Annotated in this window: 58 protein-coding genes, 1 pseudogene and 1 other annotated feature (2 of these 60 only partly in view); of the genes and pseudogenes, 24 read left to right on the top strand and 35 right to left on the bottom strand. The window is 46.4% G+C overall.

Annotated features, from left to right (window positions below):
* From ACHA8N_RS15040 to ACHA8N_RS15025, 4 genes are all read right to left on the bottom strand, one after another.
* A protein-coding gene (locus ACHA8N_RS15040) for a PRD domain-containing protein (RefSeq protein WP_393966248.1) crosses the window boundary here: on the bottom strand, positions 1-43 show its 5' portion. The gene continues 809 nt to the left of window position 1, outside the view; 43 of the gene's 852 nt are visible here — the first part of the coding sequence; it begins with the start codon at positions 41-43; its stop codon lies beyond the left edge, outside the window.
* Positions 44-151: 108 nt separating this feature from the next.
* Positions 152-1,564 (bottom strand): sucrose-specific PTS transporter subunit IIBC, encoded by a 1,413-nt coding sequence (locus ACHA8N_RS15035; RefSeq protein WP_026831709.1) that lies wholly within the window; start codon positions 1,562-1,564, stop codon positions 152-154.
* Between the two features lie 175 nt (positions 1,565-1,739).
* Complete coding sequence (locus ACHA8N_RS15030) at positions 1,740-2,543, bottom strand: endonuclease/exonuclease/phosphatase family protein (protein WP_147512095.1); 804 nt, start codon at positions 2,541-2,543, stop codon at positions 1,740-1,742.
* Positions 2,544-2,627: 84 nt separating this feature from the next.
* A complete protein-coding gene (locus tag ACHA8N_RS15025; protein ID WP_393966190.1) occupies positions 2,628-4,283 on the bottom strand; it encodes a PTS transporter subunit IIBC in 1,656 nt (551 codons plus the stop codon).
* Between the two features lie 251 nt (positions 4,284-4,534).
* Between ACHA8N_RS15025 and ACHA8N_RS15020 the strand changes: the two genes are divergently transcribed.
* Entirely contained in the window at positions 4,535-4,819 is a 285-nt protein-coding gene (locus ACHA8N_RS15020) for a helix-turn-helix domain-containing protein (RefSeq protein WP_393966189.1), read from the top strand.
* Positions 4,820-4,871: 52 nt separating this feature from the next.
* On the opposite strand, the gene queF is transcribed toward ACHA8N_RS15020, so the two are convergent.
* The 9 genes from queF to ACHA8N_RS14975 form a co-directional block, all read right to left on the bottom strand.
* Positions 4,872-5,360 carry a preQ(1) synthase gene (gene queF / locus ACHA8N_RS15015; RefSeq protein WP_012371770.1) on the bottom strand — a complete coding sequence of 163 codons (489 nt, stop codon included), beginning with the start codon at positions 5,358-5,360 and terminating at the stop codon, positions 4,872-4,874.
* 11 nt (positions 5,361-5,371) lie between these two features.
* Positions 5,372-6,088: a 7-carboxy-7-deazaguanine synthase QueE gene (queE, locus tag ACHA8N_RS15010; protein ID WP_393966188.1), complete on the bottom strand. Its 717-nt coding sequence runs from the start codon at positions 6,086-6,088 to the stop codon at positions 5,372-5,374.
* Positions 6,085-6,540: a 6-carboxytetrahydropterin synthase QueD gene (gene queD, locus ACHA8N_RS15005; RefSeq protein WP_393966187.1), complete on the bottom strand. Its 456-nt coding sequence runs from the start codon at positions 6,538-6,540 to the stop codon at positions 6,085-6,087. Before queD ends, queE begins: the two co-directional genes overlap by 4 nt.
* A complete protein-coding gene (gene queC, locus ACHA8N_RS15000; RefSeq protein WP_026831715.1) occupies positions 6,537-7,193 on the bottom strand; it encodes a 7-cyano-7-deazaguanine synthase QueC in 657 nt (218 codons plus the stop codon). Before queC ends, queD begins: the two co-directional genes overlap by 4 nt.
* Before the next feature lie 169 nt (positions 7,194-7,362).
* Positions 7,363-8,019: a bacillithiol biosynthesis deacetylase BshB2 gene (gene bshB2, locus ACHA8N_RS14995; protein ID WP_393966186.1), complete on the bottom strand. Its 657-nt coding sequence runs from the start codon at positions 8,017-8,019 to the stop codon at positions 7,363-7,365.
* Entirely contained in the window at positions 8,019-8,384 is a 366-nt protein-coding gene (locus ACHA8N_RS14990) for a YojF family protein (protein WP_026831717.1), read from the bottom strand. The genes bshB2 and ACHA8N_RS14990 overlap by 1 nt, the downstream gene beginning before the upstream one ends.
* A gap of 60 nt (positions 8,385-8,444) precedes the next feature.
* Positions 8,445-9,260 carry a bifunctional hydroxymethylpyrimidine kinase/phosphomethylpyrimidine kinase gene (locus tag ACHA8N_RS14985; RefSeq protein WP_026827153.1) on the bottom strand — a complete coding sequence of 272 codons (816 nt, stop codon included), beginning with the start codon at positions 9,258-9,260 and terminating at the stop codon, positions 8,445-8,447.
* Positions 9,261-9,393: 133 nt separating this feature from the next.
* Positions 9,394-10,398, bottom strand: coding sequence for an inorganic phosphate transporter (locus ACHA8N_RS14980; protein ID WP_147512090.1), 1,005 nt, complete (start codon positions 10,396-10,398; stop codon positions 9,394-9,396).
* 16 nt (positions 10,399-10,414) lie between these two features.
* Entirely contained in the window at positions 10,415-11,032 is a 618-nt protein-coding gene (locus ACHA8N_RS14975) for a DUF47 domain-containing protein (RefSeq protein ID WP_147512089.1), read from the bottom strand.
* A gap of 340 nt (positions 11,033-11,372) precedes the next feature.
* Here ACHA8N_RS14975 and cbpA point away from each other — a divergent pair, with 340 nt between their 5' ends.
* The 6 genes from cbpA (at position 11,373) to tnpB (ending at position 18,998) form a co-directional block, all read left to right on the top strand.
* Positions 11,373-12,011: a cyclic di-AMP binding protein CbpA gene (gene cbpA, locus ACHA8N_RS14970; protein WP_393966185.1), complete on the top strand. Its 639-nt coding sequence runs from the start codon at positions 11,373-11,375 to the stop codon at positions 12,009-12,011.
* 61 nt (positions 12,012-12,072) lie between these two features.
* Positions 12,073-12,840 (top strand): pyrroline-5-carboxylate reductase family protein, encoded by a 768-nt coding sequence (locus ACHA8N_RS14965; protein WP_393966184.1) that lies wholly within the window; start codon positions 12,073-12,075, stop codon positions 12,838-12,840.
* A gap of 195 nt (positions 12,841-13,035) precedes the next feature.
* Positions 13,036-13,596 (top strand): TetR/AcrR family transcriptional regulator, encoded by a 561-nt coding sequence (locus ACHA8N_RS14960; protein ID WP_147512086.1) that lies wholly within the window; start codon positions 13,036-13,038, stop codon positions 13,594-13,596.
* 39 nt (positions 13,597-13,635) lie between these two features.
* A complete protein-coding gene (locus ACHA8N_RS14955; RefSeq protein WP_393966183.1) occupies positions 13,636-16,776 on the top strand; it encodes an efflux RND transporter permease subunit in 3,141 nt (1,046 codons plus the stop codon).
* 220 nt (positions 16,777-16,996) lie between these two features.
* Entirely contained in the window at positions 16,997-17,659 is a 663-nt protein-coding gene (locus ACHA8N_RS14950) for a C40 family peptidase (protein WP_167498382.1), read from the top strand.
* Positions 17,660-17,825: 166 nt separating this feature from the next.
* Positions 17,826-18,998 (top strand): IS200/IS605 family element RNA-guided endonuclease TnpB, encoded by a 1,173-nt coding sequence (gene tnpB / locus ACHA8N_RS14945; protein ID WP_147512083.1) that lies wholly within the window; start codon positions 17,826-17,828, stop codon positions 18,996-18,998.
* A 71-nt stretch (positions 18,999-19,069) separates the two neighbouring features.
* Here the strand turns inward: tnpB and ACHA8N_RS14940 are convergent, their stop codons facing one another.
* Together ACHA8N_RS14940 and ACHA8N_RS14935 are read right to left on the bottom strand one after the other, a co-directional pair.
* Positions 19,070-20,035 carry a LacI family DNA-binding transcriptional regulator gene (locus tag ACHA8N_RS14940; protein ID WP_393966182.1) on the bottom strand — a complete coding sequence of 322 codons (966 nt, stop codon included), beginning with the start codon at positions 20,033-20,035 and terminating at the stop codon, positions 19,070-19,072.
* Positions 20,036-20,047: 12 nt separating this feature from the next.
* Positions 20,048-20,305 carry a hypothetical protein gene (locus ACHA8N_RS14935; RefSeq protein ID WP_147512081.1) on the bottom strand — a complete coding sequence of 86 codons (258 nt, stop codon included), beginning with the start codon at positions 20,303-20,305 and terminating at the stop codon, positions 20,048-20,050.
* 174 nt (positions 20,306-20,479) lie between these two features.
* Between ACHA8N_RS14935 and ACHA8N_RS14930 the strand changes: the two genes are divergently transcribed.
* Positions 20,480-20,938 (top strand): MarR family winged helix-turn-helix transcriptional regulator, encoded by a 459-nt coding sequence (locus ACHA8N_RS14930; RefSeq protein ID WP_147512080.1) that lies wholly within the window; start codon positions 20,480-20,482, stop codon positions 20,936-20,938.
* A gap of 116 nt (positions 20,939-21,054) precedes the next feature.
* Complete coding sequence (locus ACHA8N_RS14925) at positions 21,055-21,687, top strand: NAD(P)H-dependent oxidoreductase (RefSeq protein ID WP_147512079.1); 633 nt, start codon at positions 21,055-21,057, stop codon at positions 21,685-21,687.
* A gap of 51 nt (positions 21,688-21,738) precedes the next feature.
* On the opposite strand, the gene ACHA8N_RS14920 is transcribed toward ACHA8N_RS14925, so the two are convergent.
* Positions 21,739-22,461, bottom strand: a complete 723-nt coding sequence (locus tag ACHA8N_RS14920; protein WP_393966181.1) for a WecB/TagA/CpsF family glycosyltransferase — start codon at positions 22,459-22,461, stop codon at positions 21,739-21,741.
* Positions 22,462-22,541: 80 nt separating this feature from the next.
* Here ACHA8N_RS14920 and ACHA8N_RS14915 point away from each other — a divergent pair, with 80 nt between their 5' ends.
* The gene (locus tag ACHA8N_RS14915; RefSeq protein ID WP_393966180.1) at positions 22,542-23,201 is read left to right on the top strand and encodes a uracil-DNA glycosylase; all 660 of its coding nucleotides are present in this window, start codon (positions 22,542-22,544) and stop codon (positions 23,199-23,201) included.
* Between the two features lie 58 nt (positions 23,202-23,259).
* Here ACHA8N_RS14915 and ACHA8N_RS14910 read toward each other — a convergent pair whose 3' ends face one another.
* Positions 23,260-24,066, bottom strand: coding sequence for a Cof-type HAD-IIB family hydrolase (locus ACHA8N_RS14910; RefSeq protein ID WP_393966179.1), 807 nt, complete (start codon positions 24,064-24,066; stop codon positions 23,260-23,262).
* Positions 24,067-24,193: 127 nt separating this feature from the next.
* On the opposite strand from ACHA8N_RS14910, the gene ACHA8N_RS14905 reads away from it, so the two are divergent.
* The 6 genes from ACHA8N_RS14905 to ACHA8N_RS14880 all read left to right on the top strand — a co-directional run bounded on the left by ACHA8N_RS14905 (position 24,194) and on the right by ACHA8N_RS14880 (position 29,990).
* Positions 24,194-25,456, top strand: coding sequence for a hypothetical protein (locus ACHA8N_RS14905; protein ID WP_393966178.1), 1,263 nt, complete (start codon positions 24,194-24,196; stop codon positions 25,454-25,456).
* Positions 25,457-25,479: 23 nt separating this feature from the next.
* Complete coding sequence (locus tag ACHA8N_RS14900) at positions 25,480-26,172, top strand: response regulator transcription factor (RefSeq protein WP_147512074.1); 693 nt, start codon at positions 25,480-25,482, stop codon at positions 26,170-26,172.
* Positions 26,169-27,554, top strand: coding sequence for a sensor histidine kinase (locus ACHA8N_RS14895; protein WP_147512073.1), 1,386 nt, complete (start codon positions 26,169-26,171; stop codon positions 27,552-27,554). Before ACHA8N_RS14900 ends, ACHA8N_RS14895 begins: the two co-directional genes overlap by 4 nt.
* Positions 27,555-27,651: 97 nt before the next feature.
* Positions 27,652-28,029, top strand: coding sequence for a DUF1499 domain-containing protein (locus tag ACHA8N_RS14890; protein ID WP_147512072.1), 378 nt, complete (start codon positions 27,652-27,654; stop codon positions 28,027-28,029).
* Positions 28,026-29,453, top strand: coding sequence for a dihydrolipoyl dehydrogenase family protein (locus tag ACHA8N_RS14885; RefSeq protein ID WP_393966177.1), 1,428 nt, complete (start codon positions 28,026-28,028; stop codon positions 29,451-29,453). The genes ACHA8N_RS14890 and ACHA8N_RS14885 overlap by 4 nt, the downstream gene beginning before the upstream one ends.
* A 3-nt stretch (positions 29,454-29,456) precedes the next feature.
* A complete protein-coding gene (locus ACHA8N_RS14880; protein WP_393966176.1) occupies positions 29,457-29,990 on the top strand; it encodes a DUF420 domain-containing protein in 534 nt (177 codons plus the stop codon).
* A gap of 81 nt (positions 29,991-30,071) precedes the next feature.
* Here ACHA8N_RS14880 and ACHA8N_RS14875 read toward each other — a convergent pair whose 3' ends face one another.
* The 3 genes from ACHA8N_RS14875 to ACHA8N_RS14865 form a co-directional block, all read right to left on the bottom strand.
* Positions 30,072-30,845, bottom strand: coding sequence for a flagellar motor protein MotB (locus ACHA8N_RS14875; RefSeq protein WP_147512069.1), 774 nt, complete (start codon positions 30,843-30,845; stop codon positions 30,072-30,074).
* Positions 30,820-31,605, bottom strand: coding sequence for a flagellar motor stator protein MotA (gene motA, locus ACHA8N_RS14870; RefSeq protein WP_147512068.1), 786 nt, complete (start codon positions 31,603-31,605; stop codon positions 30,820-30,822). The genes ACHA8N_RS14875 and motA overlap by 26 nt, the downstream gene beginning before the upstream one ends.
* A 97-nt stretch (positions 31,606-31,702) precedes the next feature.
* Positions 31,703-31,954, bottom strand: a complete 252-nt coding sequence (locus ACHA8N_RS14865) for a hypothetical protein (protein ID WP_393966175.1) — start codon at positions 31,952-31,954, stop codon at positions 31,703-31,705.
* Positions 31,955-32,102: 148 nt separating this feature from the next.
* Here ACHA8N_RS14865 and ACHA8N_RS14860 point away from each other — a divergent pair, with 148 nt between their 5' ends.
* Positions 32,103-33,494 carry a TrkH family potassium uptake protein gene (locus ACHA8N_RS14860; protein WP_393966174.1) on the top strand — a complete coding sequence of 464 codons (1,392 nt, stop codon included), beginning with the start codon at positions 32,103-32,105 and terminating at the stop codon, positions 33,492-33,494.
* 62 nt (positions 33,495-33,556) lie between these two features.
* Here the strand turns inward: ACHA8N_RS14860 and ACHA8N_RS14855 are convergent, their stop codons facing one another.
* The 3 genes from ACHA8N_RS14855 to ACHA8N_RS14845 are packed head-to-tail and all read right to left on the bottom strand — an operon-like array spanning position 33,557 to position 37,523.
* Positions 33,557-34,300, bottom strand: a complete 744-nt coding sequence (locus ACHA8N_RS14855) for a sugar nucleotide-binding protein (protein WP_393966173.1) — start codon at positions 34,298-34,300, stop codon at positions 33,557-33,559.
* On the bottom strand, positions 34,297-35,382 hold the full coding sequence (locus tag ACHA8N_RS14850; RefSeq protein ID WP_147512065.1) for an SDR family oxidoreductase: 1,086 nt from the start codon (positions 35,380-35,382) through the stop codon (positions 34,297-34,299). The genes ACHA8N_RS14855 and ACHA8N_RS14850 overlap by 4 nt, the downstream gene beginning before the upstream one ends.
* On the bottom strand, positions 35,379-37,523 hold the full coding sequence (locus tag ACHA8N_RS14845) for a PAS domain-containing sensor histidine kinase (RefSeq protein WP_393966172.1): 2,145 nt from the start codon (positions 37,521-37,523) through the stop codon (positions 35,379-35,381). Before ACHA8N_RS14845 ends, ACHA8N_RS14850 begins: the two co-directional genes overlap by 4 nt.
* 187 nt (positions 37,524-37,710) lie before the next feature.
* On the opposite strand from ACHA8N_RS14845, the gene ACHA8N_RS14840 reads away from it, so the two are divergent.
* A complete protein-coding gene (locus tag ACHA8N_RS14840; RefSeq protein ID WP_147512063.1) occupies positions 37,711-38,235 on the top strand; it encodes a restriction endonuclease in 525 nt (174 codons plus the stop codon).
* A gap of 171 nt (positions 38,236-38,406) precedes the next feature.
* Complete coding sequence (locus tag ACHA8N_RS14835) at positions 38,407-38,883, top strand: LURP-one-related family protein (RefSeq protein WP_147512062.1); 477 nt, start codon at positions 38,407-38,409, stop codon at positions 38,881-38,883.
* A 42-nt stretch (positions 38,884-38,925) separates the two neighbouring features.
* Here the strand turns inward: ACHA8N_RS14835 and ACHA8N_RS14830 are convergent, their stop codons facing one another.
* The gene (locus ACHA8N_RS14830) at positions 38,926-39,546 is read right to left on the bottom strand and encodes a DUF1836 domain-containing protein (protein ID WP_393966171.1); all 621 of its coding nucleotides are present in this window, start codon (positions 39,544-39,546) and stop codon (positions 38,926-38,928) included.
* Positions 39,547-39,662: 116 nt separating this feature from the next.
* On the opposite strand from ACHA8N_RS14830, the gene ACHA8N_RS14825 reads away from it, so the two are divergent.
* Positions 39,663-40,310, top strand: a complete 648-nt coding sequence (locus ACHA8N_RS14825) for a diacylglycerol/polyprenol kinase family protein (protein WP_147512060.1) — start codon at positions 39,663-39,665, stop codon at positions 40,308-40,310.
* 1 nt (position 40,311) lies between these two features.
* On the opposite strand, the gene ACHA8N_RS14820 is transcribed toward ACHA8N_RS14825, so the two are convergent.
* The 3 genes from ACHA8N_RS14820 to ACHA8N_RS14810 all read right to left on the bottom strand — a co-directional run bounded on the left by ACHA8N_RS14820 (position 40,312) and on the right by ACHA8N_RS14810 (position 43,747).
* Complete coding sequence (locus tag ACHA8N_RS14820; RefSeq protein WP_393966170.1) at positions 40,312-41,175, bottom strand: tetratricopeptide repeat protein; 864 nt, start codon at positions 41,173-41,175, stop codon at positions 40,312-40,314.
* Between the two features lie 109 nt (positions 41,176-41,284).
* Entirely contained in the window at positions 41,285-42,409 is a 1,125-nt protein-coding gene (gene ald, locus ACHA8N_RS14815) for an alanine dehydrogenase (protein WP_393966169.1), read from the bottom strand.
* A gap of 120 nt (positions 42,410-42,529) precedes the next feature.
* The gene (locus ACHA8N_RS14810; RefSeq protein ID WP_393966168.1) at positions 42,530-43,747 is read right to left on the bottom strand and encodes a PucR family transcriptional regulator; all 1,218 of its coding nucleotides are present in this window, start codon (positions 43,745-43,747) and stop codon (positions 42,530-42,532) included.
* 160 nt (positions 43,748-43,907) lie between these two features.
* On the opposite strand from ACHA8N_RS14810, the gene ACHA8N_RS14805 reads away from it, so the two are divergent.
* Positions 43,908-45,284 (top strand): alanine/glycine:cation symporter family protein, encoded by a 1,377-nt coding sequence (locus ACHA8N_RS14805; protein ID WP_393966167.1) that lies wholly within the window; start codon positions 43,908-43,910, stop codon positions 45,282-45,284.
* A 321-nt stretch (positions 45,285-45,605) separates the two neighbouring features.
* Here the strand turns inward: ACHA8N_RS14805 and ACHA8N_RS14800 are convergent, their stop codons facing one another.
* From ACHA8N_RS14800 to ACHA8N_RS14785, 4 genes and pseudogenes are all read right to left on the bottom strand, one after another.
* Positions 45,606-46,460: a sulfite exporter TauE/SafE family protein gene (locus ACHA8N_RS14800; RefSeq protein WP_393966166.1), complete on the bottom strand. Its 855-nt coding sequence runs from the start codon at positions 46,458-46,460 to the stop codon at positions 45,606-45,608.
* Between the two features lie 107 nt (positions 46,461-46,567).
* A pseudogene (locus ACHA8N_RS14795) lies at positions 46,568-48,083 on the bottom strand (solute symporter family protein).
* Positions 48,080-48,406: a DUF485 domain-containing protein gene (locus ACHA8N_RS14790; protein ID WP_147512054.1), complete on the bottom strand. Its 327-nt coding sequence runs from the start codon at positions 48,404-48,406 to the stop codon at positions 48,080-48,082. Before ACHA8N_RS14790 ends, ACHA8N_RS14795 begins: the two are co-directional and overlap by 4 nt.
* A 299-nt stretch (positions 48,407-48,705) precedes the next feature.
* The gene (locus ACHA8N_RS14785; RefSeq protein WP_393966165.1) at positions 48,706-49,350 is read right to left on the bottom strand and encodes a TVP38/TMEM64 family protein; all 645 of its coding nucleotides are present in this window, start codon (positions 49,348-49,350) and stop codon (positions 48,706-48,708) included.
* Positions 49,351-49,589: 239 nt separating this feature from the next.
* On the opposite strand from ACHA8N_RS14785, the gene trhO reads away from it, so the two are divergent.
* Positions 49,590-50,507, top strand: a complete 918-nt coding sequence (trhO, locus tag ACHA8N_RS14780) for an oxygen-dependent tRNA uridine(34) hydroxylase TrhO (RefSeq protein ID WP_393966164.1) — start codon at positions 49,590-49,592, stop codon at positions 50,505-50,507.
* A 59-nt stretch (positions 50,508-50,566) separates the two neighbouring features.
* Here trhO and ACHA8N_RS14775 read toward each other — a convergent pair whose 3' ends face one another.
* Complete coding sequence (locus ACHA8N_RS14775) at positions 50,567-51,355, bottom strand: alpha/beta hydrolase (protein ID WP_393966163.1); 789 nt, start codon at positions 51,353-51,355, stop codon at positions 50,567-50,569.
* A 6-nt stretch (positions 51,356-51,361) separates the two neighbouring features.
* Complete coding sequence (locus ACHA8N_RS14770) at positions 51,362-53,038, bottom strand: GGDEF domain-containing protein (RefSeq protein ID WP_393966162.1); 1,677 nt, start codon at positions 53,036-53,038, stop codon at positions 51,362-51,364.
* A gap of 125 nt (positions 53,039-53,163) precedes the next feature.
* Positions 53,164-53,386: a binding site (T-box leader), on the top strand.
* Between the two features lie 56 nt (positions 53,387-53,442).
* On the opposite strand from ACHA8N_RS14770, the gene argS reads away from it, so the two are divergent.
* Positions 53,443-55,125, top strand: coding sequence for an arginine--tRNA ligase (gene argS, locus ACHA8N_RS14765; RefSeq protein ID WP_147512051.1), 1,683 nt, complete (start codon positions 53,443-53,445; stop codon positions 55,123-55,125).
* 34 nt (positions 55,126-55,159) lie between these two features.
* Positions 55,160-55,765 carry a hypothetical protein gene (locus ACHA8N_RS14760; RefSeq protein ID WP_147512050.1) on the top strand — a complete coding sequence of 202 codons (606 nt, stop codon included), beginning with the start codon at positions 55,160-55,162 and terminating at the stop codon, positions 55,763-55,765.
* A gap of 68 nt (positions 55,766-55,833) precedes the next feature.
* Here the strand turns inward: ACHA8N_RS14760 and ACHA8N_RS14755 are convergent, their stop codons facing one another.
* Together ACHA8N_RS14755 and ACHA8N_RS14750 are read right to left on the bottom strand one after the other, a co-directional pair.
* On the bottom strand, positions 55,834-56,427 hold the full coding sequence (locus ACHA8N_RS14755; protein ID WP_393966161.1) for a metallophosphoesterase family protein: 594 nt from the start codon (positions 56,425-56,427) through the stop codon (positions 55,834-55,836).
* A 62-nt stretch (positions 56,428-56,489) separates the two neighbouring features.
* Positions 56,490-56,702 carry the 3' portion of a carboxymuconolactone decarboxylase family protein gene (locus ACHA8N_RS14750; protein ID WP_147512048.1) on the bottom strand. It continues 201 nt past the right edge of the window, so only the last 213 of its 414 coding nucleotides appear in the window; its start codon lies off the right edge, out of view — the gene reads right to left on this strand; it ends in the stop codon at positions 56,490-56,492.

The following is a 56,702-nucleotide window of genomic DNA, read 5'->3' as shown; positions in this document are numbered from 1 at the left end:
TTTCTTTTGTAACAATCGCATTGTTGTTGAGTACCTTATAGATGATCAGTCTGACTACCTCCTTTCTATTTATATTATACGGCTAATCCTTCAACTAAGAAAACTGACAAATGCGACCCGAAGAGGATTCTCAAAGGGTCGCATCGTTTAGTTAAGCAGCCAAATCTGTCTGTTTTTGTTTCCGTGCGTCAAGACGCATCAGGATGACAGTGGCGACGAAAGCAGTTGCTACGGCAATCGCAAAACCAACCAGATAGTTGATCAAGTTCGAGGCACCGAGTGGAGCGACGATTGCGATCATCGGAATGCCGGTCAATCCATAGGCGTTTGCTGCGACTTGTGTCAAGACGACATAGCCACCGCCGATGGCACCACCGATGGCGCCGCCGATAAATGGTTTACCGAGTCGCAGGTTCACACCGTAGATGACGGGTTCTGTGATGCCGAGGAAAGCAGAAAACGCAGAAGGGAGCGCCAGTGCTTTCAGTTTGACGTTTTTCGTCATGAAGTAAACGGCAAGTCCGGCTCCACCTTGCGCGACGTTGGCCATCGACCAGATCGGGAGGAGGAAGTTTTTACCGATACTCTTATCTGCCAGCAAACCGGCTTCAATCGCATGGAAGCTGTGGTGCATCCCCGTAATGACGATTGTTGAGTACAGACCACCAAACAATAGTCCGGCAACGACGGAGAACTGTTCGTAGAAGAAGACAAGAATGAATGAAATCCCTTTTCCGAGCAACGTTCCGATTGGACCGATGACGATGAGGGCAAGAAAACCTGTCACAAGAATCGTGACGAATGGTGTGACGAGCAGATCCAGTGTTTCCGGTGTCCGTTTGCGCACTTGTTGTTCAATTTTGGCCATGACCCAAACTGTCAGGAGAACAGGGAAGACCGTTCCTTGATATCCGATCAATTCAATGTTCATCCCAAGGAAGTTCATCACTTCCGGTTCACTGTTTCCGAGTGTCCACGGGTTCAGCAACGACGGGTGCGTCATGATTCCACCGATGACGGCACCGAGGTACGGATTTGCGCCGAACTCGCGTGCTGCTGAGAAACCGATCAAGATCGGTAAGATGATGAAGGCAGAAGACGAGAACATATCCAGCAATTGAACGATTGCCGAATCACCGCTGACCCAACCGAACGCTTTGATCATACCGAGCAGTCCCATCAACAAACCGGCTGCAACGATTGCCGGGATCAGCGGAACGAACACGTTGGACAGGGAACGTGCGAGACGGGCAAATGGATTCAGTTTTTGAGAAGCTGCTTTTTTTACATCAAGCGGTTCTTCTCCGTCGAGCTTCACACCAGCGAGTGGTGCAAATTCAGCAAAAACTTTATTAACCGTTCCCGTTCCGAAGATAATTTGGTACTGACCAGAACTGGAGAATGCCCCGCTGACACCATCCAAATCTTCGAGTGCCGCTTGATCGACTTTGGACTCATCGTGTAAAACGAGACGCAGGCGCGTCGCACAATGGGCGGCTGTGATGATGTTTTCTCGACCACCAACCAGTTCAAGGACACGTGCTGCAGTTTGCTTGTAATCCATGTTGAGTTCCTCCTTTAGGAAAGGCGTGCGATGGCAACAGGCCACAAAAAAAGGCAAGACCGAACAACACCTTCACGAACGAGGTGTTGAATCGGTCTTGCCAGCCGTACTGTCACAATCCGCACTATTTACTTGTTGCCCTCATCATAATGAGAAAAGAAAGCGTTGTCAACAGTTAAATCGGTTCTTTTTGAATGGAAATATCCACCTCGACACCAAAGTGATCGGAGACTACCGGTGCCAAGACACCGTCAAACACGACACCAACACGATCGACATCAATTTTTCGGTTCGATAAGACAAGGTCGAGCCGCAAGCCGTGTTGATTTTCTTCCCAACCATCAATTTTTCCTTCGACCGTCTCGACACCGACGGTTTCCTGTGCCAGCAAAAAGACATCGTGCAGTCCGCGTTGCACCATGTAGTCATAACCCGTCCCGCGTTCTAAGGCATCATTGTTGAAGTCGCCGAGGAACAGTGTCCATTCGAGGGGATCCATCCGTGCAATCAAATGATTAAACTGTTCACTGAACGGTTCCTCCGCATCTTCCCACCATCCGAGATGACAGGAGTTGAACGTGATGTGTGTTCCATTGACATCAATCGTCGCCCGGACGATTTTCCGGGATTTCCAGTCCATCGTATCCTGACTCCGGCTGATGTAATAGGAATCAGATTTGATGATCGGGTGTTTGGTCAAGAGGGCAAGACCTTCTTCGTAGGCATCATACCCGATATGCGAAAAATCCCAAACGAACGAATAGTCGAGACCTTGTTTGCGTAATTCTTGTTGAATCAAGTAGACAAAATTATCTTCACGGACATTGTCATAGAGGATTGGTGTATCCATCAGCTGACTCACTTCCTGTAAAGCGATCACATCATAATCCTGCTGGATGATGTGCGTGACGATTTGATTTAATTTAGCAAGTTGTTGTTCTTCCTGCCATGAGTGGCAATTTAACGTAAGTAGTCGCATCTGCTGTTCCTCCTGATTTTCAATAAAGAAAGGTGAAACTCATCATGAGCTTCACCTTTTCTTATTTACCCTAATCCATTTGGTTTATGCGCCGATTCGATCCTGGATATCCGATTTCAGGACATCCGCTTTTGGACCGTAAATGGCTTGCACGCCATTATTTTTTAGGATAAGACCAAGTGCACCGTTTGACTTCCAATCGGATTCAGGCGCGACAAGGGATGGATCTTTGACGGTGACACGTAAACGCGTCATGCAGGCATCGACTTCCTCAATGTTCGCCGGACCACCAAGTAGACCGATGATTTTTGAAGCTTGTGACTGATCGGTTGTTGCAGCGGCTTCCGAAGTCGCTGCGGCACCGTCAGCTACCACTACGTCATCGAGGTAGTTTCCGTTCCGACCTGGTGTAGCATAGTTGAACTTTTTAATAACGAAACGGAACGTAAAGAAGTTCAAGAAGAAGAAGAAGATGCAGACGCCGATGAAACGAATCAAGTCACCGAGAAGTCCTGCTTTGGCAATCAGTGGAATACGCGTCAATAACTCGATGGCCCCGAACGCATGAATCCGGAGATGCATGACGTCAGCCAAAGCAAAGGCAACACCCGTCAAGACAGCATAGACGACGTAAAGTACCGGTGCGATGAACATGAACATGAATTCGATCGGCTCTGTGACACCTGTCAAGAAGACAGCGAGACCGGCAGACAAGAAGACAGGTTTGTAAGCTTTCTTTTTATCTTCGTCAACCGACATATACATCGCAACGGCGACACCGATTAAAGAAGCCAGTGATGTGACGACTTGTCCCTCTTTGAAACGTGCCGGAACGACGCTGTTGATTAAATCATTGTACCCTTGTGTATTACCGGCTTGTTTTAAGTTGACGAGATCGGTGATCCAAGCCAACCATAACGGATCTTGACCTGCAACGGTTGAACCTTGGGCAGCACCCGTTAAAATCTTATATGTTCCACCGAGTTCCGTATAGTTCATCGGAACAGTCAACATATGGTGAAGACCAAACGGTAAAAGGAGACGCTCGAGTGTTCCGTAAACGAACGGAGCAAGAATTGGTGCCGTATCACGTGAAGTTGCAATCCAACGTCCAAAATCATTGAGCAGTCCTTGAACGAACGGCCAAACGAGTGATAAGACGAACGCAGCGATGACGGATCCGCCGATGACGACGAACGGAACAAACCGTTTTCCGTTAAAGAACGCAAGCGCATCCGGCAGTTTGCTGAAGTTATAAAATTTATTGAAGAGTACGGCGCCAAGGAAACCGGAAATAATCCCGACGAACACACCCATATTTAACGCAGGAGCACCTAAAACAGATGTGAAATAATCTTTTACGATCAGATCAGAACCAAGTAACGAAGTAACCGTTGCTTTTGGATCTGCAAGCATCGTCGAGTTGACACCGAAGATGGCGCCTGTGACCCGGTTGACTAAAATAAAGGCAAGCAAGGCTGCGAATGCACCGCCTGCGCGTTCTTTAGCCCACGATCCACCAATGGCCACCGCGAACAGGACATGAAGGTTGGTAATAATAGCCCATCCTAAGTCCTCGACGATTCTTGCAATCGTTTGCATCAATGTAAGGTCGCCGCCGTACATCCCGATCAGCTTCCCGATTGAGATCATAATACCGGCAGCAGGCATAACTGCAATGACTACCATTAATGCTTTTCCTAGCTTTTGCCAGAAATCGAATGAAATCTTGTTTTTCATGTGTCTTCACTCCTCAATCTATCTTTTTATATGTAATCAGTGCAAATAATGTAAGCGATTAATGCAACCGCTTGCACTTAAAATTGTAAGCGATAACTTTTTAAAAAGCCAGTTCTTTTTTATGATTTTTTTGAAATTATATTTTAGTTAGTAAATAGTATGAAGAGAAGAAGTGTTGAAAAGTGAAATTCGGGAATAAATTAACAGGATTAAAGGTAGAGAGTCATGTGCTTAGAAAAGGAGATTACATCATGAGCGAAACGATAAGTCCTCTCGAAAATTATGGAGAGCGGATTCGTACATTACGTGAACGGCAAGAAATCAATCAAGAGCAATTGGCTGAACTGACAGAGACGACACCCGAAATGATGGAACGGATTGAGCAGAGTATCGCACATCCGTCATTTTCGATGATTGAACGTTTGGCAAAAGCGCTTAACGTCCCATACGAACATTTGGTGCGGCATATTTGGCCTGCTCAAATCATCCGGCTTCACGAAGCAGGGGCAAAAATCATTGATTTACCGTCCAGTTGATCGCGTTAAAAAAATCCTCCACTGCCTAAGGCAATGGAGGATTTTTCGAGTCTTAGCGATTGTCGATCGTTTCAGGATATAAATCATGATTAAAGAGACGGTGTTCGGCCATCTGTTCATATTTCGTACCCGGTTTACCGTAGTTGTAGTAAGGATCAATCGAAATCCCGCCGCGTGGCGTGAATTTTCCCCAGACTTCGAGGTAACGGGGTTCCATCAGTTTGACGAGATCTTTCCCGATGACATTGATACAGTTCTCATGGAAGTCGCCGTGGTTCCGGAAGCTGAACAGATAAAGTTTTAGTGATTTTGATTCGACTAATTTCTCATCTGGAATATAAGAAATATAGATGGTCGCAAAATCCGGTTGATTCGTGATCGGGCAAAGGCTTGTGAATTCCGGTGCGTTGAATTTAACGAAATAATCGTTTTCCGGATGACGGTTTGGGAAGGCTTCAAGCACTTCCGGTTGGTATTCAAAAATATAAGGGACGGATTTTTGACCAAGTAAGGATAAATCGTTTAAATCTTCTGGACGCATAATTACTCTCCTTAGACGCCGCGATCGTTCGCGAAAACGAGGGCATGTAGTTGTGGAAGAACCCGTGCGTGATTAAATCGTGCATCACCTGCGACACGTTCCCATAAAGTTTTTAAATCAGATAACATCCGCGGAGCAATTGTGCCTTCTTCCGCAGGATCAGGATTACCGAGTGATAAATAAAGGGTTTTCAGGGCATAACGATCGGAGATGGTAGCGGCAAAATCGAGATCCGCTTCATCAAAAATAACGATTTTGACAGCCCGTTGCTGCTCCGGTAACCGTTTGAAAAATACATCGAGACGGTCATAGTCAACAGTCATACCGCTCGACGGTGGTTTTGGACTGATCGTGACGTCTTCAATGTCGAGGATCCAGTTTTGCCAGTAGGAACCTTGTGTTTCGACCGACATCGTAATACCACGACTCTTCAAGATATCAACAAGTGTCCCGATGGACGCGTGCAGTAACGGATTACCACCGGAAATCGTCACATGACCGTAGGAACCAAGGGCATCAAGCTGCATGACGATGTCTTCTGCTGTCATCAAATCCGGTTTCTCTGATCCATCCCAAGTAAAGGCTGAGTCACACCAAGCACAAGAGTAATCACAGCCACCGGTCCGGACAAACATCGTTTTTTGACCAATTGATCGTCCTTCTCCTTGAAAAGTTGGACCAAAGATTTCGAGTACGGGAATCTTTGGTGTTTTTTTTAGTTGGCTCATGACTCAAGCATCCATTCCCGGCGGATTTCCGCAAAAGCAGTTGGTGTTTCGTACAGTTTGACGAACTCGACACGCAAACCACGTTCGTCCGGCAAATGTTTTCCGAGCGTCTCAAAAATCCAGGCCGACATATTTTCAGCCGTCGTATTCATGTAAGGAAGCGATTCGTTCAAATACCGGTGATCGAGCAACGGTTCAAGGTGTTCTTTAAAAATCTTTTTCAAATCGCCAAAGTCGAGTGTCATCCCGCGGTGATCGAGAAATCCGCTGATTCCAAGATCGACATGGTACGTATGACCGTGCAAAGCCCGGCATTTGCCGTCGTAGTCATACAGATGGTGCGCTGCGTCAAACGTCAATTTTTTAACGATCATGACACGTGATTTTGTATAAATAAGCGAGTCGCCCGTCGGACGCTCGACTGTTTCGGGTGCTTCATAATTGAATTTCATGTATGTTGGACCTCCTCGATGTAGGCATCTAAGCCTTTTTTCCGTAATTCACATGCCGGGCAATCGCCGCAGCCGTCTCCGATGATTCCGTTGTAACACGTCAATGTCCGCTCGCGGACAAAATCAAATGCGCCAAGTGAATCAGCTAATGCCCATGTCTCTTTTTTGTCGAGCCACATGAGCGGAGTATGAATCACGAATGGATAATCCATCGCGAGGTTAAGGGTCACGTTCAGTGACTTGATGAAGGAATCACGACAGTCGGGATAACCGGAAAAGTCCGTTTCGCAAACACCGGTGATGATATGGCGAATTCCGCGTCCTTTTGCGAGGACAGCTGCGAAAGACAGGAACAAATGATTCCGGCCGTCTACAAACGTAGAAGGCAATCCGTCTTCATTCGTCGTGATCGATTGTGAGTGGTCAGTCAACGAATTACTTGTTAATTGACTGAGGAGCGAGAGGTCGAGCTCATGGTGTTTCACACCGAGTTCGGATGCAATCGTGCGGGCAACGTCAAGTTCTGCGGCATGACGCTGTCCATAGTTGAAGGTAACGACTTCAACCTGCGAATAATCGGCGAGTGCCTGAAACAGGCAGGTCGTCGAATCTTGACCGCCACTGAAGACGACAAGAGCACGTTCATTTTTCATAATGTACACTTCCATTCCTAGTTTTTATGACGGAGGAGGTTACGAACTCCGGAGACACAGTCTCAACTATTCACACTAGCAGAAGGAGACTCAAAAGTCGACTGACAATCGAGGATTTCATGAGACAAAAAAGCACCCTTGGACCAAAATATGTCCAAGGGTGAAGAAATCATAACGGGTAATGGTAATACCGCTCTTTAACGAGTAAATCACGGATGTTTGAGTCTTCTGAGATGACTTTCATCAGACCGCCGGTTTGTGAAGCATGTGCCTGCAAGGCTTCGATTTTTTGATCGGTGTAGGCACTGACATCATGGATGAACGTTCCTTCACCGAGTTCATCACGCGTATTGTTGGCAAAGGCGACCGCTAAAAATTCAGGACGCTCACTTTCTTCGATTGCGCGAAGAGCCCGGACGACGGCACGTGCCGTTGCTTCGTGATCCGGATGGACGGCGTAACCCGGATAAAACGAAATCACCCGTGTTGGTCGGGTCTGTTCCATCAATTTGCCGATCCGTTCCGCAAGCATTGCTTCATCTTCAAATTCGACCGTCTTGTCGCGGAGTCCCCACATTTGTAAATCAGAAATCTTCATTTTTTCCGATGCCGCAATCAGTTCGCGTTTTCGGATCGTCGCGAGCTGTTCACGGTTCGTAAAGACAGGACGTCCCATGTTGCGTCCCATTTCTCCGAGTGTTAGACAGGCATACGTAACAGGTCCCCGATTTTCAGCGTGCTCAATGATCGTTCCGGCTGAGCTGAACGCTTCATCATCCGGGTGAGGGAAGATGACGAGTAGATGATCTTGTTCGTTATAAGCCATCATTCTACCTCCTCTGCGCCCTGCGCGAATGGGGTCGGACTGAGTTCGAAGGCAATCGCAAGACGCCCTTCGATGTCATGACCGGCAATCAAAAGCTGATCTCCGGCAAACTCGTAATCCGTTAATCCTTCTCCGTACAACCAGCCGTGTGCCAGTTTCAAGCCGATCCGGTAGGGACCGTTTCCTGTAATCAGTCCACGTTCATACGTAATCTCGGCGTTGCGGAAAAACATGCCGGCACTGTGGAACGTCGGATCCTGGTGGGTCGCATACGCGCCGTTCGTCGTCTCGACGTGAACGTACAGTGGTGTATTGGCATGCTTGTCGATATAGTCTTGTACAGCGGTTAAATCAAGTGCTTGCATGGTGTATCCCCTTCCTATACAGAAAGAAGTCCGCGATCGTTGCGCGGACTTCTTGAGCGATTAAGACGTTACTGTTCGGTGAGCAGCGTGGTCAGTCGGACCGACATATTCATTCAAACGGAATGAATGACGAATCGCAGAAGTGATAAACGATTTCGCAGTGCGGACCGCTTGTTCCACGGAAGCTCCTTTTGCGAGTTCAGCCGTGATGGCGGCGGAGTAGGTGCATCCTGCTCCATGGGTGTAAGGTGTCTCAATACGCTCGTCCTCAATTAGGATAAACTCTTTTCCGTCATAAAGCACGTCAACTGCTCGTGGGTGGTCAATCTTGCTGCCACCTTTGACGAGTACGTATTGTGCGCCTTTTTCATGAATCCGGGCAGCTGCCAGTTTCATTTCATCGATTGTCGAAGGTGTTTTTCCGAGACCGGACAATTGACCCGCTTCAAAGACGTTTGGTGTCACGACAGTAGCGAGCGGTGTCAGGACATCACGTAAAGCGTTAGCTGTATCTGGATTGAGGACTTCGTCTTCCCCTTTGCAGACCATGACCGGATCAATGACGACGTTTTTGACGCCAGATGATTTGATTTTTTCAGCGACGACTTCAATGATTTCGACAGTCGGGAGCATACCCGTCTTCATCGCATCAACACCAATTCCTCCAAGGACCGTGTGGATTTGTGTCCGGACGAGTTCGGCATCGATTGGATACACCGCATGGTGCCAAGAATGATCAGGATCTTGAGCGACGATGACCGTCAATGCGTTCATTCCGTAAACTTCAAGTTCTTGAAATGTTTTTAAATCAGCTTGAATACCGGCACCACCACTCGTGTCAGAACCAGCGATTGTTAAGGCTTTACGTTTTGTCATGTGGAATTCCTCCTAAATGAAATAAGCGTTCCTTCTTGCCATCCATCATAGCGAATTATGGGCAGAGCGACAACTACGGGCGCTTTATTTTAAAAAAATCCCTTCTATATTGTATAGAAGGGACTGGCGTGGATTATTTAATGAAAAAGAAGTCAAGAATGTAATAGATGAGCGCCGCCACTGCCATTGAAATCGGCAATGTGATAACCCATGTAATCAACATCCGCTGTGCCGTACCCCATTTAACTCCTTTTTTCCGGTGTGATGTACCAACACCAAGAATTGCAGAAGAAATGACGTGTGTTGTTGAGACAGGCAAGTGAATCGCGGTTGCACCAAAGATGATGGCAGCAGATGTTAAGTCAGCCGCAACCCCGTTGACAGGACGGATTTTCATGATCTGTCCACCGACGGTCTTGATGATCCGCCATCCACCGACTGATGTTCCGAGACCCATGGCGATCGCACATGATAATTTAACCCATGTCGCGACTTCATGATCCGTTTGATAACCGGAAGAGATCAGGGCAAGCGTGATGATCCCCATTGCTTTTTGGGCATCATTCGTTCCGTGCGTATACGACTGAAGGGCAGCTGTTGCAATCTGCATGTGACGGAAGCGACGATTCGTCTTCGCCAGATTACCCTTCTTAAAGACTACTTTAAAGATGGCATACACGATGAAACCGAGTGTAAACGCAAGGATTGGTGAAATCAATAAAGCTTGGACGATTTTCAAAAGTCCTTTTGCTTCGATTCCGCCAAATCCGACTGAGGCAATCGCAGCACCGGCGATTGAACCAATCAGTGTGTGCGAAGAACTGGACGGAATACCGAAGTACCACGTCAAAAGGTTCCAGGCGATGGCAGAAAGCAGCGCAGCGATGACAACATAACTTCCGTGTTCAAGTGTCGACGGATCGACGATGTCGCCAGAAATTGTTTTAGCTACACCAGTAAACGTAATGGCACCTAAAAAGTTCATCGTCGCCGCAAGAATGATTGCGTGACGTGGTTTCAAAGCACGAGTCGACACCGAAGTCGCAATCGAGTTCGCTGTATCGTGGAAACCATTAATGAAATCGAAGCTAAGTGCGAGAATCACGATTATGGCGGTGATGATAAACAGACTATCCATCTCGTTAGCTCCTCACTTATGCGTTTTTCATGATGATCGTTTCAATGACGTTAGCTGCATCTTGGCAGTAATCGGCGATTGATTCGAGCGATTCATAAATTTCTTTGTATTGGATGATTTTAATTGGATCAGTTTCTGTAGCGAACAAGGCTTTGATCGACTTACGACGTAAGTTATCACAAATCGTTTCCTGTTCTTTTACTTTGATGACGTGTTCACGCATCGGTTGAAGTTTACGGGCAACCAACAGGTCCATCGCTAAAGCGAGTTCGTTGACAGCAAGGTGGATCTCATCGACGAATCGAATCATGTGCTCGTCTGCTTGTACGATATTATAAATTTCAAAAATGGCTGAACATTCTTCAAAACCATCGAGGACGTCATCAAGAGAATTAGCAAGTGCCAATAAATCTTCACGGTCGATTGGTGTAATGAAAGCATTGTTTAAATCAATGATGAGTTGGTGCATCAAATCATCACCAGCTGTTTCGAAATCTTTTACTTTATGGGCGAATTCTTTAACATCGGCAATTCCATTAATTTTAAAGTCTACGAAAAATTGTGACGTTTGTTTCAGGTGTCCTGCAATCTCAGATAATTTCACTGCGAATGGATCTTGTTTTTTACTGAACATTTCTTCTGCCTCCATATTAAGAACAAGAATAGAATAGTGAAGCGACTTCACGAGTTCGATTGTATCAGACGCTATTGTAAAAGAATACAACTATGGCTCTTCTTTACGAAATCTTAATAAATCTTAATATAAAAGAGATTGCTGATTTAATAATGAATTGAAAATCTTCTGAATCATAGGTATTTATTCGTGATTCTACAGTTAATTTGTGTTTTCGGTTGTTGTTGAGAAGGGAATAGAAGGAAAGCAGGAAAACAAGGACCAAAAGCGAATGATAAGCTAAGTAGGACGATAAGTATTTCAGTCAGAACCATGAAGAGGAAAGAGGAGGACGTTTTGTATGCTCGTTCAAAGTTTATGCATTCCGAAACACCAGTGTGTCAAAGTATCAGAAACAGCCACGCTCCGTGAAGCGTTACAGACGTTGGAAGAAACGGGATATCGTTGTGTACCTGTTTTGGACCAATCCGGTCAACAGTTCAAGGGGAACATCTACAAGATGCACATCTATCGTCACGGCATGAACGGCGGCAGTTTGGACGATAATGTCATGACATTGATTAAGAATGCGACCAAGTTCATCTATACGGGAAGCAACTTCTTTGAAGTCTTTTTCTCCATTAAAGAATTGCCTTACATCGCTGTCTTAAATGACGATGGTCAGTTCTTCGGCATCTTGCCGCACGGAAAGATGCTCGGCATGCTGGAAGAAGCATGGAATCGTGATTCGGGAAGTTACGTTTTAACGGTAGCACTCAGTGAACAAAAAGGAGCGCTTGAAAAAATCGCCAAAATCGTCAATAAGTACTCGACGGTCGCAAGCCTCATGACACTGGATGCAAAAAGTAGTGTCATGCGTCGTGTCTTGATCACGTTGCCGACAGATTGTGATGACAAAACGAAAAAGAAAATCGTCAAGAAGTTGAATGAAAAAGGGCTGCGTGTCGTCGCTGTCGAAGATTTAGCCGTTCGTGTATAATGACTAGGAAATCCAAAAGGACCAGCAGCGACTGGTCCTTTTTTTGTTGGGAGGAATGAACATGAACATTTTAATGGTAGGGGCAGGTTCGATGAGTGAATCCTTAGTCAAAGGGTGGATTGCTTCTGGTATATCGCCTCAAATGATCACAATGACCAATCGAACGGACCGGGTGCGTCTGGATGTATTAGCAACACAATACGGCGTCCGGACGACAGCGGAAGAACAAGTCGATCAATTTGATGTCGTGGTTTTAGCAATGCAACCGGATGGAGTCTTGGACTATGTCAAACAACATACTTGGATGAACCAGCTTGTCGTGTCCGTCGCAGCCCACATCACACCCGCTGAGATTGAAACACATGTGACATGTGGCGCGGTTTGTGCAATGCCGAATACTCCTGTCGCCTTTCGAACGGGCATGACCGGCCTTTGGTTCGGAGATCATATTTCTGACATCAAGAAGCGACAAGCAACGGCGTTGTTTGAACGAGTGGGTGAAACGGTTGAAACGGATGCTTCGACCATGCCGTATTTGATGGCAGCAGCCGGATGCAGTCCCGCTTTCTTCTATGAAATCGTCGGTGCGATGACACCGGTGTTAACGAAAGCTGGTTTTAATGAATCCGTTGCACGACGAATTATTGCACAAGCCATGAAAGGTTCGGCGGAATTACTGTTGCATGAAGAACGTCCGACAGCAGAATTGATTCAAGATGTGGCAGCTCCTGGAGGACCGACGGATCGTGGGGTGCATGTCTTACGTGAACATCAGTTATCAGAAGCGATGCATGCAGCTTTGATGGAAAGTGCCCGTGAAGAGAACTAATAGTTATTTGGGAAGTTTCCCGGTTCTTGATCTTAAAGAGATCCGGTGAACTTCTTTTTGTCTGGACTGTCCGGTCCGCTTGAGGTAACTAGTTTCACGTGAAACATGGATTCCGACTTGCAAAATGGAAAAGAAATTTGTATATTTAAAAAATAAACCGTCCGGACGGTACAGCAAAAAGAAAGGAGAGGGATGATGGTCAGTACAAAAGCATTAGAAACACGACGTCGAATTACGGATGCGACGGTTCAAATCATGCTTACCCGCGGGTTTCCGCAATTGACACTGGAAGAAGTGGCAAAACAAGCGAATGTCTCAAAAGGTGGATTGTTGTATCACTTTGCTTCGAAAGAAGAATTACTGATGGGTGTGATCGAGGAACAAGAAACACGACAGTTTCAACAATATCAAGTATACCGTGAGCAAGGCGCTGGTCCGATGGAAGCTTTTGTTTTGTTGCAGGCGCGGCGTGATGAAGAGTTCTGTCTCGACATTGATACCGTATTGTTTTTATTGTCTCTGCTAAAAGAAAATGCAGCATTTGTTGAAGAACGAAAAAAACAGGTCTACCGATTTTTTGATCAATTAATGGATCAAGCGGATCCTGTAGACGGGATGATGATTCGGTTTACGTTGGATGGTTTAAAGATGTCGGAACATTTTCAGTTTGGACAACCGGAACCAAAACTTCGACAACAGCTAATCCAACGTTTACTGGAACAAGCACGGAAGATCGATCAAGCACCAGAAAAATAAGAATAACTTGAAAAAGAAGAGAGAAGGCGAAACCTTACCATGAAGCGGATTATTCAGTTTTCAGTCAATAACAAGTTTGCGCTTTGGTTACTGACCATCATTATCACAGTGGCTGGAATTTATGCCGGGACGACGATGAAGCTCGAAACGTTGCCGGATATCACGACACCAACAGTCTCCGTCACGACAATTTATCCGGGGGCGACACCGGAACAAGTCTTGGATGAAGTCAGTCGAGAACTCGAAAGTAAAGTCGAAAACTTGGCAGGAGTGGATACAGTCCGATCTTCATCCTTCCAAAATGCATCCAATCTCCAAATTGATTACACCTTTAGTACCGATATGGATGAAGCGGAGCAAAAAGTAAAAGAAGCTTTAGCCAACGTCGAACTACCGGAAGGGGCACAGGAACCACAAGTTTCCCGGATTTCTTTTGATGCCTTTCCGGTCATCGGATTTGCAGTATCGGATGAAAAACGTTCGTTATCCGACTTAACGAAATTAGTCGAAAATGAACTGCAACCGAAACTCGAAGGAATCGAAGGGGCGCAGACGGTCCAAATTGCCGGTCAAGAAATTCGTCGAATCGAAATTCGATTTGACGAAAAAAAATTACAGCAATACGGATTGACGGAAGAGAATGCCAAACAATTGATTCAAGCAAATGATTCCCGTTTGGCGCTCGGATTATATGAATTAGGTGATCAAGAACAAGCAGTCGTTTTAGATGGCAAGGTGACAACTGTCAATGAATTAAAAAATCTTCGTTTACCTTATACACCGCAAGCTGCAGCGTCCGGACAAGCACCTGAAGCAACAACTGGACAAGCGCCAGTACAAGCAGCACCGGCGCAAACGCAAGAGGCGCAAGCTGCAGCTGCACCTACTCAGGTCCCGACCGTAAAACTGTCACAATTGGCGACGATTGAAGATAAAGGAATCGAAGAATCGATTTCACGTTCAAACGGAGAACGCTCGATTGGTGTCCAAGTGACAAAATCGCAAGATGCGAATACGGTTGAAGTCGTTAATGCAGTAAAAGAAACGATTCAAGACTTTGAGAAGGAGAATAACAGTGCGAAGGCATCCGTCACCCTCGACCAGGGAAAGCCGATCGAAGAATCGGTCTCGACAATGATCAGCAAAGCGTTGATCGGTGCCTTATTCGCTGTCATCATCATTCTTCTGTTCTTACGAAACATCAAATCGACAATCATTGCGGTCATTTCAATTCCGCTCTCCTTGTTGATGGCGATTCTCGTATTAAAACAGTTGGACATCTCGCTTAACATCATGACACTTGGGGCGATGACGGTTGCAATCGGACGCGTCGTCGATGATTCGATTGTCGTCATTGAAAATATTTACCGGCGATTGACGGATCCGGCTGAACCACTGAAAGGAAAAGCACTTATTATCGATGCGACACGTGAAGTGTTTATTCCGGTCGCTTCATCCACGATTGTCACAATCGCTGTGTTCCTGCCACTTGGATTCGTCACAGGGTTCGTCGGAGAGTTATTTTTACCATTCGCCTTGACGGTGGTCTTCGCTCTGTTTGCATCGCTGATCGTTGCGGTGACCGTTGTACCTATGTTTGCGGATTCATTGTTCAAACGTGGAAAGGCACCAAAACCGGAAAAAGAAGAGGGCGGCAGACTTGCGAATTGGTACCGTGGTGTGCTGAATTGGTCCTTGAACCATAAGCTGGTTGTTTTTGGATTGGCAGTCCTGCTGTTAGTCGGCAGTTTTGCACTTGTTCCGGCAATCGGTGTCAACTTCTTGAATCAGGAGAGCGAAAAAACGTTTTACGTCACGTACAATCCAAAACCGGGTCAGACGCTTGAAGATTCATTAAAAGCAGCAGATCAGGCAGAAGCTTACTTTGACAAGCAAGATAATATCGATAATCTGCAGTTCACGGTCGGCGGCGAAAATCCGTTGAATCCGGGGAATACGAAACAAGCTGTTTTCATCGCTCAATACGATCCGGATACAGCCGATTTTGCAGACGTAAAGCAACAGACCATTAAGCAACTGAATAAAGATATTCCGACAGGAGAATGGAAAGAACAGGACTTCAGCGGCGGAGCGGCATCTTCCGGCGTTTCGTATTCTGTCTATGCCAATTCGATTGAAGACTTACAAACGATGACTCCTAAATTCGTCAAAGCGATTGAAGGAGAATCCAAATACGTTCGGAAAGTAACGACAGATTTAAAAGAGTCGTATACGCAGTACACGTTCGAAGTGGATCAGCAAAAAGCTGCTGAATTTGGTGTCTCGACAGCACAATTGGCACAAGGTATTGCCAATGTGCAGGGAGAAGAAAAACCACTTTCTACCATAAAAGTAGACGGTAAAGAATTGGATATCATTGTTCCGAATGAACAGACAACCTATGATTCAATTAATGATTTACAAAAAACAGATGTTACGACGCCACTCGGGGTTCGTAAATTATCGGATTTTGTCTCGGTGAAAAAAGGAACGACACCGGATTCTCTCAGTGAACGGGACGGGAAACTTGTTGCAACCGTTACGGCAGAACTGAAGACCGATAAAGCAACAGAAGCTTCACAGGCAATTGATCAATCCGTTAAAAAGATTGACCTTCCGACAGGCGTTTCGTATAAAGCGGGTGGCGTAACAGAGCAAATCCAAGAGTCGTTTACGCAACTTGGTTTGGCGATGGCAGCGGCCGTCGCAATCGTCTACCTCGTTTTAGTCATCACGTTCGGAGGCGCTTCGACACCACTCGTCATCCTGTTCTCGCTTCCGTTTGCCATCATCGGTGGTTTACTTGCACTGTTGATTACGGGTGAAACGATTTCCGTCTCGTCTTTAATCGGTGCTTTGATGCTGATCGGAATCGTCGTTACGAATGCAATCGTCTTAATTGACCGAGTCATTCATAAAGAAGCAGAAGGACTCTCCACACGTGAAGCCTTGTTGGACGCAGCAGGAACACGACTTCGTCCGATCTTGATGACAGCTCTTGCGACAATCGGTGCCTTGTCACCTCTTGCGTTAGGACTTGAAGGTGGTGCCTTGATTTCTAAAGGCCTTGGTGTCACGGTCATCGGTGGACTGACCAGCTCTACGTTGTTGACGTTGTTGATTGTGCCGATTGTGTACGAATTTTTGGCACGCTTTCGGAAAAAGAAGTCAATGGATTAAACAGTTGTAAGAGATTTCTCCATCAAACAGATACTATAAAACGGCTTTAAGGAGCCGTTTTATGACCTGTTTTTTATTTTGTTACAAAATCATTACGAAAAAGAAGTGCTGTCAATAAAATGTAACACGAGGGAATAAATCAACATGATAGGATAAAAACAGGAATTATCTGATAATTTATTTTTTACATATATCGATGCATTTAAAAGGAGAGAGACGGATGAAGTGTTCATTTTTGGCTCGTATTACCGTGTTTGCCACATTACTGATCAGCAGTTTTGCAGCTGTTCCTGCACAAACGAAAGCCAGTTCCGTTCAAAAAGTCGTCGTATCAGTGGATGTGTTGAATGTTCGGTCAGAAGCAGCGACGACGGGACAAAAACTTGGCCAACTAAAACTTGGGCAGACGGTAACCGTTTCGACTAAAACAGCAAACAACTGGTATCAATTCAAGTACGAGGGAAAAAATGCATACATAGCTGCTGCCTATACAAAAGCATTTAGTGCGCAAGCGACAACGGGACTTTCTAAGAGTGGTGCGGCTGTCGTCTCTGTTGCGGAAGGATTAAAAGGACGTCCGTATGTATTTGGTGCAACGGGACCTGTCAGCTTTGACTGCTCGGGTTTCACACGCTATGTGTATAACGCGTTAGGCAAATCATTGCCACGAACGGCTGCTGCCCAGTACAGCGGAACAAAACGGACAGCTCCCGCTGCCGGAGATTTAGTCTTCTTTACACACGGAAGCGGTATTCAACATGTAGGAATCGCGGTTGATGGATCGACTATGATCAACGCAAACTCTTATTACGGACAAGTCGTCAAAGAATCATTCCGAAGCGGCTACTGGGGCTCACGTTACGTTGCTGCCGGATCTTTATGAGAAAGAAATCATCCGAAAAACCCGCTCTTGACGCATTTGCGAGACAAGAGCGGGTTTTCATCTATCAAAATTAGGCGAGAGTACTCCCACTTTTAAACGAAGTGAAAGTGGGAGGTGAATCGCCCGCCTCCCTTTCGGGTATGAACCTTTCAAGGAGGTAAAAATCATGTTGAAGTATAAGGCCTACAAATTCAGAATATACCCGACGAAAGAGCAGGAAATCCTGATTGCGAAGACCATTGGTTGTTCGCGTTTCGTCTTCAACTACTTCTTAGCGAAGTGGGATGAGACGTATAAAATGACAGGCAAAGGACTGTCTTACGGTTCTTGTTCGAAAGAAATCCCGATGCTGAAGCAAGAGTTCGACTGGCTGAAAGAAGTCGATAGCCATTCGCTTCAATCGAGTGTCAAACACCTGACCGATGCGTATGATCGCTTCTTCAAGAAGCAGAACGAAGGGCCTCGGTTCAAATCGAAGCGCAATCCCGTCCAATCCTACAAGACCAATATCGAGAAAAAGAACCAGCTTCCCGAGGTCTCGGTTGTCGGCAACAAGCTCAAACTTCCTAAGTTGAAGTGGGTGCGTTTCGCCAACTCGAGACAGGTCGCAGGACGCATCTTGAACGCAACCATCCGGTGTAACGCTTCAGGAAAATACTTCGTCTCCCTGCTCGTCGAGCAGGAAATCCACGAACTGCCGAAGACCGGTTCATCCATCGGCATAGACGTCGGGTTGAAGAACTTTGCCATCCTGTCGGACGGCACGGTATACAAGAACGACCGCTACTTCCGTTCGCTCGAGAAAAAGCTGGCACGCGAGCAACGCAAGCTCTCTCGTCGTCAGCGCATGGCCTTGGACAAGAAAGTGAAACTTACCGAGTCGAAGAACTACCAGAAGCAGAAACGAAAGGTCGCCCGCATCCACGAGAAGATTGCCAACAAGCGAACCGATTTCCTGCACAAAGTATCGACCGAGATCGTCAAAAACCACGACGTCATCGGCGTCGAGACCTTGCAAGTGAAGAACATGCAGAAGAACCGCAAGTTGAGCAAGTCCATCTCGGACGTCAGTTGGTCGACGTTCTTCCGTATGCTCGAATATAAGGCGGACTGGTGCGGGAAGACCGTCGTGAAGGTCGGGAAGACCTTTGCTTCCAGCCAACTGTGCTCCAGTTGCGGACATCAACACAAAGACGTGAAACATCTTGGCTTGCGTGAATGGACATGCCTGAATTGCGGGATCCACCACGACCGGGATGTGAACGCAGGACTGAATCTTAAACGAGAAGCTGAACGAATCTTGGCTTCTTCAACCGTCGGGACGACGGGGCTAGCCTGATCAGGTTTCGACCGTCAGGTCGAATAACTCAGGAATCCCCCACCTTTAAGCAAGGCGTAGGTGGGGGGAGTTCAATCATGGACTTTAATTGCTGTTAATCCACTCAGAAGAGTGGTTGGAATTTCACTTTGGGGATGCTGTCTCCAGTTGTCGCTGATTGCGACGGAAAAGGCCTGGCGTCCGATGGTTTCATAAGGGACCGCAACTGTTGTTAGATTGAGGACGACCGCTAATTCACTGCCGTCAAATCCAATGACCGCTAGATCTTCCGGAACCCGATATCCCTGTTTTCGAAGCTCCAAAATAATACCAGCCGCGACGTGATCACTTGCAGTCAATAAAGCAGTTGGACGGTAAGCTTGATTAGACCACTTCCGTGCGATGTCGGCTCCGTCTTCGATTGTCAATGCGTGTTGATATGTCCATTCAGCATCAGCAAGCGGCACGGTGTCCTGATAAGCACGTTTTCGGGCACGGCTGTTCGTACTGTCCGGACGGCCGAGACAAATTCCGATATGAGTATGTCCAAAAGATTGAAGTGCTTTCAACCCGCTTTGAAACGCTGAATAATGATTGATATAAACCGAAGAGACTTCCTCGTGGTGCTCACAAAAAACAATCGGACCATACTGCTCATATGGGAGAATCTCATCGACGGGGAGACTGTGTGAAACGACAATCAGTCCATCGACTTCACGTTGGGCAAGTGCCTGAAGAACGGTTTGTTCATGGGATGCGATGTAGTTTGTCTGCCAAGTCAAAAAACGATATCCTTCCTCAAAAGCACTTTGGGCGATTCCGTGTAAGATGGCAGCATGATACGGATGATCGACGTAAGGTAACATGACGCCGATTGTTTTCGTTTGACCGGTCGACAAATGGACGGCAGTTTGATTGCGGATGTAACCGAGTTTGATGATTGCGTCCCGTACGGCCTGCCGTTTATCTTCCGCGACGTACGGATGATCATTGAGGACACGCGAGACTGTCGTCACTGAAACATCTGCTTCACGTGCTAAGTCACGAATGTTGGCCATCAAAAGTTCCTCCTAACTGTTGGATAATTGTTGATGAATCTGAATCCAGTCCTGCTTTGTAATCGGACCTTCAAGCGAAGTCGAACGTTCGATTTGTTCGGTAACCTTTTGCAACAGTTCGATCTGATGAGCCGGCGTCAAGTCTTTGTACTGGGCGACCAACGTATGTTTGCACAGGTAGTAGCCGGTTGGTGTATACAATTGTTCAATCGCTAATTCAAAAGCTACATTTTTTTGGAAAAGATGCTGTAACCATGTTTGAAATGACATGAAGAAAGCCTCCCTTGTAGTGTATATCAAGACCGTAATCTATGGGACGCGTTTCATGGCAAGAAGAAATTAAGCAATCCGTCAAAAAGAGCTGAAAATCCAAACCGGAATTGACCGATGGAAAAAAGAGGTCTATGATTGTTTCGAATCAAGATAAAGAGGGGCGAACGTAAAATGGAATCGACAGACTCGAAGCTGGCATTGAAAATGCTCGTTGTTCTATCTCGTACCATGCATGCGGTAACGGAACAAGTAAAGGTGGATATTAAGACACATCAACTGAATTTATCGGAGTTTGGTGTCCTGGAATTGTTGTACCACAAAGGAGATACACCACTTCAACAAATCGGTGATAAGATTTTACTGACAAGCGGCAGTGTGACGTATGTCGTCGATAAATTGGAAAACCGTGGACTTCTTGCTCGACGGTCGTGCCCGACAGATCGCCGTGTGACATTCGGAACATTAACCGAAGCCGGACGAGCTTTGATGGAAGAAACCTTCCCGAAACACGAAGCATTTTTAACGGACTTATTCAGCGATCTTTCAATTGAAGAAAAAGAACAGTTGATTGACCAATTGAAACGGATTGGTCATAAAGCAGATCATTATACGCATGCAGAAAAAGCCTAATCTTATGATTACGCTTTTTTTTGTTGATTTCTTTGAAATCAAACTAATTGACAAACGAAAATGGTGTTGGTATATTTACTTACAGAAATTACTTTAGATACAAAGGGGAAATAAAAATGACTAAATTACTTTATGTAACTGTAAATCCGAAATCAACAGAACATTCATTCAGCCTTCAAGCAGGTGAAGCTTTCCTTGAAAGCTACAAAGCAGCTAATCCGAATGCTGAAGTACAAGTTCTTGATCTATATAAAGAAGACGTTCAAGAAATCGATACAGACGTATTGAGCGCATGGGGAAAATTCGCAACAGGCGAAGCGTTATCAGAAGTGGAAATCGCTAAAGTCGGAACGATGACAAAACACTTGGAGCAGTACATGGAAGCGGACGAATATGTATTCGTAACGCCAATGTGGAACTTCTCATTCCCAGCACGTCTTAAAATGTATATCGACAGCGTTCTTCTTGCAGGTAAAACATTTGCTTACACGGCAGAAGGTCCAAAAGGATTGATGGAAGGCAAAAAAGCACTCCACATTCAAGCAACTGGCGGCGTATACGAAGGTTCAGGCCTTAACTTTGGTGATGATTACCTCCGTCAAGCACTTGCTTTCACAGGCGTAACAGATTACAACTCGTTGTTCATCGAAGGTATGGCAATGAACCCTGAAAAAGCAGAAGAAATTAAAGAAGCAGCAATCGCAAAAGCAAAAGAACTTGGTCGTTCATTCTCAACGGTCAACGCGTAAGAAACGAAAATACCCGCTGTCCGGTCAACCGGACAGCGGGTATTTTTTTGTTTACAGACGGGATTTTTTACGTAAGACGAGAGAAACAAAAAGAAACAAGTCCTTCAATTTCTCCAATCCACGCGGATGACTGGAAATCCGGTACAGCCATTCAAGCTTTAGCTTTCGGAACAGCTTCGGAGCCCGTTTACTGTGACCGGACCAGACATCGAAGGCACCGCCGACACCGATAAAGAGGCCGTGATCCACTTGATCGTAAACCGATGCAATCCATTCTTCCTGTTTCGGTGCACCGAGCGCTACCAAAATTAAATTTGGCTGTGCAGATGTAATCGCCTGTGCCGCTTCTGTCTCTTTTCCGAATCCGTGAAAGGTTCCGACAAACTGAATGTCCGGAAAACGAATCGACAATTGCTGGATCAGGGATTTCATGACTTCAGGGCGCCCGCCGAGCAGAAAGACCCGCTTTTTCAGGGCATCCGCCGTTCGAAGTAACTCACGTGCCGTCTCGATGCCGGGTAATGTCGCAGTAAGCGGTTCTCCCATTCGTTTACTGGCTGCGGTCACACCGATTCCATCAGGCGTAATGAATGTCGCTTGTTGTAAGATATGTTTATAAGCCGGATCGCGCAAAGAACGTAAAACCAGTTCAGGATTAGCTGTGACCAGAAAGGCTTTTTCGTTATGGTGTAACATCGTTTTAATATGGGTATACCATGTCGATGGTGTTGCGTTGACAAAAGGCAAACCAAATAACTGTGTTGTTTGAATCATGTTTATTCCACCTCATTACTCATCATAGCAGAATCAAGCCGAACGAACAGGGGCTTGAGACTGAAAAAGGAGCGAGCCGTATGCATTCAGCCTGGCAGGAAATCTTAAAAGAAGAGAAAGAAAAAGAATATTTTATCCGTTTATGGGATTTCGTTAAAACGGCTTACCGGGAAACAACCGTGTATCCGCCAAAAGATCAAATTTTTCATGCCTTTGATGCTGTGGCACCAGCCGATGTCCGGTGTGTCATTTTAGGGCAGGATCCGTATCACGGACCGAATCAAGCCAACGGATTAAGTTTTTCTGTCAATGACGGTGTCGCGATTCCACCTTCTTTGCGGAATATGTACAAGGAACTTGTTACCGATCTCGGATGTCCGGTACCGACGACGGGGAATCTTGAAGCCTGGTCAAAACAAGGTGTGTTTCTCCTCAACACCTCCTTGACGGTTGAAGCAGGGAAAGCGGGTTCCCATGCTAAAAAGGGCTGGGAATCGTTTACGGACCGTGTCATCGAAGTGTTGGGACAACAAGAGCAACCGATTGTGTTCATTCTTTGGGGAAATCATGCGAAAAGTAAAAAAAGTTTAATTGATACATCCCGTCACCTCGTACTTGAGTCCGTTCATCCAAGTCCATTGTCAGCCAGCCGGGGATTTTTTGGCAGTCGTCCCTACTCGCAAACGAACGATTGGTTAATACAACAAAATCGGACACCGATCAATTGGTGTATGTCGTAAAACATAAAAAACCAATTTACTCCACAAAAAAATGGAGTAAATTGGTTTTTTGAATTCTTTAATCCATCATGAATTTTTCGATGACGAGAGCGATTCCATCTTCATCATTAGAGGCTGTCATGTATTGGGCTTTTTCTTTGACGGTATCTGCGGCATTCGCCATCGCGACACCAAGACCTGCCCATTCAATCATCGATAAATCATTGTTTCCGTCCCCGCAGGCAATGACATCTGCCTGCTTGATTCCGAGACGGTCTGCAAGCAAGGCGAGACTCGTTCCTTTCGTCACACCGGCTTCCGTAAACTCGAGGAAAAATGGTTTAGAGCGGGCGACAGCGAGTTCACCGGCTAACTCGAGCTGAAGTTTTCGTTCGACTACCTCCAAACGGTTTTCTTCAGCGAGCATCAAACATTTTACGACCGGTTCCGTAATGGCTGCTTTGAAATCCGGGACGACTACGATGTCCATGCCGGTCAGTTCCCCTTCAAGTGTCGTGTAGGAGTTCGGTTGCTCGGTGTAGATGTCATGCCCGACATACGTATGAATGTCGATGTCTTCCCGTTTACTTAACTCATAAAGTCGATGCACGGTTTCCGGTGAAAGGGTGCTCGAGAAGAGAGATTCATTCGTCTGACAGTCGATGATCGAAGCTCCGTTGAAACTCAGAATATAACTTCCATAACGGGCTAGTTCGAGTTCTTCTGCCAGATCAGTCATAGCATAAGTCGGACGACCACTCGCGAGCACGACCTTTTTTCCACGACGCTGGGCATCGAGTAAGGCTTGTTTGGTTTTCGGAGAAATCGTATGGTCACTTGTCAATAATGTATCGTCTAAATCAAGTACAATCATTTCATAAGCCATAAATGTGTAAACTCCTTTCGAATATCTGTTACATCTTAACAAGTTGACCCTGCTTCCACAATATACTCTCCTCGGAAAGAGTGTGATAAAGTTTGGAGAGAGCATGTATGGAAAGGATTTAAGTCTAATGAAATATTTTGTAATTTTCTTATCGACCCTATATTTGGCGGGCTGCGGTCTGACGTTACCGCACCCTGCTTCGTTACTTGAACATCCGGCATTGCCGGAATGGGAAAAGTCATTGAAGACAAAAATTGAGACGGATCTTCCCGCACAAGCAGAAATCGTGGCACCACGTAATCAATCAATCTCGAGGCTTTATGAATTAATTGATCTAAACCGCGATGGACGCGATGAAGCGGTCACGTTTTATCGAATGGAACAAAAAGGAACACTCCGGATCCATTTGCTGGTACACGAACGGTCGAATAAAAAATGGAAATTGCGGGTCGATCGTCCGATTGCATCAGGACGTTCGATTGATCAGTTGCATGTCATTACAAATGACTCCAAGACCTTGAATCATTTGATGATTGGCGTCACGAGCCTTGAAAAAAATACGGTGTATCTGGTAAAGGATGTTATGAAGTCGTCGATTCAGATTACGCAAATCGATACATACAATCGGTTGACGATTGCCGACTTGAATCAAGATCAGCATCCGGATATGGTCCTGCTGAAAAAAGGACAACCGGCAGAGTTGGTATATTATGAAGAAGTCTTGAACCCGCAGATCCGGCAGTCTCTTTCACTGCCGATCAAGGAAGGCGATTTATTTGCTGATCATGATCTGTTTGAAATCGACACGATCAATGCTGCAAAGGAAAAAGGAATGCTCGTCTCCTTTACCCGTGATGCGAAAATGCATTTGCTGGTGTTTCAACTCAACCAAGCGCAACTTGAACCAATTCGTTTAGGTGAAGCAGCGGAAATCATCGAACCGATGTATACGTTCCCGAAGGACGTCAATCAAGATGGTGTCATCGAGTTTGCCCATCAATATACACCGGAAAGAAGTATCGGACGGATTGCGGAAGAAAAACCTAAAATCACGGCCTATTATGCCTGGAATGGTGCTGATGTCCAACCGTTTCTGGAAAGTGGTTTCGAGCTTCGGGAAGAACAGTACATTGATTTGGAATATAATTTTGTCATGCGTTTCCCGGCCAGTTGGGCAACACGCGAAACAATCGAGAAGAAAGACAACCGTGTTCGTTTTATCAATCGTGAGACCGGAGCGATTGATTTTGAGTTAGAGATCATTCCGAAGACTCAATATATTGCCAGTCATCGCAAGAAAAAAATCAAGGAAGGCATTGATTATGTATATGTCATCACGACCAATCAAGCCTATGAGAAATATGCAGCCAACGTGGCACTTGTGGAATAAAGAAAAAGCAGGAGGAAAACAAGATGACAAAAATACTAGTGGCTGAGGATGAACATGCAATCCGCAGTTTCATCGTCATTAATTTGAAGCGGGCAGGTTACGAAGTAATTGAAGCGGAAAATGGACGAGAAGCATTGGATCACTTTGAGCAAGAAACGTTTGATATCTTGCTGCTTGATATCATGATGCCGGAAGTGGATGGATTTGCGGTTTGTGAACAAGCCCGTGCCCAAGATGAAGTCGTTGGTATCATCATGTTGACCGCACGAACACGTGAAGAAGATAAAGTCATGGGACTTAGTGTAGGGGCGGACGATTATATCGCGAAGCCGTTCAGTCCGGCTGAATTATTGGCCCGAATTCAATCTTTGTTACGTCGGGTCGAGACATTGCGCCGTCGTAAACAGCCGCGTGAGCTGATATCCGGTCCTTTTCGGATTGACCTTGGGGCGAAACGAGTGCAAAAAGCAGGTATTGATGTCGAAGTCACACCAACGGAATACGATTTATTATGTCATTTCATCAAAAATGAAGATCAGGTGATGTCACGAGACGAATTACTGGATGCGGTTTGGGGCGAAAATTATTTTGGTGATCGGAAAACAGTGGATGTCAATATCCGTCGTCTGCGGCAAAAAATCGAAGAAAATCCGGCAGAACCTCAATTTATCGAAACATTATGGGGACACGGCTATAAATGGCGTAACGAAAAATGAAACGACAGATTTTGATGCGGTTCATGACGATCATTACAGTGACGGTTTTGCTCGTCATCGGAATTTTATCGTTCGTGACGTATAACTATTATTATGTAACAGCGACGGATGTTTTAAAACGGCATGCGAATGCGAGTGCCGTCTTGTTTGCGAACAGCGGTTTGGCTTACGACTTTCAGGATTCAGAAGCGACGATTCATGATGTTCTCGATTCCTATGCCTATACGGATGCTGAAATTGAAGTGTTGGATGCAAAAGGCATCCCACGCTATTCGTCGACAGGATTTGTCTCGAAGCGGAGTATGACGAAAACGGAAGTGACCCGGTTGCTTGCGGGCGGGACGATTACAAAACGATATGAAGATCCGGCAACGGGGGAACATTTGTTGGAAGTAACCGAGCCTGTCGTGTCATTTGGGCAAACGACGGGGGCGCTGCGTTATACGACATCCCTTGAAAAAATTGATCAGCGGGTCATTGAAATTTGTTTAGCGATTCTTTTACTCGGGGTCGTCATTTGGGGGCTGGCATATATCTATTCCTCACGTCTCGTCTCTTCCATCGTCCGACCGATTCAGGAAGTCATCGGTGCATCCGATCAAATCGCCAAACAGCATTATGATGTCAAGGTCAACGAAGAGTATACGTTTGAATTAGGGGAGTTGGCCCGGACAATCAATTATATGGGACAACAGATCAAGCAGCAGGAAACGCTGAAAGACGAATTCATTTCCGGAATTTCGCATGAATTACGAACGCCTCTTACGTCCATCAAAGGATGGAGTGAAACGTTGCTCGCTGAACCAGAACGGCTGCCGGAAGAAGCCTCACTCGGGATGGGAATCATTCATTCGGAGACGGAACGATTGATTTCGTTAGTGGAACAGTTGCTTGATTTTTCGAAACTGGAGACGAGCCGGCTCGTCTTATACCGGCAGGAAGTAAATTTGACTGAAATCATTGAAACGGTGACGGCACAATTGCGTCAAAAACTGGAAGAAAAAAACATCCGTATTGTTCGTAAATTGCCGGCACAGGTGATTGGTCTTTACGACGAAAACCGTTTAAAACAGGTCTTTTTAAATTTACTGGATAACGCGATCCGCTTTTCGCCGATTGACGGCGAAATCACAATTCGCCTTGTCCGCTCAGAACGTGTCCTCTTTTTATCTTTCAGCGATGAAGGACCCGGTATTCCTAAAAATCACCTCAGACATGTCACGGAAAAGTTTTATCAGGTTCAAAAAGGGAAAGGTGGAACAGGGTTAGGTCTCGCAATTTGCCGTGAACTGGTTGAAGCACATGAAGGAAAATTGTTCATCGATAATCAACCGGAAGGCGGAGCGATTGCGACCATTCTCCTGCCGGTCACGAAAGCATAACGTGAAAGTCAAATGAGAAGCGCTTTCGAAACTGAACTGGTAAAGTAAAATGAGGATAACGATTTACAGCAAGACGAAACGAATGGAGGAATCGGTCATGGCACTTGGCGTATCAAATGGCACATTAAGTCCGCTTACAGGAAAACCGAACGCAGTATCGACACAGACGGATAAAGAAGCATTGAAAATGAATCCTTTACCGTTCAAGGGAACGCTGTCAGAGTCAAAGTTTCAAATCATGCGAATTCTTCAAAGTCTTGATCGGGTAACGGTGGTCAAAGAAGATCCTGACTACATTCACGCTGTTTTTTCCAGTAAAGTATTGCGATTTAAAGACGACGTTGAATTTTATTTCGACAGCTCATCCCAGCAAGTACACTTCCGTTCGGCTTCACGTGTCGGTTATTCTGACTGGGGCGTTAACCGGAAACGAATGGAAGACATTTCGGCACGTTACAAGGAGGCTTCCCGATGAAAAGTTATCAGTTGGTCGTAATTGGTGGTGGAGCAGCCGGTATGACGATTGCAGCAGGTGCAGCCAGTCTCGGCGCGCACGTCGCATTGATTGAGCGTCATACACATTTAGGTGGAGATTGTTTGCATTACGGTTGTGTGCCGTCAAAAGCTTTGATTGAAGCTGCACATGACGTCCATGTCATGAAGCAGACGGCAGCGAAATACAACGTGACATTAAACGGAGACGCAGTGTACAGCAAAACGAAGGCAAGCGTCGATCGTGCCCGGAATATCATTCAGTCACATGATGGAACGAAACGGTTCGAGGATTTGGGTGTGGATGTCTACATCGGCGAAGCCAGTTTCTTGAGTGCCAATGAAGTCGAAGTGGCAGGTCAACTTGTAGTCGGAGAGAAATTTGCCATTTCGACCGGTTCTGAGCCAATCATTCCACCAATCGATGGTCTCGATACGATTTCGTACTTAACGAACGAAACGATTTTTGAATTGACGGAGCGTCCCGAACGATTGCTTGTCATTGGTGGCGGGGCGATTGGTCTCGAGTTATCTCAAGCCTATGCTCATCTCGGAACAGATGTCACCGTCATCGAAGGTGCCAAAAGTCTGATGCCTAAAGAAGATAAGAGTATGGTCGAGGTATTACAACGGCAAATCGAACAAGAGCTGACACTCCATCTGAATACGACGGTCACGAGTGTCCGTAAAGCCGCAAAAGGAATTGAAGTCACGGTTAAAACAGGTGAAGAGTCCCGTGTCATTGAAACGGATGCAGTCCTCGTCGCTGTTGGTCGCAAGCCGCGGATTGATGCGTTACGCCTAGATCGTGCAGGAGTTCATGTTGAAAAAGGTTATGTTCAAGTCGATGGATCACTTCGGACGAACCAACGTCACATTTTTGCTGTCGGCGATACGATTCAATCGTTACCGTTTACACATGTGGCCGGTCTCGAAGGAAAAACGGTCGTCACGAATGCCTTGTTCGGCTTACGGACAAAACCTGATTACCGCGCCGTTCCGTGGGTGACGTTTACGACACCGGAACTGTTCCATCTTGGGTTGACAGAAGAAGAAGCACGTCAAAAGCACAGTGATATTAAAGTCTACGAAACCGGTCTTGATGAAGTTGATCGTTTTGTCATCAACGGTCGGACGGAAGGTCGCGTCAAATTGATCGCCGATAAACGTGGAAAACTGATTGGTGCCCATGCAATTGGCGAACAGGCGGGAGAATGGATGCAGGAAGTCGTCTACGCCATGGCTCGAAAAGATAAGGTCGGTCAATTGTCACGTGTCGTCCATCCTTATCCAATCCGTGGAGCAGCAGTTCAACGTGCAGCTGATTTATACTGGCGTGAACGTTTGTTTGACGGTCCATTACCGAAATGGTTAAAACGATACTTTGATTGGAAACAAGGAGAATAATACATGCAACAATCTGCTAAAAAACGTAATTTTGTTCCGATCGTCATTGTCTTGACACTCGTCATCAATCTGTTGGTCGCTTTGTTATTTTTTGCGCCTCCACTGCAAGTGAGTGACGGGTTTGACTGGACGCTTCTTCCTTTTTTAAATGCCATCTTCAACAGCTTTACGTTTATGCTGTTACTGGGCGCTTGGATTTCGATTCGCCGGGGAAATCGGATCAACCATCGTCGCTTCATCGGCGGTGCCATGACGACGACGACGTTGTTCTTGATTTCGTACGTGACGTATCATGCGGTCAGTGAATCGACAAAATTTGGCGGGGAAGGATTTGTTCGTCCCGTTTATTTCTTCATTTTAATTTCGCATATTATTTTAGCAGCTGTCATCGTCCCACTCGTCTTGATGTCACTTGCTCATGCATTGAATCAAAATTTTGAAAAACATAAGAAGTGGACACGTTTTACGATGCCGCTTTGGTTGTACGTCAGTTTTACGGGGGTCATCGTCTACTTGATGATTCGTCCGTATTATTAATAGGAAAACAGGCTCATCCCGTATATTTGGGATGAGCCTGTTTGTTGTGTAAAACATGCGACGTTTTTGAGAAACCGGCGCTTACGGTGCAGCTGTCGTTTGATCGATGACATTTTGTGCTTTGATATCAATCAAAGGACGAATTAGGACTTCGACACGACGATTTTGACTTCTGCCGCTTTCCGTTTTGTTTGAAGCGATTGGCTGATACTCACCGTAACCTGTGACTGTAAAACGTTTAGGGGTGAGTTGAGAATTGTTTTGAAGTGCACGCATGAAACTGATGGCTCGTTCTGTACTGAGTTCCCAGTTGGACGGATATTGCGCTGTACGGATTGGAATGTTATCTGTATGTCCAGACACTTGAATTTGACGTTGCCCCGCTTTGACGAGTAACGTACTCATGCCTTGAGCGATTTGAATGGCATCCCCTTTGACAGCAGCCTGAGCTGGAGAAAAGAGCGCACGATCGCGAATCGTGAAGACAAGTCCTTCGTTCGTCACTTCCACTTTAATATCTTTTTCAAGCTTTTGTTTTTTGATGTATTGATTGGCATCTTCCTTGATTTTTTCAAGTTCAGCAATTTCATAACTTTGAGCTTTTGTCCGGGCATCGGTTTTTTTCGAATCCTCCTCTTCCTGTGAAGTGGATAACGAACTGTTTGTAATCATACCGGAGCCGCCGTTAAATACCGAACTGAATGATTGGGACATCGCTTTCAGTTTGACGGCATCGACGTTACTTGAAGCGAATAAGACGATGAACAAAGCAAGGAGTAAAGTGAGAAGGTCGGCATATGGAATTAACCAACCTTCGGAAATATGTTCGTCATGCGGCTTCTTTTTCCGTTTCATAGGTCGCACGCTCCTTCGGTGTCAGATACACGAGCAACTTATCTTCGAGGTTTTTCGGAGACTCCCCGTTTTGGATCGATAAGATGCCTTCAATCATCATTTCATACAATTGAATTTCAGTGGCTGATTTTTGCTTGAGTTTGGTCGCGAACGGGAACCAAAGGACGTATCCTGTGAAAATCCCGAACAACGTGGCGATGAAGGCACCAGAAATGGCATGCCCAAGCTTTTCGATATCCGATAAATCGGACAGGGCGGCGACAAGTCCGACGACGGCCCCCAGTACCCCCAGTGTCGGTGCATATGTACCGGCTTGTGTGAAGATATTGGCATTGGCATGATGACGTTCCGTCATATTTTCTAAATCACGCGTCATGACATCTTCGACATATTCCGACGGTTGTCCGTCGATCACCATCATGACACCTCGGCGCATGAAGGCATTATCGACTTCTTCGAGTGCCGTTTCAAGTGATAACAAGCCTTCTTTCCGGGCTTGTGTCGACAGTGTTAGGAATTGTTGCAGCAACGTTTGTTTCGTCATCAGTTTTTGTTCGAAGAAAATGACTTTAAACAAAGCCGGGATGACTTTAAGACGCTCCTTTGGAAAAGAAATCATGATGGCAGCAGCTGTACCAACAAAAATGATGACAAGCGCTGCAGGGTTCAGTAACGCGACGGGCGGAGCCCCTTTGAGAATCATTCCTCCGACGAGGGTGATGAGCCCCAGTATAATACCAATAATCGACACGATATCCATTTTGGTTGTGCCACCTTTCTTCATGTTGTCCAATCGTGAACGAAAAACAAAAAGAGCAGAAGAGGCGTCTTCTGCTCGGAAATCCAAAAACCGAGAATCACGCGCCGTTTTCGTCGATCAGCATTTGAATGCTCTCGTTTCGTTCGTCACGCTCTATATCGGTTAATACATCGTATTTTTTTAATGCAATATACAATTCATTTAGAATTGATTGATCTACATGAAGCGATAATAACTCCTCGAACTGATAATACAACTGTGCGGGCATCCATTGTGATTGGCGTTCAAGCCTTCGCGAGACATCTTCAATCGAATGGTCAGCCGTCCTAGGGTCCACTGTTTCCTTCAACCTCCTTTTATGATTAAACGTCGACTTTTATCTATTTTACCAAAAAAAAACGAAAACGTTTAGCGGATTGCAGATTTAAATAGAACAAATGTTTTTTGGGGGGTATGATAAAGGCAATTGGGTCATTTCATTTAGGAGGAGTACGACTATGTTTTCGCATAAAAAACGTTCGCGGCTTGCTAAGTTCGGACGATTCGGAGAACTGCTTTACCATCAATTGTTTGATAAGCCGGCACGATTCATTGCCACTGGTTTCACCTTGACGATTTTGCTCGGCGGTTTTTTATTGTGGTTGCCGATCGCGCAACAAGACGGGCAAGACGTTCCATTCATTGACTGTTTGTTTGTCGCGACGTCCGCCGGTACGGTGACAGGGCTTTCGACCATCAACATCGCAGAAGCGTTTAATCTATTCGGTCAAATCGTCATGATGCTGTTAATTCAGGTCGGGGGACTCGGGTTCATGACGATTGCCCTTGTCCTGTTGAGCGTGACCGGTCGGAAAATTGGGATTCGGCAACGGATCATCATTCAAGAAATGTTTAACCTCGACAGTCCGGGCGGGACAATTCGCCTGACCCGAAATATTATTCTGACGACCGTTGTCGTCGAGTTAGTCGGAATGCTGTTGATTGCTTTGGATTTATTTATTCAATACAAGTATACGTTCGGGAAATCGCTGTACTATGGGTTGTTCCATGCTGTTTCCGCATTTAATAATGCCGGTTTTGCATTATGGGGCGACAACTTGATTGGCTTCCAGCAAGATACGACCTTTATCCTGACGATTGCCGCGTTATTGATGATTGGTGGACTTGGGTTCACAGTCATCGCCGACTTATCAGCGAAGCGCAGCTGGAAGAAGATTTCGCTCCACTCAAAATTAATGGTCATGTCGTTGCTTGTCATCAATGGTCTTGGTGTCATCGCAATGATGATTTATGAATGGGTATCGAATTTAGGTTCATTAAAAGATTATCCATTTTGGGAAGCCTTACACATCGTCTTCTTCCAGGTCGTCACGACACGGACGGCAGGTTTTCAGACGATTGATCTGACGACGATGGTGCCGCTCTCAATCGGGCTCATGATGCTCTTGATGTACATCGGGGCAGGTTCAGCTTCGACGGGATCTGGGATTAAGGTCACAACTGCCGCCGTCATCTTAAAGAATGTCTGGACCTATTTGCGGGGACAACGGGAAACCGTCTTGATGCGGCGGACCGTTCGACCGCAGGCGATTCAAAAAGCATACGCAATCGCGGTCTTCAGTCTCCTGTTCATTGCTTTGATTACGACATTGCTTGCTTTGTCACAACCGAACATCTCGTTCATCGGTCTATTTTTTGAAACGGTCTCTGCTTTCGGAACGGTTGGACTTTCCTTGAATGTTACAGCGGAATTAAATGATTTCGGGAAAGCTTTGATTATGTTCATGATGTTACTCGGTCGGGTCGGATCGTTGACGATTCTCTTCACCTTTGCGACGCAGCATGACCGGACGATTCGTTATCCAAAAGAAAACATGTTGATTGGTTGAGTTTCAATAACAGTCAAAAAAGTGTCCTCCACCCCGTATTGATCGGGACGGAGGACACTTTTTTAATGGACGAAGGACAGGCGTTCTGAAATCGGTCGGATGGTGACTCGTTCGTCCGTCATCCGGTCATCGCGTGTCATGCTGTTGTCTTCGGTAATCTGCCACTTTGAACCGTGCAGGGTGTTCAAGGCTGTCACGATCTCAAAGAACGAATGATCGGAATTCCCGTTTGCCAGATAAAGACCAGGCGTATACGTCGTGACAATCGTGTATAGTGTCTGTGCCGTATCCTCTAAAAAGGCACAGGAAGGATACCACTGTGTACTGGCGGGAATCGGACCTGCGGCAGCATGGCGTTCCAGATAATCAATCATATTATTGGATCCGGCTGTCTGTCCGATCTGCCAACCGATCCGGACGATGTGTGCGTCGGGATTGACCGCTTGAATCAGACGTTCGCACGTTCGTTTGTATGCGCCGTATTCATCCGTTGCTGCCGGCGTGACCGTAGGAGCATGTGGTCCTTTTTGTTCGTCAGCATAGACGGAAGCAGTACTTGTAAAAAGAAACGGAATGTTTCGTTCAAACGACAGCCGCGCAAGCGTTTCGGCGAATTCAGCCGAACCCATCCCGATGTGCAGCAACAGGTCGGGCTGCACACGATCGACGAATGCTTCCATGACGGCAGGATCAGTTGTTGAGACGACCGATCGATCCCAGGCGGTGATGTCATAGTGATGGGACCGGAAGACGTCTGCGAGGACGGGAGCGACCGTTCCGTTCATACCGGTGATTAAAACGTTCATGTTGTTTCTCCAATCTGTGAGTGTTTTGTTTTGTAATAGGTGACGAGACGGGGAATCAGTTCTGCTAAATCCGGACAGATGATACCCGTCCCGTCTAAATCACGCAATGCGTTACTCGTATCATACCGGGCCGGATGTACGAAGTAATCAAGCGTCTGGCGTTGCATCTGCAGGCGTTTGGCGATACGCGGTGTCAACAGGGAAGTGACGAGCCGAAACGGCACGATGCCGCGTGGGTAGGAACCGTAATAGACGACGTGTAACATCTCGTAAATCGCGCGGGCTCCATGGGGAAATGGATCTGTCAGATGATACGTCGTCCGCACCCCTGCCGGAGCATGACTGAGATACGTTGTCGCCTGGACGACATAATCATACGGCACAAGGTTGACTAAAGCGTTCGCTCGTCCGGCGTAAGGCAACGGAGCAAATGACTCCAGCAACCGTAACGCGTTCAGGACAAAGTAGACACCGTCCCATTTCGGCGTTTCACCGGTTTGGGAATGACCGACGACAATGCCCGGACGGATGATGGTATACGGTAACGTTCCGATTTCTTTTCGTAAACGTACCTCTGCCAAATATTTCGTTTCTTCATAGGCATTTTTAAAAGTAGTTGAATGGGATAAGTCATGTTCAAATATGGTCCCCGTCCGAAGACCGGAAACATAAGCTGTACTGAAATAGACATAGCGTTCCAAGTGTCTGCACGTGTGGGCGAAATGTGTCACATGAGATGTTCCGATGACATTGATCCGAAAAGCAACGTCAAAGGAGGTCGCCAAGTCGTACAGAGCTGCCAAATGAAAAATATGTGTTACACGAGAGGACAGTTCGTGATGGACGTCTTCCGATATACCGAGACCGTCTTTCGTGATGTCTCCCTCGATTAAAATCAGCTGTTCCGGCTGAAGTGCCGTCGTACGCAAAAAATGTTCTTTTTGTGCAAGGGCACTCGTCCGTTCCTGTTTGAGATGAAGTAAATAAAAACAATCGATTTGATCCGGGACTAAGGCCAGCCGTTCAATGAGTTTTGTCGCTAAAAACCCGGGAAATCCGGTCATCAGATAAGTTCGGTTCATGTTTTTTCAAAATCCTTTCGTGGATCAAGTTCTAACACGACAGTGAACGTCGATCCTTCATTTAATTCGGATTCGACAGAGATGGCGCCACCGTGAGATTCGATGATTTCTTTACAAATCGCAAGTCCTAAGCCGGTTCCACCGATTTTTCGGACTGCCGAATTGTCGACCCGGTAAAATTTCGTGAATAATTTATCAAATGCATTTTGAGGAATGCCAAGACCGTAATCCGTCACGGTCAGGACGGCTTGATCAGATAGTTTTGTAAGTCGGACTTCGACCTTGTTGGCTGCGGGAGAATATTTAATGGCATTGGACAACAGATTGATGATGACTTGTTTGATTTTGTCCTCATCAGCGTAAACGAAAATGGGATCCTCCTCCGCATAGGTGTGAATCGTATGAGTCTCTGCAGTCTCACTAAATGTTTCAATCGTTTCTGTCAGCAAATGACGTAATGAAAAATGAGTAAAGACGTAATCCTGTTTACCGGCTTCCATGCGTTGAATATCTAAAAAATCATTGAGTAGCGTCGTCAATCGTTTCGTTTCTTCGTGGACGATTTGGATGTAACGAGTCGTCTTGTCGGCTGTCTGTTCTCGATAACGCAACAGCTCCATGAAACCAAGGATGGAAGAAAGGGGAGTCCGCAGTTCATGTGAAACAGTACTGATCAACTCGTCTTTGACATGATCCATTTTTTGCTCTTCCGTTCGATCTCGGAAGACGAATAAAAAACCGTGACGGGAAAAACGATGGTGTTCTTTTTTGATGGATGTTGCATAGAATTCAAAGAAATTTTTACCCGAGTCATCCGGTTGCTGTAACGTGAAGCGGGAAGAGATTTCAGTATGCTTGCCGGCCAGTAATTCTTCGACTTGTTGCAACATGGTGTAACGCGTTGCTAAATCAAGATTCGGAATCATACTGATCCGCTCTTGGATTTTACTTGGTGCGATACCCGGTACATCAAGTAGTTTACGTGCTTTGACATTCATGTAGGCGAAACTGCCATCTACTTCTGTCAGCAAAAAGCCCTCATTGGAAGCCTGAAGAATCGATTGCGTAATGTCCCGTTGGCGCATGATGGCATTTTTCTCGCGTTCCAACATCTTTTCGATTTTTTTTCGTTCACTGATATCGCGTACGACGGCAACGCGCATTCTTGTCTTTTCATACGTAATTTCGCGGGGGAAGACTTCGATTTCGACAGAAGTCGCATCGGCCCGGCGACCGATGACTTCGTAAGGTTCTTCATGATGATTCGTTATTCGATGCATGACTGATTCTTGGAACTCAGGCTGGATGAAGTCGAGAATCTGATGTCCTTTCATCAACTCCAGTCTCGTCCGGAAGATAATTTCAGCAGCACGGTTGGCATCGAGGATGGTCCCTTCGTCGTGAAAAATGACCGCTTCTAAAACCGATTCAGCAATCAAGCGAAATCGTCGTTCGCTTTTGATGAGGTGCAGTTCGATTTGTTTTTGCGAACTGATATCTGTAATAAATAAGAAGAATCCGCCGTTTCGGAGTCGGGTCATGTATAACCGTCCATAGAAAGAAGAGCCGTCTTTACGATGGTACATCCATTCATTTTCAATATCCCGACCGTGTAATAAGAGAATATCGGCATCTGAAAGATTTTTTAAATTCAATTGTTCAAGATGCTGTTTCCGAAGCTGGAATTCTTCCGAATCGTGAAGATGGACGGGAGTCATTTTATGAAGAAACTCCGAAGGATCGAATCCGAACAATGAGCCGGCAGTTTCATTGACCGCAGTCACAATAAAATCTTCATCAGTTACAAATAAGGCAGCATCAATATTTGAGTCCAACACTTGATCAAGATCAAGAGACTGGATGGTCACTAGAAATAACTCTGTTTGCTCCACGGGAGAAAGTGTCAACGTATAGGGTGGGGAGACGACTTGAACCCGGCTTGAAATCGGAAAGAGTGTGTCTTCCACCAAAAAGAACGATGAGAGAGACAATCCGGTAGACGAAAGTGAAAATTGCTTCTGGAAGGCTGGATTCGCAAAGTCGATTAAACCCAGTCGATCAACCAGTACGACAGGTTCTTCGAGCGCGCGTAACGTTGCGTGGATGACTTTGCTGGAAGAAGGAGATGAATGTTCTGCCATGAGCTGCCTCCTTAAAAAGAAATGAGCATTAACCATACGATAAGATTAGGAAAGTCTCGTTTTGAGACGTAGTCTCTTAATAGTATTCTCCATCCTTTCCGCTGTTCCTTTTTGTAGGCGCGGGACCCGTTTAAATTTAGTATGATGAAATCAAAGAATGACCGGCTGGAGGAGGAAGGTACAAAGGATGCAGAAACAAATACGTAGGAGAATGACAGCCTTGCTTTTTGCAGGAGTCGGAGCCATCGCGGTTTATTTTTTTTCGAGTTCATGGGAACCTTTAATATTGATTATCAGTATAGTAGGGTGTATACTCTTTTTAATCCTTTCTTTCCTGACACCAACGCTTGAAAATCGACTGGATCGGATGGAAGGCAGAGAGTTTGAAGAATGGTTGGTCGAGCTTTTTGAAAAAGCCGGGTATCGTGTCGAATTGACACCGGCCTCACGTGATTTCGGAGCAGATTTGTTGATTGAAGATGCACAAGGGTATAGGATTGCGATTCAAGCGAAACGATACAGTTCAGCAGTTGGTTTGGAAGCTGTTCAGCAAGTGGCTGCGGCTGTCCCGTTTTATGACATGGATGAAGGGTGGGTCGTCACGAATTCAACTTATACGGAAGCTGCGTATCAGTTGGCGGAACCGAACCGGATTCGATTGATTGACCGAAAAGAATTACTGGAATTTGCCCATGAGATTGGCTTTCGCTAAGGTTGTCGAATGATTGTCGACAAAAGGGGGTTGTCAATTTGTTCAAACGGTGCAATAATCATTTTCGTTAACGAAATATCAGTCAGATAAAGAAAATCAAATTATTCGGAATGTCTAAATATACTGGGGACGAAATACCAGCACTTTTTAGCAGTGAGAGGAGAATTTCTGTTGCGCAAAGTTGTCTATGTGCAGGGTTGCGTTTTTTCGCAAGGTCATGCCGCGATTTATGATGAATCGCACCAAATGATTGGTGCAGTTCAACACGACGAAACCGGTCGTGTCGAAGTAATGAATGGTGAAGGTAGAGGGGTAGCGTTTGGTAAGTTCATCCCGACATGTAAAAAATGGGTCGTGATGAACCACGATGGTCAAGAAGTAGGTCAAATGCGTGAGAAATTTTCACTCTTCTCGAAGAAATGTGAGTATAACGTGTATGAACGTGGCACGTATACAATTTCCTTCGACCTGACAAAAGGAAAATTCTCGGTTCGGAGTTCAGCGGGCGAAGTCGTCGCAGAATTGTTGCAGGACGGTGATGAGTACCGCCTTGTCAAAGATGCGGATAAACTGTCGATGTATGAACTGCTCTCTGTTTTAAAAAGTCTGACGAATCACGTCAACTACAAATCACTTACAGCAGTCTAAAAAAAGATGTCCCCCGATGAGTCGGGCGGACATCTTTTTTTGTTAAGTGTGTAAGACCTGTTGCAGGCGTTGCTTCGCTTCGTGCGTCAGATGCGATATACGGCGTGCATAGAGACAAAGTTGGAGGACATGGACCGTTTCAGGGCGGTATGCATGGATGCGTTCCAATGAGCGTCTGAGACGTTTTTCCGTCAATTCGATCGGACCACTTGTTTCGGCATGTTGCGTATAGATAAGATAAAAATCGAGTGGACTGATCAAGTCATCTTCATCGATATTCGGGTTTTTAAAGACAATCGTCAATAACTCCCGTGTTTCTTCTAATGAAAAGAGGTGCTTCAAATCATCGAGCAAGTAGATGATGGCAGCTTGGTTGATTGAATATTTTTTACCGCGGTGCGGGACACCAATGATGTCTCGGACTTCCCGTTTCGTCCAGTTTTGAATCGTCGTTGCCGACATATGTTCCCCGATCAATGCATTGGCCAAATGGACAATTTCATTAATGGACAAGCCATTTTTCGTTGGATCAAACTGTTTGAGGCGTGTTATGACTTTTGGAAGCTCAGCTTCCTCTTCAGAAACGAGTGTACCGATTCCTTTGCCTTCTTTTAAACGAAACAGGCAGCCGGACAACGTTTGAACTGCTTGAGCATCATACATGAAGAATACTTCCTCTCTAGAACGTCATTTGACCTTATGTTAACAAATGGAGGTTCGAAAGAGCAAACGTCAATCGAACAAAGTACAATGAAACTATCAGAAAAAGGGGGATTCGTATGGAGTGGATTGCTGCAATTGGAACAATCGTCATCGTTGGAATCGTGTTAGCCCTGATTGAATGGACGGGCGGAAAAATGCAGGTATCACCGGAAACCGTCCGCAAGTGGATTCATATTGCTGTCGGCCATTGGGTCTTTTTGGCACTTGCTTGGATGGAGCATTGGTATGTCGCCGTCACGCCGTTATTGTTCTTTACACTAGTCAATCTAATCACCTTAAAACGAGGGAAGGGGAAAATGAATCAGGTCGACCGGCGTTCGTACGGTACCGTTTATTATCCGATTTCTTTAGCCGTGCTGGTCGTCTTCTTTTTCGAACAGGAACCGATGGCACTCGTTGCGGGAAGTATGGTACTTGCCTGGGGAGACGGATTAGCCGCTCTCGTCGGAAAACGATTCGGAAAAACATTCTACACCCGCGGAAAAATCCAGCGTTCGTTTGAGGGGAGTATTGCGATGTTTTTAGCTTCGTTCCTGGTACTGACAGTGACGTTCCTGTTTTACGAGGAACCGACTTGGCTTGCTGTCAGCTACGGATTTTTACTGGCCAATATCGCCACATTGATTGAAGCGGTTTCGTACCGGGACACCGATAACCTGTTGATTCCATTGACGATTGGTGCCCTCGTCGCCTTCGCCCTCTAAGTCATCCGCGGTGCAGCAAGCGATTGATCCAGTACCGTGATCGGATGGACAGATACAACGGAACGGATCGTAGTCCGGCATGACGAAACGTTAAGTCGCGGCACATATCGGTGAAAATCTTGCGGTACATCCGTTCGTCGGATTGATCATGGATGGCTGCCCACATACTATGTTCGACCATCAGAGACAGAAGCGAATCGAGCCGCGCAGTGGTTGCTTCGTCTGGTTCACCGTCAAGTGTCTTACAAAAGGCGTCATATTGCATTTCAGCGTTATTAGCGGCAATGGCATGAAACACCATATCGTGCCGATGTTCAGGAATTTCGAGCAGTAATGCATAGAGCGATTCCAAGACATAGTCGTCATGATCCGGCATCGACTGCATCATATCGATCATCATCAGTGTCCCTTCTCTGTCAGGACCGATCTTTTTCAAATACTGGAGAGCGTGATGTGCAGCCTCCCCATGAAATGTACGGTCATAATAATGAACGGCAAGGTAACGATGGACGATCGGTTCGCCCGGGAAAAGCTTGAGGGCAGTCAAGAAATGTTGTTCCGCCTCATGTTGAAATTGCTCCACTTCGCTCATCAAACCGAGAAGCAGATGAGCCCGGACATGATCTCCTATCTTATCACGTGCTAACTCGATTTGTTGACGTGCTGCTGAAAAATCTTTCGCATGGAACAAACCATAGGCATGTGCGATGCTGGGAAGGGGATGGGTCGGTGCTAACTTCTGAAGGTATTGGATTTTTTCATGCAGTTGCTCCACTTCGATTTCAGAAGTCAGGTGGTTCAGGAGATCAAGTTCCGCAAAGGGAATCGTGATGTCGTTTGAATGTGCGTGTAACGTATGTGTCATATCTAATCCACCTTATGTCATGTTATCTGTTCATCATATAGGATATCTGAGACAAGAAACAGTCCGTTGCGCAAAGCAACGGACTGTTTCTTATTTGCATGTTATGCGATTAAGCGTGCAAGTGCAGAACATCCTCAACGGATTTATACGTGTAACCTAAGTCACGTGCTACAGCTTCGTACGTGACGAATCCTTGTGCAACGTTCAGCCCTTTTTCAAGCGCAACATTCTCAGCGAGTGCGCGGTGTGTGCCTTTGTTTGCGAGTTCTAACACATAAGGAAGCGTCGCATTCGTCAAAGCAAGCGTTGATGTGCGTGGAACCGCACCCGGCATATTAGCAACAGCATAGTGGACAACACCAAACTTTTCATACGTCGGATCATCGTGTGTTGAAATCCGATCGACAGTTTCGAAGATTCCACCTTGGTCAATCGCAACGTCAACGATGACAGAGCCTGGTTTCATCCGCTCGACCATTTCCGCTGTAACAAGTTTCGGAGCTTTTGCTCCCGGAATCAAGACGGCACCGACGACAAGATCACTTTCAGCGACAGCTTCTGCAATCGTGTACGGATTTGAGATCAATGTGTTGATGGAATTTCCGAAGATGTCATCGAGTTGACGGAGACGTTCCGGACTGACATCGATGATGGTGACATCTGCACCAAGACCAACCGCAAGTTTTGCTGCGTTTGTTCCAACGACACCGCCGCCGATGACCGTGACTTTACCGCGACGAACGCCAGGAACACCTGCTAACAGGATGCCCATGCCGCCGTGTGGTTTTTCGAGGAACTGAGCTCCGATTTGTGACGCCATCCGACCAGCCACTTCACTCATCGGTGTTAAGAGTGGTAACGTCCGGTTTTTCTCAACCGTTTCGTAAGCAATGGCTGTAATGTTTGAATCAACGAGTGCACGTGTCAATTCAGGTTCTGCTGCGAGGTGCAAGTACGTGAACAATGTCAGTTCCGGACGGAAGTATTGGTATTCCGAAGCAACCGGTTCTTTTACTTTGAGTGCAAGCTCAGCAGTGGCCCAAACTTCAGCAGCTGTTTCGATGATTTGTGCACCGGCCTGCGTATATTCTTCGTTCGTAAAGCCACTCCCCATACCGGCTTTTGTTTCGACGATGACCGTATGTCCTTGACCCGTTAAGGCTGCTACCCCAGCAGGCGTTAACGCAACACGGTTTTCGTTATTTTTAATTTCCTTTAATACTCCGATGATCATAAATGCGATCCCCTTTCGCGAATAAACAAACAGTGTTTCACTTCCCCTTCAGTATACGAGAAATGAAAGCGTTCTACTTTATCGGCGATTTCAAAAATACAGACAATCCTTTGTGAGAAATCACAAAGGATAACGGTCTGCTTTTAAATACAAGTAAAGGAGTGCACGTTCCGGGAGTGACTCCATCCGGATGCCGGCTTCTTCTTCAATCCGGCGCATCCGGTAGAGGATTGTATTTGGGTGGACGTGCAGATGGGAAGCCACCTGCTTGACGTTCCCATCATAGTGAAGGAACCACTCCAACGTTTCACATAAGGAGGCGGCATGTTTGCCGTCATACGCACGCAACCGTTCAATTTCTTCAAGCCGGACGGTCCGTCGGCGCAAACGCTCGGAAAAGATCGGCAACAGTTGGAATAACCCGAGCCGTTCATAGCGGGTCACTGCATCCAACTCAAAGGGAAAGGCATCCTTTAACCGTAAGACGATTCCCGTCTCTTCGTAGCGGTCCGGAATGGATTGGACACCGGTGAACACTTCACTGCTGGCAGAAATGAAGTTCGTATAATTGAACCGTTCCGCGAGCATTTGTCGAAAGGATTGGATGAAGGCGTCAAATTGAAGCCGTTCGTGTTGGGCATCTTGATCGTTTGTGCTGATCCACAAAATAAAATCCGTTTCATCATACGCATACAGGAGCGGGCGAACGGTTTGCTGAATCGTCAGCAAGTAACGCAATCGATCCGCAAGACGGGGCGTGATGGCCTCTGAGAAGCGTATCACCATCAACCGACTGATGCCGGGTGGAGCCAAGTGTAATTTCGAAAAGGTCTTCAGGATTTCCGATTCGGGCATATCTTCATGAAGCAATTCAAAAAAGAATTGTTCCGATTTTTCTTCCTGCCGTTTCTTTTGCATGTCAATCGCAAGTAGCTGACGTTGGGCAAGCAGGGCACCTTTTTTTAAATCTGCTAATTCCATTGTTGAAAAAGGCGTGGTCCGAGCGATCGACCAAATATAGCCGAGAATTTCTGTATCCTGTTTAATGGCGATTGCCACCCGGTCATTCAGACCGACACCGGTCCGAGCCGAAATGATGAGAGGTTCATCTTGGGTAGCCAGATTTTGAATGACTTCATCTTTCCAAAGTTGATCGATGACGGATTCAGGAACCCGTCGACCGATGATGGTTGCGATCCGGGCTGGGTCTGTATCGGCAGTGTGGGTACTATAAGCCAGTAATCGATGATTTCGATCCTCAATCGTGATCGGTGCGTTTAAGGCGATCCCAATGGCTTCCGCCAAATCATCGAGCGAATGATAGGTCGCTTCTAACATAAAGTCATTCCTTCTTTCTCTCTAAATGTGCTGATGTAATCAGTATATCTTGATTTGTGTAAAATCACAAAAATTTTCGTAATGGATTGTAATATTAAACAAACTTGTGCTAAGGTGGGCGACAGAGTATAGGTTAAAGAGAGAGAGAGGACCAACGAATATGGATGTGTTACAACAGATTTCATCATGGATTTGGGGAATCCCCAGTATGGTCTTGTTGGTCGGGACAGGACTGTACTTTACGATTCGTTTACGCGGCTTACAATTTCGGCGCTTAAAACAAGCGTTTCGTCTGGCATTGACGAAATCCGAGCATGGCAAAGGGGAAATCAGCAGTTTTCAAATGCTGATGACATCACTTGCTGCGACGATCGGGAACGGCAATATTGCGGGTATTGCTGTCGCTCTGACGATGGGTGGACCGGGTGCTGTCTTTTGGATGTGGGTCATCGGATTGATTGGAATGGCGACGAAATACGCCGAAAGTTTACTTGCGATTCTTTACCGCGAACGAAATGATCGTGGGGAAGTGGTCAGTGGACCGATGTATTACATTGAAAAAGGACTTGGAAAAGGGTTTAAACCGTTAGCGGTTGCCTTTGCCCTTTTCGGATTGATTGCATCGTTCGGTGTCGGAAATACGGTGCAGGCGAATGCGATGTCAACGGTATTGAATCAAACCTTTAACGTCCCGTTACTTGTGTTTGGAGTAATTTTAGCAGTTGCCGTTTATTTTTCGATTCGCGGAGGATTGGAACGCGTCAGTTCGATCTCGACGATTTTTGTACCATTGATGAGTCTGCTCTACATTTGTGCAGCACTCTTGATTTTAGTCATTCAGGCGGATCAAGTTATACCGGCACTTGGATTGATTGTGCAATATGCGTTTGAACCGCTTGCGCCGGCGGGGGCGTTCACGGGTATTTCCATCATGGTCGCAATGCAAGTTGGGGTCGCACGCGGAATCTTCACGAACGAAGCAGGGCTTGGAACGGCTGCTTTGATTGCAGGTTCGGCTAAAAGTGAACGTCCGGCGGAACAAGGGTTGATTTCGATGACCAGTACGTTCATCGTGACCATCATCGTCTGTACGATGACAGCGCTCGTGTTGATGACGACCGGTTTTTGGGATCCGACGGGTGGAGAATTATCAGGTGTTGCCCACGATGCATCGCTGTCTGGCGCAGCATTGACTTCAGCCGCCTTTACAAGTGTCCTCGGTTCAAGCGGAGCCTGGATTGTTGCTTTTTCGGTGTTCTTTTTCGGCTATTCGACGATTATCGGATGGTACGTCTACGGAGAAAAATGTTTGGAGTATTTGAGTGGTGCGACACGTTTTAATGAAGCGTACCGGATCGTTTTTGCGGTTGCTGCATGTTACGGTGCGGTGGCGAATCTGGAGCCGCTTTGGCTGGTTGCGGATATCGCGAATGGGCTGATGATGATACCAAACTTAATCGGTATGTTGTTGCTGTCAAAAATCGTCATCGATCATACGAAACAATATGAGGCGGGAACGATTCGACGGGTAGCATGATAAAATCAGATGAAACGAGAAACGTGGCTGACTCAAAAAAAGAATCACTCGTCTTTTTACGCCCTTTCCTCAGGCGAGACACAAGCCAGTTTTCCTGCCTCATTCAGGCAGGAAAGCGGGTCTTGTTTGTCTCTGACAGCGCAAAAATGCGCTTTTTCCTGTAGGAGTTGCGTGTAACGAGTAATTCTTTTTTTACGAGATGAGGGTGGCAGATTATCATTCTGCCACCCTTATCTTTGTGGAGACTGACTTTGGAGTCAGCCCCGTTTTTTTTTTTGCAATTGATGTTGTGTGCAGACTGCTGCACGTAAGAAAAATAAGTTACCGTTTCGCAGAACGTCTTCGACCATAGACGACCAGAGTCAATAAAAAGACGAGACTGAGGGCAATCAGCACAATCAAGGAAGCGACGTTGAAATGAAGCACTTCAAGAAGTACGCTCAGTGCAACCGTCAAATAGAAAATCCCCAAATATTTTTTGACAAAGGCACTCTCAAAATGCGCCAATTGCTTGGCACCGATCGGCGCACCGAGCAAAGCGCCGATGATCAGCATGATACCGACGACGAGGTCAACATCGGTACTCGCGACCGTATAGTTGACGAGACCGGATAACACAATCAATAATGCGGAGGCGATACTTGTTCCGACGGCACGCTTGAGTTCATAACCGGCAATTCCGACTAACAACGGTGTGATGATGAATCCACCGCTGACCCCGAGTAAAGACGAGATGAAACCGGCGAATAATCCGATGAAAGCAAGGGCAAGATAGCGGTTTTTCCAACCTGTCTGAGGACCGGTCGTTGATTTGGGACGCAAGAATTTATTGGCGAAGTACAATAACAGACCGATGTAGACAATCGAGATGACCATATGTGCCCCGTTCACTTCCTCCAATCGAAGGACGAGAGGTGTAGCGATGGTGGAGCCGATGATACCGACTAAACCGACAACCAGACTGTCACGCCAAACGACGTTTTTTAAACGGAGATGGGACAGCGTACCGGAGACCGTTGAGCCCAATGTCAGCATCAAACTCGTCGCGATGGCAACGCTTGGTGCAAAACCGAGAATCAACAACAACGGAGTCAGAATGATTCCGCCGCCGATTCCGAAAAAACCAGAGATGATGCCAATGAAAAATCCGAGAGGTAAAAAATAATAAAAGTCCATCTATGCCATTCCTTTCACGATCTATAATACGGTAAGTATGGCAATCTACCTGCAAAATGTAAAAGGGAACGGCTCCTTCAAGGGGGTTGAAGGAGCCGTCGAGGGGATTATTCTTTGGATGCAGCGACTTCGGTCGCTGTATCAATGCCGGTATTGGCTTTGACGAGAATCCGTTCGAAGTTACCGGCAACCTCGTCGGATTTTGTAACAAGCGTCCCGATGATCGCACCTAGAAAACCAAGTGGAATCGAGACGATTCCTGGATTCGCCAGTGGGAATAGGGCTTCCCCGACGAACAAGGCTGAACCGTCGACTGCCCAGATATTCGGACTGAGCGCAACGAGAATCAGAGAAGAAAAAAGTCCAACGATCATTCCGGTGACGGCTCCGCCAGTACTGAAACGGCGCCAGAAAATCGTAAGCAGAATGACCGGCAAATTGGCACTTGCCGCAACAGCAAAGGCAAGCGACACCAAGAAGGCGACGTTCATGGATTGGGCAAACAGGGCCAAGACCATCGAAACGAGCGCAACGGCAATCGAGGCCAACCGAGCAGCCGTCATCTGTTCTTTTTCCGTCGCCTGTCCTTTACGTAAAATGTGACTGTAGAAGTCATGGGCAAAGGCGGAAGCGGCAGACAGGACCAGTCCGGCAACTACGGCGAGGATCGCCGCCGAGTGCTTGAGCAAGCAAGGGGGCTGCCATATTTCCGGCAGCGTTTGCGGCAATGATGTCCTCTGAACCGACAAAGGCGGCAGCTCCAAAACCAAGGAAAATCGTTAAGATATAAAACGCACCGATGATCCATGTCGCATACACAACGGATTTACGGGCAGTTGGTGCATCCTTGACGGTAAAAAAACGAATTAAGATATGCGGCAGTCCGGCTGTTCCAAGGACAAGCGCCAAGTTCAAGGAAATCGTATCGAGCGGCAGCTTAAACTTATTCCCTGGATTTAAGAACGAATCGCCGAGTGGTGTTGCTTGTTTGACTTCGGAAAACATCTTCATGATTGAAAAATCAAACTTCGCAAATACCATAAAGGAAATGACGGCTGTTCCGGCCATCAAGAGTACGGCTTTGATAATTTGCACCCATGACGTTGCGGTCATGCCACCGAAGACAACGTAGACCGTCATCAGGATACCGACGATGATGACACTCGTTGTATACGGGATACCTAGCAACAGTTCAATCAAGGCACCGGCTCCGACGAGCTGGGCGATCATATAAAAAATCGAGATGACAATCGAATTCATCGCGGCGACACCACGAACTTTTGAAGCGTTAAAGCGAGCAGCAATCATATCCGCCATTGTGTATTTCCCTAAATTTCGCAACGGTTCTGCGACGAGATACAGCACCACGAGATAAGCGACGAGGAAACCAATCGAATAAAAAAATCCATCAAATCCGGCTAAGGCAATCATGCCGGCAATTCCTAAAAAGGAAGCAGCCGACATATAATCACCAGCGATGGCCATTCCGTTTTGGGCTCCGGTCAGCCCGCCGTCCGCTGTGTAAAAATCATTGGCTGTTTTGGTCTTACGGGCAGCAAAATATGTAATGACGAGTGTCAACCCCACAATCGCCGCAAACAGAGCGACAGCTGTATAATTCATCGTGACTCCTCCTTGATCTGTTCGACCAAACGATCAAACGAACGGGCTTTTTTGTTATAGAGGGTACAGAACGTCCATGTCATGATGAATTGAAGGAAAGCAAATAACCAAGCACCCGTGATATCTCCAATCAATGGTTGATTTAAAAATGTAAAATAGCTTGTCATGATGGGAAGGGCGAAATAAAAGATAAGACAAAACAGGATCGCCGGGAGGATAAAGGTGTTTTTTTCATGCATCAGTTGTTTAAATGAAGCACTTTCGACGATTGTCTGCGCGGAGCGTGTCGTCTCCGTCTTCGTCGATTCCGATACTTGGTGCATAGGGACGCCTCCTTCAAAAATGAATTTAAATTCATTATAGAGACACTGTTGTTGGAAAATCTATCCTAATTTAATGAAGGTAAAATCTGAAATTATACTAGTATTGGTCTTACCAATTTAATGTAAGCGTTTTCAATGTTGAACAAAGTGTGAACGATATTTTCATATAATAGTCAGTTGCGAAAATGATTCAAAAGTCCTGTGTCTAAAAGGACTCGAAAATCTGACAAAAAAAGAAGAAATCAAAAAGCGACAGATCTCTTGATGGATGAAAGAGGTCTGTCGCTTTGGCGGATAAGTTATTTATTATTGTGTTCGATGTCTTGTTCAATCTCGCGGAGCACTTTTGAACGACGGGAAAGGGCACGCCGTTTAATGATTTCTTCCACTCCACGGCTGACTCCCCAGATGGCGAGTAAAATCAGGAACAGAAAGACAAGTCGAATCGGTCGTTCCAAAAAAGTCGACCATTCTTTACCGATTAAGGAAAAGATGATGACGACAATCAATCGACCGGCTCCGGCAGCAATCAAATATGTCCGAAGTGACAGCTGAATCATCGCCGAAATGGATGTAATGATGAATGCCGGCATGAACGGAAGTGAGAAAAAGAAGCCGAGCGAAATCGGACTCATATGGCGAACCCGTTCAATCCATTGTTGTGCGCCTTTATGTTGTTCAAGCCACCGTGTGACGGGGCGGCGAAATAAATAACGAATACAAGCGAAAACGACAAGTGAACCAAGCATACTTCCGACCCACGAGACTAACACACCCATCCAAAAACCATAGGTCGCTGCGTTAGCGGAAATGATGAGAACAAGTGGGAGGAACGGAAAAAGTGATTCCAAAAAAGGAGCAATCAATCCGGTCGAAGCACCACCCGGAAGATCCTGAAGAAACGTAATCATTTGTTCAATCCATTGACGGACGGTTTGGAGCATTCGAAATCCTCCTTACAAAATAAACTGCTATCTTCTATTTTAACTCTTTCGTCGTCAGAAAGGGAGAGACATTATGTAATCGTGATCCGTAACATAGCAATTGTACAATTCAAACGAAGTTGGTATCATACTTAAATGGGTGCGTTTTGCAGGCGTTCCCAGCTAGCTAATAGCTATGACGCTTCGTTCGCCAACGTTCGTTTTACTGCAAAAAACTGACATGGGGGCCAATGAGGATTATGAAACCTTATCGCGTACTATTATTTTATAAGTATGTTCCAATCGACAATGCGGAACAAGTAACAAAGGAGCACCTTGCGTATTGCAAAGAGCTCGGCATCAAAGGAAGAATCTTGATTGCACCGGAAGGAATCAACGGAACGTTGTCCGGAACGGTCGACCAGACAGAACAGTACATGCAAGACTTGCTTGCCGATCCACGGTTTAGTGACATCGAGTTCAAAATCGATGAGGTCGACGAGCATGCCTTCAAAAAAATCTTTGTCCGTTACAAGAGTGAGCTCGTGACATGGCGTTTTGAAGATGAATTCAACGTGCCGGAAGAACATGCAGCCTATCTCGAACCGGCTGAGTGGAAAAACATGATGCAAAATGAAGATGTCGTCATCTTAGATGTCCGGAACAACTATGAATACGATCTCGGTCATTTTAAAAATGCCGTCAAAGTCGACGTGGACGCATCACGGGAATTCCCACAATGGCTCGATGAAAATGAGCACCTGTTTGAAGGGAAAAAAGTCCTGACGTATTGTACGGGCGGTGTCCGCTGTGAAAAATTCACGGCCTACTTCCGGAAACGTCAAAACAGTGATGATATCTTCCACCTTAAGGGCGGCGTCGTCATGTATGGAAAAGATGAAGCGACGCGTGGAGAAGATTGGGAAGGCGAATTGTATGTGTTTGATGAACGTGTACAAGTACCTGTCAATGAAGTCAACCCGACCGTCGTCTCGACCTGTTACTACTGCGGGAAAGACGAGACACGTTATGTGAATTGTGCGAACCCGGAATGTAATCGTCAACACTTCTGTTGCGAGGACTGCGAACCGAAAGTGATGCGGTCTTGTTCAGACGAATGCCGTGAGCATCCGCGGAATCGTTATGTTAAAGAACAGGCGGAAGCACTCGTCAAGTAAACACAACCAATCAAAACAGGCTGACGGCATCCTCACGGGGAATGCGGTCAGCCTGTTTTTTAGGACGAAAACAAGAAACGGAGAATATCCGGCATCCGTTTGGCCCATTCCGTTTCGTGGTGAACGGCGTTTGGAATGACAGTATAGGTCGCGCTGTCGACTTTTTTCTGTACCGCTTTGGCGAGCACATCATTCGTGTGCAAATAATCATTTTCGGTCATCGGTCCACTGACTTCTTTTGTGCCGACATCCATGTAGCAACGATGCTGTTCTGATAGACGGGGACTACGTTCGATGAACTCCAGTAAGGAGGAGAAGTTGGCCCAGCCGGCGGTCGACAAGGCGGCGACGCGTGTGATGATTTCAGGATAGGCGAACAATCCATAAAGTGAAATCACGCCGCCCATCGAACTCCCGATCATGGTCGTGTCGGTCGGGATCGTCGCGTAATGTGTATCGATGTGCGGTTTTAATTCGTGGACGATCCAGTCCATATACAGCTTGCCGTTTCCACCAATCGTTGTCCGGTGGGAAGGATAGGCAGTGCGCATGAGCAGAGCTTCATCCGTCCAAGGAGCATATTCGTCATATCGATCCATTCCGTCGTCCGGACTGTCGATGGCGACAATCATCGCATGCAACTTGACCGCATGTAACGCATGATGGACTTCCCAGCCTTTTCCGAAGGACGCGGTTTCGCCGCTGAACACATTTTGCCCGTCGTGCATATAGATGACAGGAAGTGCTTCTTCGGCTGACAGTTCCGTCGGGCGGTAAATCCGGATGGTCCGAGGTGATTTCAGCATCGGGATGATGTGTTCGATTTCAATAATGGACAAAGTAGTCACGACCTTTCAAAGGTTAGCGTAATGGGCGGTACAGTTTCGACCGTTATGTTTGCCGCCGACATAAAGGGCATGATCGGCTTGACGAAGCGACTCTTCAAAGGTCCGTTCACCCGGATGTTCGACGGTATCGACACCGAGACTGATTGTGATCGATAAGCGGTGTCCGTCGACCAAAAAAGGGCGGTCCAAAACAGCATGACGAATCGTCTCTGCGAAATCAATCGCTTGGTTCTGCGGACACTGGCGGAGCAAGAGGACAAACTCCTCTCCACCGTAACGGGCGGCAAACACATCTTGCCGTGTTTGCTGCAAGGACCGGATACGGCGTCCGAGTTCACGAAGGACGAGATCGCCGACTTTATGACCATACGTGTCATTGACATGCTTAAAATGATCGATATCGAACAGGACGATCGACAACGGATAACGGTCGGAGTTGAATTGATAGGCTCCTTCTTCATAAAAAGCACGGCTATTGGACAGTTCCGTCAACGCATCGGTTCGACTTTCGGCATAGAGTTGATGCGTTTCCTGGGAACGATGCAACGAACGGCAAAAAATCCGGAGTAAACGTGACAACTCATCCGCCTTTGCCTCATCGTAGGCATCAGCTGTTTGATGGAACAGCACAATCGATACATCGACGTCTTCATTCGTGATCGAGGGAATGGCGAGCATCGAATGCCGATCGACCGGTAAATCGATTTGAATGTCTTTCCCCCAATCAAACCGGAGACCGTGGAGGATGGGCGTCTGAAGTTGCTCAGCGGATAATGAATGAAACAAGGGTAGGACATCGATGACCGTCTTCGTCCGAATATTATAGATGAGTTGTTTCCGTTGCTGTTGAATCGAAATCCAGCCTTCCGAGAAGTCAATCAGGTGGGGCAAATCAATCAATAACGAGTCGATCGTCTCGCGTTCGAAACGTGAGATCAAGAGGTGTTCTTTCGCATCATCAAACCGTTTGGCATTTTCATTGGCTTCAATCGTCACGCCCCGTTGTTGAAGCAACCGTTTGAACAAAAGTAAGATCAGGGCCGAGACGGAAGCGGCGATGAGCGGATTCTCATCATAAAACCAGATGCCGAGAAACGCACACAGCATACTCGTCCCGTAAACCAGTGTCTGAAGGCGGACAAGACGGATCCAATCGTATTTCAGATACAAGACACGATTGACGAAACGGCACTGCACGTAAGAGACGAGCATGACCGCCGTCAAATATCCTAAAAAAGGAATGATCGCTTCCGAGTACGTGAATCCGGTACCGATGGGTCCACCGAGCGCCAAGTAAACGAGTGAGGGACAGGCGAGATAAAATAAATCAAATAAGACGTTGATCGGATACAAGTATAAAAATCGTTTGAGGCGGATTTCTTTTTTATGAGAAAAAATTTGAAAGATGATGATGCCGATTTGACTGAGCAGAATCGACGGCAACAAACCGTAGTTGAGAAAGATAAACAAGATGATGCCTTCTTGAAACGTATAATAGATCCCGCCACGACGAACGTTATCGAATTGGAATAAAATGATGAGTGCCAGAAGATAGATGGCATTACCAAATGAAAGTGGAAAGTCGATCAGAGTCGGACGTGCGAGTAAAGCAAAGGTGAACAGACCGGCAACGAGACACAACACAAGCCAACTCGTCCGTGCCACTTTTTGATAGTAGACCATAATGCGTCCCCTCCTTTAACAGTCCTTCCCTAACTTATACCCGTTTTGTGGAAATTATGATGAGCGATTGACAAAAAAATAAGGTTGAGAGAATGAAGCAGATTGCGTATAATGTGGAAGATATCAAACAATCAATGACGAAGAAAGTAACGGGATCATTTGATCGACCAGCGAATCAGGGAATGGTGGAAGCCTGAATAGATTGAAAAACCGTGAAACGCACTTCCGAGATGCTATCCGAATCAACCTGATCAGGCGTAGCCGGGGGTCCCCCGTTATCCCCAGTTAAAGTGGGTGTCGAACCGTCGACACCAAGAAGAGTGGTACCGCGGTCATTCCGTCTCTTTGCGCGTTGCGCAAAGGGCGTTTTTTATTGGAAAAAATAAACTGTTGGAGGGAATAATATGAGTTATAAGCAACAATATGCGGAAGTATTGCACGGTGTGATCGGTGATGCTTTGTCGCAGCAAGAGATTGAACAACTGATCGAACAACCGAAACATGAGGACCACGGAGATTTAGCCTTCCCTTGTTTCCAACTCGCGAAAGCATTCCGGAAAGCACCGATGATGATTGCGACGGAACTGGCTGAAAAAATCGATAATCCACTTTTTTCAAACGTTCAGGCGGCTGGACCGTATGTTAACGTCTTCTTAAACCGGGAAGTCGTTTCGCGTGAGATCATCAAACGTGTGTTAGACGAACAACAGGCATACGGCTCAAGTGAGCCGACCGGAAAAACGATCGTCACCGACTTCTCATCACCGAACATCGCGAAGCCGTTTTCGATGGGTCACCTCCGTTCAACGGTTATCGGAAACGCATTGAACCAGATTTCACGGAAAAAAGGTTACGAAGTCGTCGGCATCAATCATCTCGGAGACTGGGGTACACAGTTCGGCAAGTTGATGGTTGCTTACAACATGTGGGGCAAGGAAGAAGATGTCCGTGCTGAGCCGATCAAAGAATTACTCAAACTGTACGTTCGTTTCCATGAAGAGGCGGAAGAAAACCCGGGCTTGGAAGATGAAGGTCGTGCTTGGTTCAAAAAACTGGAACAGGGTGACGAGCAGGCGACGGCACTTTGGACATGGTTCCGCGAAGTATCGCTCGTTGAATTCAACCGTGTGTATGAAATGCTGGGTGTCAGCTTCGACAGCTTGAACGGGGAAGCATTCTACAATGACAAGATGCAACACGTCATCGATCTGCTCGAAGAAAAAGAGTTGCTGGTCGAGTCGGAAGGTGCGATGGTCGTCGATCTCGAAGCAGAAGGAATGCCTCCTGCCTTGATCAAGAAAAAAGACGGAGCGACGTTGTATGCGACACGTGATTTGGCGGCTGCCGTGTATCGTCTTGAGACATACGGTTTCGAGCAAGCCTTTTATGTTGTCGGCGGTGAACAAGCGTTGCACTTCAAGCAATTGTTTGCGGTCTTGAAAAAACTTGGCTTTGAAAATGTCGACGGTATGCACCATGTACCGTTTGGTCTGATCATGAAAGACGGCAAAAAGATGTCGACACGTAAAGGCCGGATCGTTCTCTTAGAAGAAGTCCTTCAAGATGCGATCAATGTTGCAAAACAGAACATTGCCGAGAAAAATCCTAACCTGGCGAATGCGGAGCAGACGGCACGTGAAGTCGGTGTCGGTGCAGTCATCTTCCATGATTTGAAAAATGAGCGGATGAACAACATTGAATTTGATCTCGAACAAATGCTGAAGTTTGAAGGAGAAACGGGTCCGTACGTCCAATATACGAATGCACGGGCAAATTCATTATTGCGTAAAGGTGAATACGACGGTTCAGCGTTTGCCGGAAGTGCGGACGATTACTCATGGGGCGTCGTGTCGATGCTGAATCAATTCTCGACCGTGATTGACCGTGCGTTTACACGCCGCGAGCCTTCGATCATCAGCCGGTACGTGCTGGACTTAGCACAAAGTTTCAACAAATATTACGGACAAGTCCGTGTTTTAGAAGACGACGCAGAAAAACAATCTCGCCTTGCACTCGTAAAATCGGTTACGATTGTATTGACGGAAGGATTACGCCTGCTTGGTGTCGGTGCTCCAGAAGAAATGTAATGTAAGTAAATCAGATTAAAGATGGGGTTATTATATGAACAAAGAGACAATGGAACGGTTGCAACACGCTTCTACACAAATGAACGAGGAAGATTTGTCAGCATCAGTTGCCTTCCTTGCAGACTTCCACGGGAAAGTCGCAGCATGGCTTCCGGGAGAATCGGTCGATTTCGTATTGGATTTCGTTACAGCACCCGGAGCGGATCAAATTGCGCCGATCAGCGGTGATGCACTCGAAACAAAAGGAAATTTCGAATTCTTTATGGTGAAAAAACAGACACGTAAAAAATTAGGTGAGCTGTTGGCACTTTGGAAAGCACCACGCACAAAAGAAACATTAAACCAAATCGATGCGATTGGTCTGAAGAAATGGTTGGCACGAAATGAGTTCCGCTCGGAAGATAAGCCGTGGGATTACTTGAACCGCCTGCATATCTTGTTATTCCTCGATCAAATGACGACGGTCATCGATGATCATCAATTGACGACGTTGTATGAGCAACTCGTCCGGAAAACACCGGTGCCGACAAGCTTCGTCCGTCGCCAAGGTGAAGTCCGTCGTGTCGTGAATCAGTTTGCGGATAAAACGGAGTTCACACAAGTCGATTTAGTCCGTGCGTCACTCGTCCGTTACTTGTAAAAACATACGAAAACGCAGAACCCCCCGTCTCCTCACGGTACAGTGAATGGAGGCGGGGGGTTGTTTAGTTAGCGGACCCGATGGAAAGTGATCGTCTCGGCAGTCGTATCATAGAGCATCCACTCACGTTCGACGAGAACGGGTCCGACGTTGATCGCGTAACGTCCACGCTTGATTGAAATCGGGATACCGGGATGGACGACCAATCGTTTTCCATCTTTGAACAATCCCCGAACATGACTGTGTCCAAAAAACAACAGCCGGTCCGAATACTCGGATGTGTCGGGCGTTAAGTCGTAACTCCACTTCAATTGGTCGCCGTGGATGAAGCGTGCAGACGCCAGTTGTTTTGTCCGAGCGGATAAGCGGAGTTGGTCGAGAACACGCGACACTCCGACCGGAATCAAGGAAAACAACCGCTCTTCCTGATTTCCGAGTAAGGTTTCAAAAAAAACCAGCTTCAAAAAATCCGGATCAAGTGTCACGACATGTTCGATTTCTTCAAATACATATCGTTTTGCCCGTTTTTTACCGACATGGCACTCATGGACATCACCGAGTGAAAAAACGACCGCTTGTGGCGCGGTCGTCTGAATGTCTTTTAGGACAGCTCGGGTATCGGACAATGAACTGTGCAAATCCGTGATGAGTGCATACTGCATATGGCATCGCTCCCTTGTACTAAGAGTATACCCTGCGTCGCATGCGGCTCATCCTCTTTTAATTAAGCCGGATCAACGATAACGCCACGTTCGGCAAAAACGACTTTGGCGACTTCGAGTGCATTCAGGACACGTGGGAATCCTGTGTAGGGAACGAGGTGCATGATGGCTTCAACGATCTCGTTGCCTGTTAATCCAGCCGTTAATCCGGTATTGATATGAAGGGCAAGCTGCGGTTCAGTTCCTTGCGTGACAAGGGAAGCAATCGTGACGAT

The organism is Exiguobacterium sp. S22-S28, from assembly GCF_043359615.1.
Taxonomy (GTDB): Bacteria; Bacillota; Bacilli; order Exiguobacteriales; family Exiguobacteriaceae; genus Exiguobacterium_A.
Note: the sequence above shows the minus strand (reverse complement) of the source record. Positions and strands in the feature narration are given on the sequence as shown.

Coding starts and splice junctions, on each gene's coding strand:
- queE (WP_393966188.1), bottom strand. CDS start 6,088: ATGAGCCAACTAAAAAAAACACCAAAGATTCCCGTACTCGAAATCTTT.
- ACHA8N_RS14830 (WP_393966171.1), bottom strand. CDS start 39,546: ATGTATGATGCTCAAGCAGTTCAAACGTTGTCCGGCTGCCTGTTTCGT.
- ACHA8N_RS14890 (WP_147512072.1), top strand. CDS start 27,652: ATGGCACTTGGCGTATCAAATGGCACATTAAGTCCGCTTACAGGAAAA.
- queD (WP_393966187.1), bottom strand. CDS start 6,540: ATGAAATTCAATTATGAAGCACCCGAAACAGTCGAGCGTCCGACGGGC.
- ACHA8N_RS14930 (WP_147512080.1), top strand. CDS start 20,480: ATGGAATCGACAGACTCGAAGCTGGCATTGAAAATGCTCGTTGTTCTA.
- queC (WP_026831715.1), bottom strand. CDS start 7,193: ATGAAAAATGAACGTGCTCTTGTCGTCTTCAGTGGCGGTCAAGATTCG.
- ACHA8N_RS14895 (WP_147512073.1), top strand. CDS start 26,169: ATGAAACGACAGATTTTGATGCGGTTCATGACGATCATTACAGTGACG.
- ACHA8N_RS14790 (WP_147512054.1), bottom strand. CDS start 48,406: ATGCACCAAGTATCGGAATCGACGAAGACGGAGACGACACGCTCCGCG.
- ACHA8N_RS14810 (WP_393966168.1), bottom strand. CDS start 43,747: ATGTTAGAAGCGACCTATCATTCGCTCGATGATTTGGCGGAAGCCATT.
- ACHA8N_RS14955 (WP_393966183.1), top strand. CDS start 13,636: ATGAAGCGGATTATTCAGTTTTCAGTCAATAACAAGTTTGCGCTTTGG.
- queF (WP_012371770.1), bottom strand. CDS start 5,360: ATGCGTCCAGAAGATTTAAACGATTTATCCTTACTTGGTCAAAAATCC.
- ACHA8N_RS14800 (WP_393966166.1), bottom strand. CDS start 46,460: ATGGACTTTTATTATTTTTTACCTCTCGGATTTTTCATTGGCATCATC.
- tnpB (WP_147512083.1), top strand. CDS start 17,826: ATGTTGAAGTATAAGGCCTACAAATTCAGAATATACCCGACGAAAGAG.
- trhO (WP_393966164.1), top strand. CDS start 49,590: ATGAAACCTTATCGCGTACTATTATTTTATAAGTATGTTCCAATCGAC.
- ACHA8N_RS14910 (WP_393966179.1), bottom strand. CDS start 24,066: ATGGCTTATGAAATGATTGTACTTGATTTAGACGATACATTATTGACA.
- ACHA8N_RS14860 (WP_393966174.1), top strand. CDS start 32,103: ATGTTTTCGCATAAAAAACGTTCGCGGCTTGCTAAGTTCGGACGATTC.
- ACHA8N_RS14935 (WP_147512081.1), bottom strand. CDS start 20,305: ATGTCATTTCAAACATGGTTACAGCATCTTTTCCAAAAAAATGTAGCT.
- ACHA8N_RS14855 (WP_393966173.1), bottom strand. CDS start 34,300: ATGAACGTTTTAATCACCGGTATGAACGGAACGGTCGCTCCCGTCCTC.
- argS (WP_147512051.1), top strand. CDS start 53,443: ATGAGTTATAAGCAACAATATGCGGAAGTATTGCACGGTGTGATCGGT.
- ACHA8N_RS14975 (WP_147512089.1), bottom strand. CDS start 11,032: ATGTTCAGTAAAAAACAAGATCCATTCGCAGTGAAATTATCTGAGATT.
- ACHA8N_RS14755 (WP_393966161.1), bottom strand. CDS start 56,427: ATGCAGTATGCACTCATCACGGATTTGCACAGTTCATTGTCCGATACC.
- ACHA8N_RS14880 (WP_393966176.1), top strand. CDS start 29,457: ATGCAACAATCTGCTAAAAAACGTAATTTTGTTCCGATCGTCATTGTC.
- ACHA8N_RS15020 (WP_393966189.1), top strand. CDS start 4,535: ATGAGCGAAACGATAAGTCCTCTCGAAAATTATGGAGAGCGGATTCGT.
- ACHA8N_RS14990 (WP_026831717.1), bottom strand. CDS start 8,384: ATGCAAGCACTTGATTTAACCGCTGTACAAGACTATATCGACAAGCAT.
- ACHA8N_RS14925 (WP_147512079.1), top strand. CDS start 21,055: ATGACTAAATTACTTTATGTAACTGTAAATCCGAAATCAACAGAACAT.
- ACHA8N_RS14965 (WP_393966184.1), top strand. CDS start 12,073: ATGAACATTTTAATGGTAGGGGCAGGTTCGATGAGTGAATCCTTAGTC.
- ACHA8N_RS15030 (WP_147512095.1), bottom strand. CDS start 2,543: ATGCGACTACTTACGTTAAATTGCCACTCATGGCAGGAAGAACAACAA.
- ACHA8N_RS14805 (WP_393966167.1), top strand. CDS start 43,908: ATGGATGTGTTACAACAGATTTCATCATGGATTTGGGGAATCCCCAGT.
- ACHA8N_RS14900 (WP_147512074.1), top strand. CDS start 25,480: ATGACAAAAATACTAGTGGCTGAGGATGAACATGCAATCCGCAGTTTC.
- motA (WP_147512068.1), bottom strand. CDS start 31,605: ATGGATATCGTGTCGATTATTGGTATTATACTGGGGCTCATCACCCTC.
- ACHA8N_RS14825 (WP_147512060.1), top strand. CDS start 39,663: ATGGAGTGGATTGCTGCAATTGGAACAATCGTCATCGTTGGAATCGTG.
- ACHA8N_RS14875 (WP_147512069.1), bottom strand. CDS start 30,845: ATGAAACGGAAAAAGAAGCCGCATGACGAACATATTTCCGAAGGTTGG.
- ACHA8N_RS15025 (WP_393966190.1), bottom strand. CDS start 4,283: ATGAAAAACAAGATTTCATTCGATTTCTGGCAAAAGCTAGGAAAAGCA.
- bshB2 (WP_393966186.1), bottom strand. CDS start 8,019: ATGGCTTATAACGAACAAGATCATCTACTCGTCATCTTCCCTCACCCG.
- ACHA8N_RS14820 (WP_393966170.1), bottom strand. CDS start 41,175: ATGACACATACGTTACACGCACATTCAAACGACATCACGATTCCCTTT.
- cbpA (WP_393966185.1), top strand. CDS start 11,373: ATGCTCGTTCAAAGTTTATGCATTCCGAAACACCAGTGTGTCAAAGTA.
- ACHA8N_RS14920 (WP_393966181.1), bottom strand. CDS start 22,461: ATGATTCAAACAACACAGTTATTTGGTTTGCCTTTTGTCAACGCAACA.
- ACHA8N_RS14840 (WP_147512063.1), top strand. CDS start 37,711: ATGCAGAAACAAATACGTAGGAGAATGACAGCCTTGCTTTTTGCAGGA.
- ACHA8N_RS14845 (WP_393966172.1), bottom strand. CDS start 37,523: ATGGCAGAACATTCATCTCCTTCTTCCAGCAAAGTCATCCACGCAACG.
- ACHA8N_RS14940 (WP_393966182.1), bottom strand. CDS start 20,035: ATGGCCAACATTCGTGACTTAGCACGTGAAGCAGATGTTTCAGTGACG.
- ACHA8N_RS14850 (WP_147512065.1), bottom strand. CDS start 35,382: ATGAACCGAACTTATCTGATGACCGGATTTCCCGGGTTTTTAGCGACA.
- ACHA8N_RS14785 (WP_393966165.1), bottom strand. CDS start 49,350: ATGCTCCAAACCGTCCGTCAATGGATTGAACAAATGATTACGTTTCTT.
- ACHA8N_RS14980 (WP_147512090.1), bottom strand. CDS start 10,398: ATGGATAGTCTGTTTATCATCACCGCCATAATCGTGATTCTCGCACTT.
- ACHA8N_RS14770 (WP_393966162.1), bottom strand. CDS start 53,038: ATGGTCTACTATCAAAAAGTGGCACGGACGAGTTGGCTTGTGTTGTGT.
- ald (WP_393966169.1), bottom strand. CDS start 42,409: ATGATCATCGGAGTATTAAAGGAAATTAAAAATAACGAAAACCGTGTT.
- ACHA8N_RS14760 (WP_147512050.1), top strand. CDS start 55,160: ATGAACAAAGAGACAATGGAACGGTTGCAACACGCTTCTACACAAATG.
- ACHA8N_RS14985 (WP_026827153.1), bottom strand. CDS start 9,260: ATGACAAAACGTAAAGCCTTAACAATCGCTGGTTCTGACACGAGTGGT.
- ACHA8N_RS14960 (WP_147512086.1), top strand. CDS start 13,036: ATGGTCAGTACAAAAGCATTAGAAACACGACGTCGAATTACGGATGCG.
- ACHA8N_RS15035 (WP_026831709.1), bottom strand. CDS start 1,564: ATGGATTACAAGCAAACTGCAGCACGTGTCCTTGAACTGGTTGGTGGT.
- ACHA8N_RS14950 (WP_167498382.1), top strand. CDS start 16,997: ATGAAGTGTTCATTTTTGGCTCGTATTACCGTGTTTGCCACATTACTG.
- ACHA8N_RS14915 (WP_393966180.1), top strand. CDS start 22,542: ATGCATTCAGCCTGGCAGGAAATCTTAAAAGAAGAGAAAGAAAAAGAA.
- ACHA8N_RS14885 (WP_393966177.1), top strand. CDS start 28,026: ATGAAAAGTTATCAGTTGGTCGTAATTGGTGGTGGAGCAGCCGGTATG.
- ACHA8N_RS14905 (WP_393966178.1), top strand. CDS start 24,194: ATGAAATATTTTGTAATTTTCTTATCGACCCTATATTTGGCGGGCTGC.